This window comes from Dermatophilus congolensis (assembly GCF_900187045.1).
Taxonomy (GTDB): Bacteria; Actinomycetota; Actinomycetes; order Actinomycetales; family Dermatophilaceae; genus Dermatophilus; species Dermatophilus congolensis.
In genome coordinates this window covers 288,357-345,542 of sequence record NZ_LT906453.1, presented here as the reverse complement: position 1 = coordinate 345,542, position 57,186 = coordinate 288,357, and the positions used below count along the sequence as shown (strand labels likewise).

Below are 57,186 nucleotides of genomic sequence, written 5' to 3'. Positions count from 1 at the left end.
CCGAAACGCCATGAGCCGTTCATGGTGAGGGTTCCGCCTTCGATGGCTGCTTCGGTTGTGGTGCCCTGGTTGTCGGTCAGGGTCATGAGGGGGCCGTTGGGGAACAGGGGTGTTAGGCCGGCTAGGACGGGGTGGGCGTCGCTGTTATTCAGTTCGCGTAGGTCGACGATCCATCCGCAGGTAGTGCGGGGTCGGGTGACGTCGATGTTTGAGGCGAGTTGGTCAGCGTATTTCTGGTTGTGTGGTGGGGCGTTTGATGGAACCCGGGGCAGGGTGAGGGTTGTGATGCCGTTTTCGCTGTTGACGCTGGGCATGGGGCCGGTGGGGTCTGTGCGGGGGGTGATGGTGGCGGCTGTAGTGAAGGTGCCTTTTCCGCGCCCTGCGGTCCGAGTGGCGTTTTCTAGTGCGGACCAGGTTTGTTCGTAGCTGTTTTTACCGCTGGTGGTGCGCAGTGCCTGGGCTCGGGTTGCTGTCCAGGCGGGGCCGCGTGCGCCCAGGCCGTGGTCCATATGGGTGAGTGCGTCGGCGGCGTATTCGGTGGCAGTGGGTGGGATGATTCGGACACCTTCTCGGCTGGTGATGGACCAGACGAGGCCGCCGCCTACTGCGATGTTGAGCATCGCGAGCACGACGAGGGTCGTGATGTATCGGCGCGATGTGGGGGCAGTCATTGAGCCATTCTCGCCAAATGACAGCGCAGGTGTCGTGTGGGAGGGGATGGATGTGTGGCGGCGGCTGTTTGGCTGGGGTGGGAGTGTGGCGAATGTTGTTTTTGTGGATCGGCATGTCTGTGGCTGGTTTTGGGGCAGGAGGAGCAAGCTTCGGTCAGCGGAATTCGCTAGTGCCCTTTGCTTGGGGTTTCGTTTCGCCTGTGGCGTGGTCGCGGGCGAGTTGCACCCACCTCACAGAAAGTGAAGACCATGATGATCCAGAAAAATCGCCGAACATTAGCTCTTTTGTCTGCGCTTGCCGGGGCTGCGCTTGCCGGGGCTGGGCTTGCGCTGGGGCCTGTGTGCGGCGGTGCGGCGGCGATGCCGTTGGGTGTGGCCTCGATGCCGGAGGCTGCTGGCTGTGGCAGTGAACCCACGACGACGATTCCGCAGGTGCAAGGGGAGGGGCGATGTTTCTCCCATGGAGGGTAAGACCGTCACTGTGCGCGGTGTTGTCGTAGGTGACCTGCAGGAGGGTGGCTATAACGGGTATTTCATTCAAGATGCCAAGGGTGATGGCAAGGCAAGCACCAGTGATGGTGTGTTTGTTTATGATCCGGCCGGTAGCGCAACGCACGTGAACGTCGCTGTTGGTGATGTGGTTGTCGTTGAGGGGGTGGTGAACGAGTACAAGGGGCTAACGCAGATCTCTTCGGTGAAGGCGAACACGGTGTGTGGCAAGCAGGAGCTTCCTGCCGCAGCCACGCTTGATCTTCCAGCTACACCTGCGCAGTTGGAGGCGTTGGAGGGCATGTATGTCCGTCCCTCGGATGCGTTGACTGTCACGGATGTTTACAACCTCAACAGGTTTGGTGAGGTTGTGCTCTCTGAGGGGGGAGTGCTGAAGAACCCGACGGAGGTGGAGCAGCCGGGTAAGGCAGCTCAGGCAGTGATGAAGCAGAACCGTCAGCGGCGGATCATTCTCGATGATGGCCGTAGTGGGAATTTGGCCAAGGACAAGCAACAGCCTCCGTATTTGACTGTGAAAGATCCGGTGCGTGTGGGTGATCAGGTGTCGGTGCTGCAGCCGTCGGTGTTGTCGTATGGGTTCGACGCCTACCGACTGGAGCCTGCCGACGGCACTTGGGAAGGAACAACATTCGCCTCCAAGAGCCCCCGGACGTCTGCTCCTGCTCCGGTGGCAGGAAACCTGAAGATTGCTGATGCGAATGTTCTGAACTACTTCGTCACGTTTGGGGGCAAGTCGCGAGGGGCGGATAACGCCGAGGAGCAGAAGCGTCAGGAAGCAAAAATTATTGCTGAGCTGCGCGCATTGAATGCTGACGTGATTGCTCTGCAGGAGGTGGAGAACTCGGCAGTGACGACTCCCTCGGACCCATACAAGGCGCTGCGAACGCTGACTGAGGCGCTTAACAAAGCTGAGGGTGCGCAGGTGTGGGGTTTTGTGGAGGCACATGAGGCCAGCGACCTCATCACAACGGCGATCATCTATCGCCGGGATCGTGTTGAGCCGGTGGGGGCTGCGATGAAGCCTGCGGAAAACAGTGTGTGGGACAACGCGCGAGAGCCTATTGCCCAAGCCTTTTCGGCAAAAGGTGAGGTGTTTTCACTGATCGTGAATCACTTCAAGTCCAAAGGTTCTGGTCAGGGGAAAGGCAATGTTGACTCTGGTGATGGGCAAGGCAACTCCAACGCTGATCGGGTAGCTCAGGCGAAGAGTCTGGTGGCATTCGTTAAAGAGGTGAAAGCCAAAACCAAGGATGCGGATGTGGTGAGTGTGGGCGACTACAACGCCTACACGAAAGAGCAGCCGCTAGATGTGCTGCGCAAGGCTGGGCTAGTTGATTTGGGTGCCAAATTCGCTGCGCAGGACACGTACGTGTTCAACGGTGAGTCCGGTTCGTTGGATCACGCATTCGCTACGCCAGAATTCGCTGAGAAAGTGCAGGACATGAAGGTGTGGGATATCAACGCGCAGGAGTCATACGCGTACCAGTACAACGGCGTACCTGCATTGTACGCACCAGATGCCTTCCGTGCCAGCGACCACAACCCGATGATTTTGGGGGTGCAGACAGGACGTTGATCACAGGAGCAAGTTGCCTGTGATGAGTGGTGTGAGTGGGGCTAGGCGTGCGTGTCTGGCCCCACTCGTGTGTCTGATGTGTGCCAACAGCGGGCGAAGGTGGTGCCACGGATCGGGTTGCTGCGGTTAGGGTGTCGGGCATGGAAAAACCGCAAGTAACCATTCCCGAGGGCGATGCGCCTGCTGAGTTGCTGCTTGAAGACCTCATTGAGGGCGATGGTGCACCGGCCGCGCACGGCAACGTTGTCTCGGCGCATTACGTCGGGGTTTCGTGGTCTACGGGTAAGGAATTCGACAACAGTTTCGATCGCGGTGAGCCGCTGCAGTTCCCGTTGGGTGCGGGCATGGTCATCAAAGGGTGGGAAGACGGCATCGTCGGCATGAAGGTCGGTGGACGTCGTCGCATCACGATTCCGCCACATTTGGGTTACGGAGATCGAGGCGCTGGTGGTGTGATCAAGCCGGGCGAGACTTTGGTGTTCGTAGTTGACCTTGTAGCGGTCGACTGAGACGACGTGCTCTGGAGCGCCGTTGTGCCCGACACGCGGGCACAACGGCGCTCCATTCTTTTATAGGGTGATAATTTCTGCGCGATTCACGGGAATCGTGCAGTAAGACGAACGGGCAAGGCGGTCCCATGAGTAGTTCCGAAAGCACGGAAACGAGTAAGCAGGCAGAACTCCAGCGGGGCCTAAAGCCGCGTCATATCAACATGATCGCGATCGGGGGTGCGATCGGGACGGGTCTGTTCGTTGCTTCGGGTGGCACGATCAGCAATGCAGGTCCTGGTGGAGCGCTGGTTGCCTACGCGGCGATCGGATTCATGGTGTTCCTGTTGATGCAGTCTCTGGGTGAGATGGCGACGTATTTGCCGATCGCAGGTTCGTTTGAGGCGTACGGAACACGTTTTGTCAGCCCCTCATTCGGGTTTGCGATGGGGTGGAACTACTGGGCTAACTGGGCAATCACGTTGGCGGTGGAGTTGGTGGCCGCAGCGTTGGTGATGCAGTTCTGGTTTCCAGATACCCCTGGCTGGGTGTGGTCGGCGCTGTTCTTGGCGATCATCGTGTCGTTGAACGCGATTAACGTACGTACTTTCGGTGAAGGTGAGTTCATTTTCGCCTCGATCAAGGTGGTCACGGTGATCGTGTTCCTCGTGGTCGGTGTAGCGATGATTTTGGGGATTTTGGGTGGTCATGCTCCAGGTTTAGAGAACTGGACGCGGGGTGAGGCGCCGTTCGTGAGTGGGTTTGCCGGCATGTTGTCGGTGTTCATGATTGCGGGGTTCTCGTTCCAGGGAACCGAGATGGTGGGGGTGACTGCTGGCGAGGCTGAAGAGCCAGAGAAGTCGATTCCGCGGGCGATCCGTTCGGTGTTTTTCCGGATCATGTTGTTCTACATCGGCGCGATCGCTGTGATTGGTTTCCTTCTTCCGTATACAGATTCGCGTTTGCTCAGTGCGGAGAAGGGCGGGGACATCACGATTGCCCCGTTCACGCTGATTTTTGAGAACGCGGGCATTTTGGGTGCGGCGACCATCATGAACGCAGTGATTCTGACGGCGATTCTGTCGGCAGGTAACTCGGGCATGTATGTCTCTACGCGGATGCTGTACGGATTGGCGGTCTCGGGCAAGGCCCCGAAGATCTTCGCGAAGGTGACCCAGGGAGGAATTCCACTGCCTGCTTTGTTGGCAACTACTGCGGTGGGTGCCTTGTGCTTCCTCACGAGTTTCTTTGGTGAGGGAACGGCGTACACCTGGTTGGTGAACGCTTCGGGGTTGGCTGGATTCATTACCTGGATGGGCATTGCCTGGTCGCACTGGAAGTTCCGTCGTGCGTACATGGCTCAGGGGGGCGACCCGAAGGATTTGCCGTATAGGGCGGCGTTGTTCCCTATTGGTCCTCTTGTTGCGCTGGTGATGTGCGCAGTGGTGGTGGTTGGGCAGGGGTACAACTTCTTCTCTGACCCGTTGGGGAATTTGCCGGCCATTGTGGCGACGTATATCGGTCTTCCTTTGTTCTTCAGCGTGTGGTGGGGGCACAAGCTGGTGACGAAGTCTAAGAAAGTCGATCCATTGGAGGCGGACCTGTCTCGGCCGTGATCGTTGGTTGTTATTGGGGGCGTTTTGGAGGCGCTTTCAAGGCAAATGCTTGCGCAAATTTTTCTGTTGAGATACCAGCAAGTAGGGATTTATTTACTTTCCCAACTACCGATGAGGTAGGAAAACGCAGGTCATAGGATTAGTGGGGGCGGTTGCTGTCTGTGCGGAAGACAACAACCGCCCCCACCGCTTTCAGCGTGGGCCTGCGGCTGTGGGGCGCAGACTGGATGGGTGGACCCTGCGCTTCTCCTCCTGACCCTGGTGATCGTCACGGCATTGACGTTCGACTTCACCAACGGATTTCACGACACCGGAAACGCGATGGCGACCTCGATCGCCACCGGCGCCTTGAAGCCAAAGTTTGCGGTGGCGCTCTCTGCGATCCTCAACCTCGTTGGAGCTTTCCTGTCCGTCGAGGTCGCTTTGACAGTGACGAACGCGGTTATCAAGATCCAGACCGCCGACGGTGCTCCTCGTCCTGAGATGGTCAGCGACGGGGGCCTGACACTCCTGCTGATCCTGCTGTGCGGACTCGTGGGCGCGATCATCTGGAACCTCATCACCTGGCTGTTCGGCCTGCCATCGAGCTCATCGCACTCCCTGTTTGGTGGCTTGATCGGCGCCACCGTCGCAGGTATCGGATGGTCAGGAGTTAACTGGGCAGGCAACGGAACCAAACTGGATGGCGTCCTTGGAAAAGTTCTCCTACCGGCGGTCGTTTCCCCTTTTGTCGCATGTCTTGTAGCTGGAATCGGGACCTGGCTGATCTACCGCATCACTCGCGGCGTCGCTGAACGACATAAGGAGAACGGGTTTCGATGGGGTCAGATCGGTACCGCTTCCCTTGTCTCTCTCGCCCATGGCACCAACGACGCCCAAAAAACCATGGGCATCATCACCTTGGCCCTCATCGCCAGCGGACACTGGACTGACCTGGAGAGCGTTCCCCTCTGGGTCAAGATCGCCTGCGCCGTAGCTATCGCCGCTGGAACCTGGCTAGGAGGTTGGCGCATCATCCGCACTCTTGGCAAAGGACTCGTGGAGATCGACTCCCCTCAGGGCATGGCAGCAGAGTCCGCTTCGGCCGCAGTTATCCTCACCTCTAGCCACATGGGTTTCGCGCTATCAACCACGCACGTCGCCACCGGATCCATCCTCGGCACAGGACTAGGGCGCCCTGGAGCCGACGTCCGCTGGGGCGTGGCAGGCCGCATGGTGATCGCCTGGCTTATCACTCTTCCCGCATCAGGCATCGTCGGAGCCGTCACCTGGTGGCTCGCCGCCGCCCTGGGGCACGTCGCCGGTCCTCTAGCAGTCACGGGTATCCTCGTCGCCGCATCACTGTGGATGTGGCGTCACTCCCAAAAAGACAAAGTCGACCATGACAACGTCAACGCCGACTGGGAAACGCCGCCAGTTGACGTCGCCGAGGTCCGCATCACCCCGGTGGTTGTCACCACCGTCCCCGAGGAGGACCGATGATCGCCTACTTCCTTTCCGAAGTTGGAGCTGTAACTGCCGTAGCGCTAGTTGTCGGAGCAGGGCTACCCGCTCTCTACTCCTTCGGCATCCGCTCCCTTTCAAGCGGCGTCAGCGACACAACACCAATTCCCACAAGCAACAGAATCCTGGCTTTCTTCATCTTCGGGCTGGTCCTCCTTGTGGTTCTCTTCGGCCTTCTAGTCATCCTTTCTTCCGGCCTGGGAGCCAAAGTCGAGATGAACGGTTTCATCCCCACGTTCGTATCCAAATAGCCACCTACTGCCGTGACGAAAGCCATACGGGTACATCCATAAGGCAATTCGAAGCAGCTGACAGCTCAAAGCAGATATCTGACCCCAGATAGGTACCCACGCCTCGGTTATGGTCACTAACTGAATACACGACATCGCGCGTGAAGCCGGCGAAACCCCGGCACGGTCCCGCCACTGTGAGCCGCCTCCAGCGGCGAGTCAGACCACGCCCTTGTCTTCCGCACTCGGTGGGGACGGACGATCCCCGACGGAGGATTAACGACACCGCTCCACTGGGCATCCTGTCGCGCTCCTCGCGACGGGGTAACATCCGCTCGGCCCCACCGCGAACATCTGGAGTCGCGTTGGACACACACACCTGCCGAGCGAAACCCTCCCACGGTCGCCGACTACCGGCTTTCTGGACCGCCTTCGCTCTCCTGATCGCCCTCATCGTCAGCGCGATCTGCTCACTCGGGTTCGGTGCCGAGCCACTCCCACTGCCCACTGTCGTCGACGCCATCGCCAACGGCCCCGGAACCAGCACGGACCCGGCCTCCCTCATCGTCTGGGAACTGCGTCTTCCCCGCGCCATCCTCGCCATCGCCGCCGGTGCCGGACTGGCCATCGCCGGAACCGCCATCCAAACCCTCGTCCGAAACCCCCTAGCCGACCCCTACCTCCTGGGCATCTCCTCTGGCGCCTCCGTCGGCGCCACCGCCGTCATCGCCCTAGGGTTCGCTGCCTGGGCAGGTAACTGGGCCTTGACCGTCGGTGCCCTAGCTGGCGCGCTCGCCGCTGCGCTGCTGGTCTTTGGCGTCGCCCAAGCCCAAGGCGGACTCACCCCACTACGCCTCATCCTGACCGGAACAGTCCTCTCCAGCGCCTTCTCCTCCCTCGCCAGCTTCCTCGTTTTCTGGGCCGCAGACCCGCAAGCCACCAACTCCGTACTTTTCTGGCTTCTCGGCAGCCTCTCCGGCGCCACCTGGGACAACGTGTGGATCCCCGTAATCGCCGCCGCACTCGCCACCGTTGCCGCCCTCGGACTGTCCGGATGGCTCGACGCTCTCGCCGCCGGAGACGACACCGCCGCCGCGCTTGGCGTGCCCGTCCGAGGCCTGCGCATCTGTCTCTTCGTATCGCAAGCCCTTCTCGTGGGCTTAATCGTCGCCGTCGTCGGTGGAATCGGGTTCGTAGGTCTCATCGTTCCCCACATCGCCAGGCTCCTCGTCGGCGGAGGCCACCGAGCCGTTACCCCCGTCGCCGCTTTGGCAGGAGCCGTGTTCCTCGTATGGGTTGACGTGCTCTCCCGCGTCGCAGTCCGCCCCGTCGAACTGCCCCTCTCCGTCCTGACCGGCCTCATCGGAGCCCCAGTGTTCCTGTTCCTGCTGGGCCGTAAGTCCTACCGATTCGGAGACAGCCGATGAACACCCCCAGCCTCACCGCCACCGACCTAGCCGTAGCCATCGACGGACGCACCATCCTCAGCAACGCCAACATCCACCTGCAGGCCGGCCACAGCCTGGCCCTCGTCGGCCCCAACGGCTCTGGCAAATCCACCCTCATCCGAGCTCTCGCCGGTATCCGTACCCCCGCCGCAGGCCACGTTCACGTCAATGACACCGACCTACACACCATGCGACCTCGCGAACGAGCCCGCCTGGTCAGCGTCGTCGCCCAAGACGAAAATCCCCTCGCCGACCAGTACGCAGGCGAATACGTAGCACTTGGCCTCACCCCTCACCTCAACCCATGGTCCCGGCCCGGCCACAGCGAACACGAACGTGTCCTGGAAGCCCTCAAAGCCGTCGGCATGGCCGACTTCGCCGACCGCCCCATGGGACATATGTCCGGCGGTGAACGCCGCCGAGTCATCCTCGCGCGCGGCCTAGTACAAGACACACCTCTGCTTTTCCTCGACGAGCCAACAAACCACCTGGACATCGCCCAACAAATCGCGCTCCTGGACCTCGTGCGCGAACTAGACAAAACCGTCGTCGCAGCTATCCACGACCTTGACCTCGCCTTGGCCTATTTCGACAACGTCGCCGTTATTCACGAAGGCCGTATCCAAGACGCAGGCGAATCCCACACCGTCATCACTGGTCAAGCAACAGCCCGCGCTTTCGGTGTGCACACCGCCACCGCCCCCCACCCCCGCAGCGGACAAGAACACCTGCTGCTCGAAAGCATGAGCCACCCGCGCCCTAACAGTCATCTCATGGGAGAAAACCAATGAAACATCGTCACCTCGTTCCCCTCACCAGTGCAGCCTTAGCCCTTGCACTGGGGATCAGTGCCTGCAGCAGCGGCTCAACCCCCGGAACGAACGCCGCCGCTGGTGGAACTACCATCACCAACTGCGGTCAACCGGCGCAATTCCCCACCTCCCCGAAGCGTTTCTTCGTCAACGACTCCGGCATGATCGCGATGATGCTCGCCATCGGAGCAGGGGAGAAGATCAGCGGCTTCTCCAGCCTGGAAAAGAACGCCGAAACCCTCGCCCGTCACTACGGCAAAGACGCCCTCGGCGGTAAACAAGAAGTCAGCAACAACATGCCTGCGCTCGAAACCCTCATCGCGCAGCGCCCAGATGTTGTCGTCGCCGGATGGAACTACGGCTACAAGGAAAACCAAGTCACCCCCAAGGTTCTCCAAGGAAAAAACATTGCCCCCTACATCCTCACCGAAAGCTGCCGCCAAAAAGACGGCCAGAAAGCACGCGGCGTCACCGACCCCTGGACCGCCCTGGACACAGACCTGAAAAACCTCGGCACCCTGACCGGTAAATCAGACCAAGCAGCCAAAGTCATCGAAGACATCAGCCAGCGCCGTAAAGCACTCGAAAGCGCACCGCAGGCCGAGAAAAAACCCAATGTCCTCGTCTTCGACTCGGGAACAGAAACCGTATTCACCAGCGGTAAGTTCGGTGGACCACAAGCAGTCATCGACACCGCAGGTGGCCGCAACGTGATGGAAGACGTCAACGACACATGGACAACCGTGTCCTGGGAACGTGTTGCAGCCAGCAAACCAGACGCCATCGTTTTCGTCAGCTACGGCGAACAAACAATGGCTCAAAAAATCGCCCTGCTCGAAGCGAACCCCTCAACCAAAGATCTTCCCGCAGTAAAAGAAAAGCGCTACGTCAATCTGCCCTACGCAATGTGGGTTTCTAGCCCGCTGAACATCGACGCATCTGAGCAACTGCGCTCTCACCTCGAAGAATGGGAACTCGTACCCGAATCGAAACTGCCAAAACCCAAGTTCGATGACACCAAAGACGCTTTCTAAACACCGCAGTACCAGCCAAGTAGGGCGGCTATAGCCCTGGCCCGCAGCGGTATACACGCGGCATGATCTGATTCACCGTATGGGGGTTCGGTTCACTACAAAAACCGAATCCCCATACGGGAGTGTGGGGCAGGCGCAGACGTAAGGTGCTTCTCTCATCCACACCACGGCCGGTGACCGATGGGATGAGAGAAGCAAAAAAAGGGGGCTTCGTAGCAACGATGCGTAACGAAGGGCAAAGCAGTATGAAGCGGGCGGGTGTGGTGACCGGTGTGATCATCGCAGCAGGAACGCTGGTAGCAGTAGCATCCGCGACAGGCTTGCTTCTAGGAGGACTGTTCGCCCCACCATTCGACACCTTCCAAGACGCGCGAGTTCGGGTTCCCGTGCAGCGATGGGCTGACTCCCAAGGCCTTTTCCGCCCCGACACCGAAATCGACGCATTCGTGCAGTTCAACAGCTGCGCCACCTATTCCGTCACACTCCCGGGCAGAGAACCTGTCGGTGTAGTGGCAGTCAACGACGGCAAAGGGTGGATGGTCTCCGCAACAAGCAGCCCTAACGGCATAGATGACATCGACTCCGAAGGAGAATGCCGAGAGCTGTACCGCATCCACTGAGCTGAACAGCCACCGCCAGGCGCGACACCACAGGCCACTATCGCGGGACAACTCACTCTGCGTGGGTCACGAGAACCACTTACTCGGCAGCGTTTTCGCCGTACCGTGTGGCATTGAAGAGCAGCATGAGGAACGTGCGCGACGGCAGCCAACTACATGATCACGTGATCGAGCAGGCCACGCCACAGGCACACCCCAATGCTCTCGACACCCTTTGGAATACAGCCCCTCCTGAAATAAGGAATGTCATGACACGTTCACGATCACGTGCAGCCCTAGCCTGTGGAATCGCTACGGTCGCTGTTCTAGCCCTATCGCCGGCCGGATACGCCGCCGCTGCCACATCGACCCAGCCAGCAATGGCAGCGTCCCCCGACGCACCCGAAAAAGGCACAAATGGGATGCGCAAGGTGCAGATCCTGGGAATCAACGATTTCCACGGCGCACTAGAACCTCCTGCCGGTAGCGGCGGTGTCGTTACCGACGCGCAAGGCAAAAAGATCCCAGCCGGGGGAGTGGAATACCTCTCCACACACCTGCAGAAAGCACGCCAGAAAGCCGCAGCAGCCGGAGCAGGAAGCATCACCGTCTCCGCTGGAGACAACATTGGCGGCTCCCCATTCCTGTCTCAAGCATTCCACGATGAACCCACCATCGAAGCACTCAACCGGATCGGCTTGTCCGTCGCCGCTGTCGGTAACCACGAACTCGACCACGGGTGGACCGAACTGCGCCGCATCGCCGACGGCGGATGTTTCAAAGACAAAAAAGACTCCAACAAGTCCTCCTGCGCGCTGCACAAATTCGAAGGCGCCAAATTCGACTACGTCGCAGCCAACATCAAAGACAAAGAGGGCAAAAACCTCGCCCCCTTCGCCATCCGCAAAGTCAACGGGGCACCGGTCGCGTTCATCGGCCTGACCCTCAAAGGAGCCCCCGACATCGTCTCCCAGTCCGGGGTGCGCTCCCTCACCTTCGAAGACGAGGTTGCCGCTGGCAACCGAACCGCCGCGTTCCTGAAGAAAAAAGGCGTCAACGCGATGGTGGCTTTGGTTCACCAAGGCGGAAACGTCCCAGCAAAAAGCCCCTGGAACTACCACTGCAAAGACGGCAAATCACTTACCGGCGACATCACACCGATCGCGCGGAACCTTTCCGCAGACATCGACCTCATCATGTCCTCCCACACCCACGAGTCCTACACCTGCTCGGTCCTGGACCCCGCTGGCAAACCACGCCTAGTCACCCAGGCAGGGCACTACGGCCGACTCTTCGCGCAGGTCGATGCCACCTACAACCCCTCAACCAAAGACTTCGTGCGCGAAACGATGCGGGCCTCCAACCACGTTGTCACCCGCGACGTAGCCAAAGACCCCGCCATGACCGCACTGATCTCTGCCTACACCGGCAAAGTCAAAGCCATCGCCAACAAAAAAGTCGGCACCATCACCGGTGACGTCACCGCAGACCGTGACGCTACCGGATCCACCCCCCTAGGCAACCTGATCGCCGACGCATTCCGCAGCGAACCCAGCGCCGCCACCAACGGCAAAGCCCCCCAAATCGCATTCATGAACCCCGGCGGTATCCGCGCCGACCTCACCCACGCGTCCTCACCCGCCGGTGAAGGAAAAGGCGTAGTCACCTACAAAGAGGCCTTCTCCGTCCAGCCATTCGGAAACAACATCGTCTCCCTGGACCTCACTGGAGCCCAGATCTACGAGATCCTCGAACAACAATGGTCCGGCTCCGAAGCCAAAATCCTCCAGGTCAGTGACGGATTCACTTACGAATACCGCGCCGAAGGATCCGGCAAAGGCAAAGTCGTCCCCAACTCGGTCAAACTCAACGGCACCCCCATCAACCGTGCCGCCACCTACCGAGTCGTCACGAACTCCTTCCTCGCCGACGGCGGAGACGGATTCACCACCTTCAGCAAAGGCACCAAACGTCACCAAGGCGGCCTGGACATCGACTCCTTCACCCGCTATCTCGGTGCACACCAGCCTTACAGCCCCGTCACCACCCAGCGAGTAACCCGCCGCTGAACAACGGCCGAAACGGCAACGCCATAAAGTGCCGCCTCACCCCGCAAACACCGGGGGAGGCGGCACACACATAAAATCACTCCCGCACAGCCTCATCCCCAGCGCTTTCAGCCAACGGCGCCAACCACGGATGATCACCCAACGTCGACTCGATCGCCCCCCGCAGCCACGCCCGCCGATCATCCGACAACAACGGCAACACCACCTCAAAATCAGACACATCCCGCGGCGTCATCGTGCGCGCCTTACTCAAAAACGCCATCTCCGGCTGCACATAAAAAACACCATCCTTCTCCCACAGCGCTTCGGACATCGGACGCCGCACCGACCCGTCATGCTGATACACCCACTCCTCCTGCGAAGACTCCGACAACGCAATATCGAACTCCCACGGCTGACGACCATTACGACGAGTCCACACATCCCGCGTCCCCTCCGGCAACACCTCCTCAGCCGAACCCTCCGGATTTTTCTCCGGAGCAATCGGATACAACGCACCACCAGGGGTCACCGCCCACACATGCTGACGCCCGCTCAACTGCACCCGCAAACTCTTCAACTGGCTACGCAACACGTACACATCCAGATCTACATGCTTACGTGACACGCCCGTAAAGGCCTCCACCGCCCACCCACCCGAAATCCACCACGACCCCAAATACCCCCGAAACAACTCCGCCACATCACCCGGGGACCGACTCACCCATGGCCCATACAGATCAGCCTGCGCTACATCATCAAGCTCAAAAGGATCCATCGCTACCTCCGGGAAACCGTCCAAGCACGCGCCACGACACCAAACCGGAACACACAACGCGCACCATATTTACGCCCAACCTACGTCCACCCACCGCGACGTGCCAGAGCAAACGGTCCCTCAAATAATCAACAAACCACATCCTCGGACAAACAACACAACCTGCGCGCACAACGCTGTATTTTGAAAATCAGTGACAATAACGCGACACGCCACCCTCGAGAACAACAAACAACCCGACAAGCGACCCCCCACGCCGCAACAATTAGGTGTGATACCTCAAAACGGTCGCCTACCGGCCGATCAAAAAAACGAAACGTAGAAAGGTGGGGCAGTGACACAACCCTCAAGGGAACCCGTAGACACCGGCGCCCTCCACAACGGTCAGCGGGACCCCCTGCCCCTCATCACCTACTTCCAACCCTTCTACAACCTCAACACCGGCCACCTCCAAGGCCTCGAAGCCCTGGCCCGCCACCGCAACAGCGACGGCACCACCGACTGGCCCGCCGACTTCTTCGCCACCGCGGAGAAAAACGGACGCATGCGCGACATCGACCTCACCGTCCTGCACGACTCCCTCTACCACTTCGCGCGCTGGCAGACATCCGAAAAACGCACCCTCATCCTGTCGGTCAACCTCTCCGAACAATTCGTCACCCACCGCACCGCCCCCAGCGACATCATCCTCGCCCTCGAAAAATTCGGGATCCCCGGTGACCGACTACTCGTCGACATCACCACCACCACCTTCCGACACATCCTCGAAGCGGACCCCGCAGTCACCACCCGACTACACCGCCTCCAAGAAGAAATCTCCTTCTGCCTCGACGGATTCACCGCAGACGACCTCGACCTACTCGAAGCCGCCGCAGACTTCCCCGTCGACATCCTCAAACTTCACCCCCAGGCACTCCTGGCCGACCCCGACCCCAAAGAAAGCCGAGTCCGCCGCATCGCCGACACCGTCGGCGAAGTAGGACTACCCATGGTCGCCGCAGGCATCGAAACCCAAGCCCAACTCGCCCTCATGCGCGACCTCGGATTCGAATGGGCCCAAGGGTTCTACCTCGGCAAACCCGTCCAAGCAGACCAAGCCCTGGCCAACTCCGTCCCCGACCTCAACCTCGAATGAACCCGGCACTTGGGGCACGCACCACGCCCCGAGGCCACACACCCCCAACCAGACGAACGACCGACCGCGTTATCCCCGCCCTCGCGACCCTGCTGCTCCTGCTTGCCAGCACCCTCATTACCTTCGACCCCGAAGGAGTCGGCCACACCGCCTCCATCATCACCAATCTCATCTTCTTCCTCGGCGCCGCCGCCGGCCCCATCCTGCTACGCGCCACCCCACTGCGATCCTGGATACAAACCAGCATCGCCTGCGCCCTGCTCGCCTGCACCGTCCTCGCCGAATCCGAAGAAACAATCTTCGGACAATTCACCCCCGCCGATCTCTTCTTCCTCGCCAGCTACGCCGTACTCGGCACCTGGTTCGCCCGCGGCGCCTACAAACTCGGCAGCCACGACGGACTCGCCCGCCTCGACGCCGCAGCCTCCGTCATCGGCAGCACCCTCACCCTGTGGATCTGCGTCCTAGCACCCCTGAACGAAACCCCCCTCGCCTCCGGCCTCGTCTGGGCCATCTACCCACCCCTAGACTTCGTCTTCCTCGTACTAGCCCTTCACCTGGCCACCGACGCCAACGTCCTACGCACATCACTGCGCTGGTTCATGGTCTGCGCCGCGGCCTGGACCTTCCTCGACAGCGCCACCGCCTACCTAGCCATCGTCTACGACATCACCACCCCCGGTCCCCTCATCGACATCGGCTACCTCATCGCCCACTACGCCCTCTTCCGCTCAGCCACCCACCCCAGCATCGGCCACACCCGCACCCGCACCCACAGCAACTGGACCCGCACCCACCCCCTGCGTGACCGAGGCATCGCACTCATCACCCTCACCATCTCCCCAACGATCCTCTCCACCCTCATCCCCAGCTTCGGCACCGTCGACACCCTCACCCGCACCATCCTCATCAGCATCCTGCTCACCCTCATCTTCATCCGACTCGAACGATCAATGCGCGCCATCACCCGCGCCGAAGAACACAGCAGACACCAAGCCACCCACGATTCACTCACCGGACTAGCCAACCGAGCCGCCCTCCTAAGCGAACTCGACAACAGACTCGCCCACCGCGCCGACCCCACCATCCCCACCAACGAAATCGCCGTCCTGTTCATCGACTGCGACGACTTCAAACAAGTCAACGACACCTGGGGCCACGCCGTCGGTGACCAACTCCTACGCCACATCGCCACTCACATACCCCCACACCTACACCCAGAAGACCTCCTCTGCCGACAAGGCGGAGACGAATTCGTCATCATCACCACCTACACCGACCACGCCCACATCGACCACCTCGCTCGCACCGTCAGCACCGCCTGCGCAAACCCAACCACCATCCTGCCCGGCCACCAACACTCCATCTCCCTATCCATCGGTATCGCTCACACCACTCCCGGTCAACCCGCAACCACAGACACCCTCCTAGGTCACGCCGACCTAGCCATGTACGAGGCAAAACAACGAGGCCGAGGACGCCACATCCATTTCGACACCGCCCTAGCCCACCGCGCCACCGAACGCGCCACCATCGCCCACCACCTCGGCCACGCAATCAACCACAACACCATCACCCTCGAACTCCACCCCATCCACGCCGGCCCCAACCACCAACACACCCACGGCTGGCAAGCCCTCCCACACTGGCACCACAGCACCCTCGGCGTAGTCCCACCCGAACGCTTCCTCCCCATCGCCGAAGAATTCGGACTCAGCGAAACCCTCAGCACCAACATGCTCACCCAAGCAGCCACCGCCATCGCTGACCTACGCGCCACCCACCCCCACACACCTGACCTCTACATCCGCATCAACATCGCCGCCGACCACCTACGCAACCCTGACTTTCCCCGCCACGCCCGCCACGCCTGCGCCACCGCAAAAATCCCCCACCACGCCCTGCACCTAGAAATCAACGAAACCGCACTCACCCAGCCACAACCCGAAACACTCACCACCCTCGACCAGCTACGAAACGACGGATTCCCCCTCGGAATCGACGGATTCGGAACCGGACACGCCCCCCTAATCACCTTCATCCGCCGCCCCTTCCACTTCGTCAAACTCGCCCAAGAACTCACCAACAACCTCGACCACGACCCCGACGCCCCCCGCACAATCCGCGCCATCGTCAGCCTCCTACGCAGCCTGGGCATCACCCACATCGCCGCCCAAAGCATTGAACGAACCCAACAAGCCACCATCCTCCTCAACGAAGGCATCGACTCCGTCTACGGCCCCCACTACGGCCAACCCACCCACACCACCGTCCCCACACCACCGGCACAAACAACCTGACACACTCTCTACCACGACGCGACGCTTCACCCACCCCCGAGGACACCCGTGCGCATACTCCTGGTCGAAGACGAAAACGGACTCGCCGAAGGCATCCGCCGCGGACTCAACGCCGAAGGCATGGTCGTCGACCTCGCCGCCGACGGCATCACCGGCCAATGGCTCGCCACCGAAAACCACTACGACGTCATCATCCTGGACATCATGCTTCCTGGACGTAACGGCTACCGCGTCCTGCAAAACCTCCGCGCCGCAGGAAACTGGGCACCCATCCTCATGCTCACCGCCAAAGACGGCGAATACGACCAAACCGACGCCTTCGACCTTGGCGCCGACGACTACCTCATCAAACCCTTCAGCTTCATCGTCCTCGTCGCCCGACTACGCGCCCTTGCCCGTCGCGGCGCCCCCGAACGCCCCACCAACCTCATCGTCGGCGACCTCGTCATGGACCCCTCCGCCCACCGTGTCACCTGCTGCGGCGAACCAATCACCCTCACCGCAAAACAATTCACCGTCCTCGAATACCTCATGCGCCACCCCGACGAAGTCGTCTCCAAAGCCGACATCCTCGACAACGTCTGGGACGCCGACTACGAAGGCAACGACAACATCGTCGAGGTCTACATCGGCAACCTCCGCAAAAAAATTGATACCCCCTTTGGACGCCGCAGCCTCGAAACATTCCGCGGCGCCGGCTACCGCCTCAACCCCATCACCACCACCTAACCCACTCCGAGCGTCGACAGCCACAAAAGCATCAGGAAGACCCCAACGCCCCAGAAGACCCCACGCCCAGCCGAATCAAAAGCAGCAAGCGACAAATCCAAATTAGGGTTCGTAAGCAGCAGCCCCGAAGATTCTGGAAGAACAGCCGCTGCTGATACAGCAATAGCTCCACCCGCCGAATCACCCGCCAACACCACAGGCTCCGAAACAGTCGCACTGCGCGCCACCGCAATAAAATCCTCGACCGACTCACCCAACGTGCCTTCCGGAGCAAGACGGTATTCAACAGCCACGACAGTGCAACCAAGACCCTGCGCAAGGATCCGGCAGTAGCCACCCTGCAAATCAAGAGTCCCGAAAAGTCCGTACCCGCCATGGGTTAAATACACCGTGCCTGGCCACAACAACGGTTGCGGACAGTAACGACGCACAAAAATACCGTGATGCGCTCAGACCAACGGCAACGTCAACGAAAAACGACACCACCCCTCCGGCGCAACACCAGCCACCAACGACCCCCCATGCAACTCCGCCACCGTCCGCGCAATAGCCAACCCCAAACCACTCCCACCCAAATCCCGCTCACGCGCCGCATCCAACCGCGCAAACCGATCAAAAATAACCAACCGATCCTTCTCCGGAACCGGCGCCCCCGAATTATCCACATGCACCCGCACAACCTGCCCATCCACCTCCATCACCAACCGAATAACCCCCGAAGTGTGCCGCCGCGCATTCTCCGTCAAATTCCGCAACACCTGACCCAACCGCGCCCCATCACCCCAGACCTCAGCCGCAGCTAAAACCACCTCCACCCGCGCATCAGTCACAACCCGCAAATGCCGCGCCTCCGCCGAAACAATCTCATCCAAATCCAACGGCTCCCGCACCAAACGAAGCCCCTCATCATCACTCTTAGCCAGCGTTAACAAATCCTCAACCAACGCCTGCACTCGCATCACCTCCGCCCGCACCAACGGCAAATCCAACCCCGCACCCCGCTCAGCAATCTCCACATGCGTGCGCACCGCCGCCAACGGACTACGCAACTCATGCGAAGCATCCGAAACAAAACGCTGCGTCGTCTCCTCAGCCCGAGCCAACCGATCCAGCATCTCATTCACCGTCATCGCCAACACCGCAATGTCATCCCCCGTAGGCGGCACAACCACCCGCTCACTCGTGCGCGCCCGTGTGATGTGAGCAGCATGCTCCGTGATACGCCGAACCGGCTCCAACGCCCTACGCAACACCCGGTCCACCAACACCAGCACCACCCCCACCAACACCACTGACGCAACCGCCAACAGCATCACCGCGATCTCAATCGTGTGCGACTCCACCTCCAACGGCTGAGCAACCACCAACGTCACCTGCTCACCACCAGGCGTCACCACTGTCTGCGCACTAGCCACATACGCATCCGAATCACCCGCCAAATCCAAAAACCCCTCATGCTGCTGCGTCACCGCATTCCCCACACCCGGAATCGGATCCACCAACGCCACCGTCACAAACGCATTCCCCGACGCAGCCAACACCCGACCGTCACGCGACAACGCCTGCAACATCGTGCTCCCAGGAGCAGCACGCTGTACCGCATGAACCGGCGTCGTATCCCCCGAACGCACCGCCTGCGCCAACTGATACGTCTGATTCAACGTCGCATCCGAAGCAGACTGCACCAACACAGCCCGCAACGCGATCACAAACAACACCAACCCAATCCCCAACAACACCGTCAAAAAAATCCCCGACAACACCACCACCTGACGACGCAACGACCACGCCCCAGGACGCCGCCCCACAAACACCAAAAACCGCCTCACCGCACCCACCGACACGCCCCCATCACACAACGCGCCGCCCACCACAAAACAACGACACCAACCCCACACCCGACAACGTCACCCCAGCCACCAACAACGGCGAGGCCACCACATCCCCCAAGTAATGCGCCCCCAAATACAACCGACTTGCCCCCACCCCCAACACCACAGGCACCCCCACCACCCACACCCATGCAGACGAACGACCCCACATCCTCACCAACAACACCATCGCAGCCAACAACGAGCAAGCAAACGCCGTATGCCCACTCGGAAAACTTGTCGTCCCCACCTCCGACACCAACGCCCGCACCGTCTCCATCGGCGGCCGCAACCGCAAAAAAAGCAGCTTTGTCGCCCCAGCTACCAGCCAACCACCACCAATAGCTACCGCAACCACCACCCCCGCCACCACATTCCGCCTCGCCACCAGCCACGCAACAACCACAGTCACCAAAACCGCCGCCACCGGAGACAACGCCAAATCAATCAAATGCGCCACATCCGACAACCACATCGTGTGCCGCCGCCCAATCGTCACCTCCAACGCCAACTCACCCGTCTGCTCGGCACCAACCCGCGTCACAAACGCCCCCAACCCCAACGCACCACCCAACAACCCCACACCGCCCACCAAAACAGGCACTGCCACGGCACGCTCCACAACAATCCGTCCCGGAAGCACCCCACCCGAACCACGCCGCGACCGAAACACACCGGACAACGGCGAAAAATGCAATGTCATCAGCGTCTCTCCTCGCAGTCACCACAACGGTGCGAGCTCAGCCCTGAAGAACCCCTGAACACCCCACCCAAAGACACGCAAAACACCCACAAAGCACCCGCCCACCAAACAGAACCACCTTCAGGCAAACTTCAATGTGGGAGCCCTACCTTTTAAACATGCAGACTATGCTTCCCAGCCTCTTGGCTGGCCCAGCACCCGCAGTCGGTGGGTTGCTCGACCCCATGACCTTGATCCAAGGATGGGGACCATGGGCACTGGTCGGCGTGGCCACGATGACATTCATCGAATCCGGAGTGCTCTTCCCCTTCCTCCCCGGAGACTCACTCCTGTTCACCGCCGGCCTGCTCCACGAACCCCTCGGCTACTCCCTCTTCACCCTCATCTTCTTCACGACCATCGCCGCCATCCTCGGCGACCAAGTCGGCTACTTCCTTGGCCACAAATTCGGTCGCCAATTCTTCAAACCCGACGCCAAAATCCTCAAAACCAAATACCTAGACGAGGCCGAAGCCTTCTTCGCCAAATACGGCGGAAGGTCCATTGTCCTGGCCCGCTTCGTACCCCTCGTACGCACCTTCGTGCCCCTCGTTGCTGGCATGACCCAATACGGATACCAGCGATTCGTCGGCTGGAACATCTTCGGCGGTACACTCTGGGTGACCACCATGTGCACCGCAGGAGCGCTCCTAGGCGGCATCCCATTCATCGCCAAAAACGTGGACCTCATCGCTGTGGGCATCGTCGCTATATCCCTCATACCCGTCGCCCTTCAGGTTTGGACCTCCATCAAAGACTCCAAAAAAGCCGCTGCCGAAAAAAACCGCACCCCCACCAACCAGATCTGACAACGGTGACCCCCGCCCCACCTCGGTAAACCTGTGACGCCCGCCCACACACGCGGGCGTCACCACATCCCGAGACGTGGCCCGCCTCGCTCGAAGGAGCAAGCATGTTCACCGCCTCCGTCGCTCTGGCGCTCCTTGCCCTCTTCGCCCTACGTCACCTCCACACCCCCTGGGCCATCGCGATCACCCGCACTTGGCGTAGTTTCCTACCCCACCTCACCCACTGGGTCCGTACCGCACCCGTCACTTACACCTACCTCGGCCTCCTTGCCTTCACCACCTGGCTACTAGGCCACACCCGCCCCAAATTGCGCGCCGCGTTCCTCGCCGCGCAATCAACCAACCTCCACGAACTCCACACCGACCCCGTTCCTGTTCTGCTACGCAGCGCCTTCTACGTCACCCCCACCGAGCTATTCGTCTGGACAATTCTTTTTACCCTCGTTGCAGCACCCCTCGAACGATGGATCGGAAAAGCCCGCCTCCTTGCCGTGTTCTGGGCAGGACACGTCGGAGCCACCCTCGTGACTGCAGGCGGAATCGAATGGAATGTTCGCCGCGGAGCCCTCTCACCTGGGATCGCCTTCACCGTAGATGTCGGTGCTAGCTACGGATTCGCCGCAGTCTGCGCCCTATTCGGCTACTGCCTACGTGGATGGCCGCGCAATACGTGGATGATTTTCTGCACCGCTTACCTGACCGCCGCTGTTATTTTTTCCGGCACATTTACTGACGCTGGGCACCTACTCGCTTTCGGTGTCGGACACGCCTTCTACCCACTCGTTCGTCGCATACCGCTCCACCCTCGCCACGGCCACCCCACTGCCGCACCACCATTCCTGCCACATTGCGCCCGGCGCCGCCGAGAACGCTGACTGTCCGTTGCCGAGTAATCCGGCATAAACCTTGACCCTGTTTCACCTTGGTCAATCATCGCGGCGCCGCACCCGCAACAGCTACTCCGATCAACGTGGCCAACCGGGTCTCCACTGAACCAGCATCAGCCAACCCCGTCCGCGTACGGTTCAACTCCAACACAGCACCCGAGACAATCAGCCGGGCCGCTGCCTCGGCCCCCTCCGGACGTCCGCCACGACGCAAGACTTCTGCGATGACAGCCTCCACCTGTGCCGCCAACACCACCACTGAACTTCGATGAGGTCCTTCAGCGCCGAACAGCAATTCTCGAGCCACGGCAGCGCTGTTTTCTGGCTGCTCTAAAGCGAACTCAACCAGCGGTTGCACCACCAACCGAGCCATCCGCTCTACGTCGTCCCACAATTCGGGATTTTCCTCGGTGGTGGCCTCAACCCGTGCCAAATTCTCCGAAATCAGCGTCGCCCACTGCTCATGCGCAACCATCATCAGCAGCTCGGCTTTCGTCGCGGCGTACTGGAAAACTGTCCCCACCGCTACGTCTGCATCCTCAGCTACCTGAGCCACCGTTGTTCGCTCAAACCCTTGTGCCCGAAGGCGATCCGCAGCTGCAGACAAAATACGTGCACGTTTGTCGGCTCGTGCTCGTTCCCGTCGGCTCATTGTGGCTGCGGACTTTTTCGAAATCCGAGTTTTTGTGACTGAGCTCTCATTTTTGTCCCCTGTCATGCGCCTACGATAGACACGTAATAATTGAGCCGACTCAAAGTTGAACCAACACACACCGCACATTCCCGTACGACCGCCAACATTGATCGGCCCGACACCACGCAGAGCAGGAAGGGATCCCCGATGCAATTCAGCAGCGGCACATACGAGGCCTTCGCACAACCCCGCATCCCCGAAGGAGCCCCCGATAAACATGCCTGGATTATCGGCGCCGGGCTCGCAGGACTATCGGCAGCTGTCTTCATGATTCGCGACGGTGGTGTTCCTGCAAACCACATCACCATCGTTGAACGCAGCAAAATCCCCGGTGGCGCCATGGATGGCATCAAAGAACCCGAACGTGGCTTCGTTATCCGCGGCGGTCGCGAAATGGAAGACCACTTTGAATGCCTCTGGGACCTCTTCCGCAGCATTCCTTCCTTGGAAGAAGAAGGCATCTCCGTTCTGGATGAGTTCTACCGGCTCAACAAAGATGACCCCAACTACTCCCTCTGCCGCGCCACTCAAAATCAGGGCCAGCCCATCGACACCCTCGGTCTGTTCACTCTCGATAAGCAAGCCCAGAAACAAATCGTGAAACTCTTCCTTGCTACCCGAGAGTCGATGGAAGGTAAACGCATCGACGAAGTGTTTGACGAGCACTTCTTCGAATCCAACTTCTGGATGTTCTGGCGCACCATGTTTGCCTTTGAAACCTGGCACTCCGCCCTAGAAATGAAGCTTTACCTCCACCGCTTCATTCACCACATCGACGGCCTTGCTGACTTCTCCACCCTTAAGTTCAGCAAGTACAACCAATACGAATCCTTCATCCTTCCGATGACCAAATGGCTCATCGATCAAGGAGTGACCTTCCAATACGAGACCGATGTCCTCGATATCGACTTCGACATCACCGCGCAGCGCAAACTCGCCACCCGTATTCACTGGGTTAAAGAAGGCACCCCAGGTGGTATTGACCTAACCCCCAACGACCTCGTTCTGACCACCATTGGATCGTTGGTCGACAACTCTGACAACGGTGACCATGCCACCCCTGCAAAGCTTGATCGCGGCCCAGCCCCAGCATGGGAACTCTGGAAAAAGATCGCCCGAAAAGACCCATCCTTCGGTCGACCTGAAGTGTTCTGCTCATCCATTGATGAGAGCAAGTGGCAATCAGCCACCGCCACCACCCTCGATGAGCGCATCCCCGAATACATTCGCAAGATCACCCGGCGTGATCCCTTCAGTGGCCGCGTTGTCACCGGTGGAATCGTTACAGTCAAAGATTCCTCATGGCTCCTCAGCTGGACGGTCAACCGGCAACCGCACTTCAAGAACCAGCCGAAAGATCAAATTGTCGCCTGGATCTATTCCTTGTTTGTCGACACCCCTGGTGACTACATCAAGAAACCGATGAGCGAATGCACCGGCGAGGAAATCACCGCCGAATGGCTGTATCACCTCGGTGTTCCACTTGCTGAAATCAATGAACTCGCTGCCACCGGCGCTAAGACCGTGCCCGTAATGATGCCGTATGTCACTAGCTTCTTCATGCCTCGCCGAGCTGGTGATCGTCCCGACATCGTGCCTGAAGGCGCAGTGAACTTCGCCTTCCTCGGGCAATTTGCAGAGACAGGCCGAGACACCATCTTCACCACTGAATATTCAGTCCGAACCGGCATGGAAGCCGTCTATCGCCTTCTGGGTGTTGAGCGTGCGGTGCCGGAGACGTTCGCCAGTACGTATGACGTCCGTACTCTCCTTGCTGCTACCTCCGCTTTGCGTGACGGCGAAAAGATGGAGATCCCTGGGCCTGCTGCTTTCCGGAAGTGGGCTGGTGACAAGTTGGACTCTTCAGTGCTGGGAAAGCTCGTCCGTGACGCGGGAGTGTTGTGAGCATCTGTCACGGACGTTGACTCATCTGAGCGTGGTGCATCGTGGGCTGGGGAGTCACGATGCGCCGTTCAGGTGAAGGCGCCCCGCCGGCGCCAGCTGGGTCTGTCATCAGAATGGTGACAGACCCAGCATTTTTGCCTTCACTTATATGAAGTAGGTCAAATAAAACAAATAGTCTTATCGACAATTGAAAATTATATTTAGCTCACCAATCTTCCAGGGATCCTCATCCCGTTAATGTCTTATTTGCCCCCACTGAGGTGCTCAGTTAATCTTCAGTTGACACTCAGTCGATATTGGGGGAATAAAATGAATGGCGCATTCAAGTTAGCTGTATCTTCATTTTCTGTCGCACTGGCTTCATTATTAGTTTTTAGCCACCCAGCTCTAGGTTCTGAGGCCTACTCTCATGTCAGTAAGACCGGGGACATTGCATCGAAAAAAGGCTCATTGAAGGATGTTGTCCCTTTCAAAGGTGCACCGAACTTAGGGACAGTTGAAGAAATCCTCACGCTTAGTGAAGAGGAGCTTGAGAAGAAAATATCTGCTCTTCCTGGTGGGCAAATTGAATCTCTTAAAAAAGAAGTTGCCAAAGAAGAGGTTCCAAGTGGGTTTGTCGACACCATAGATAGGTCCTCGGGGGAGACTCTAGAGGGAAAGGGTGCCAGGAAGTATCTTGAAAATCAGGCTAATGTCTGGATGTTTCAGCCACCGCTTTCTGAGTTCATTAGCTTTCGCGAAAAAGAACTAAGTAATCCAAAGAATAAAGCTTTTGTTTGGACTACCGATGGGTGCAGTGTTCCTTTAGGGATGGGGAAGAGTTGGTCTAAAAAGTTCTACAACCCGTGTGTGCGGCATGACTTCGGCTACCGGAACTTTGGCCCTAAAGGTCCCCTGAATCTCGGCGCTTCGAACTTTAAAAAGTCGCGTAAAAAAATTGATGCTCAGTTCCTCAAAGATATGGACTCCGTTACGAAAGGATTCGCTGGTAGGGCTGCTACCCGGGCCTTCTATGGTGCCGTAAGGGCAGGCGGCAAAAGTCACTTCTAGAATCCATTAACATCATCGAAAAGTCTTCTTTTCAGGATTGAAAACCGACATCGCCGATGATGAATGTCGCTATTCGCCTTCCCTGACATGAGCACGTTCTGCGTCTGTGAGCATGTGAATACTTGAGTGGCCTTCTGGATCTTTAGTGACAGCGACGAGCTGATCAAAATGAGGCTCTAGAGCATTAAATGATCCTTCAGGGGCAACCACGATGGGTTGGAATCCCAAACGCGGCCATGCTTCTGCACCACGGTGACTTGTCATCGAGTCCGCTTTAATAAATGCCTCGTCGAGGATCACTGGAGCGAAAACAGGGCGGGCACGGTTGTCGTCACCGAGTTGGTAGCGCAAAGCCGCGCCGGTGATGAACGCGATCAGCTCTTGGCTTTCTCCGCCTGATTTGCCAGCGATGTTGTTGTAATTCATTACAACATTGCCTTCAGCGTCGACTTCGTCGGCACTGAAAATGTGGTGAGTGCGTACATCGAGGAGCTGATCGCGCACCCGGTTATCTGCGCCGGCAGGAGTTTTCTCTCGCACTTGAGCGAGAAGATGAGTAGCACGAGCGAATTGTGCTTCGGCGAAGGTAACGAGGGCCTCGTCGTCGAGGGTCTCGGTGGTGGCTGTCATGTTCTCGGCGAGTACGCGTAGTTGTTTCTGGAAGCGGGGCACTTCGCTGGCTGGTGCGTAGTTGGCGCGTATGCGTAGCCGGTTGGCGCGGATGCTGAAGGGGAGTGTGTCTAGAACGGTTTGGATAGGGGTGAGGCGTTCTTCGATTGCGTCGGAGGCGATCTGGAATTCACGGATCATGGCGTAGATGTGTTCACCGATCCATTGCATGATCTGTGCTGCCCAGGCACGGCGGCGTTCTTCAACTCCGTGCGCGTCTAGACGGTGGAGGATGTCGAGGAAGTCTGGGTAGGCCTCGAGTTCGGGGGCGAGGTTGTTGTTGGGCCATTTGCTGAGGTAGTCGCTGAAGATGCGTAGTAGGTCGGCGCGGGCGCGTTCGGCTTCTTCTTCAGCGCGGGTGCGGGCTTCGGTGAGGGTGCGGCGGATGCGGTTGGTTGCGTTTTCGAATTGGTCTCGTTCTCGTGCGTTGGGGCCATCGGCAGCGAGGAGTTCGTCGAGGTAGTTGCGTTGTTCGTCAGTGAGTGTTTGGCCTGCGCGTTCTTGTTTTTCGGTGGCGGTGAGCCAGCGGTCTTTGAGTTCGCTGATGTTTTCGATGTCGTTTTCGATGGTGCGTCGTTGTGCGGCGAGGCTGCCTGCTTCTTTTTTGGCGGCGTCGGCGGCGTTGAGGCAGTCGCGGTAGCGCTGGTCGATTTCGGTGAGGGAGGTGGAGCCGTTTTCGATGGTGGTGATGCGTTCGGTGAGGTCGTCGAGGCGTTGTTGGGTGGGGGTGGGGTCGAGGTCTTCCCAGGTGAGGTCGAGGAGGGCTTTGTGTTGGCGGCGTTGGGTTCGGAAGTTTTCTAGTGCGCGGTCGGCTTCGGCGTGGGCGGCGCGGGCGATGTCGGCGTTGTTGGTGGCGGTGGCGAGTTGTTCGCGTAGGACGGTGAGTCGGGCTTCGTTGAGGAATCCGATGATGGGCATGCGGTTTCCGCCGATGGCGCCGCGGTCGCCGTGGCGTTCTTGTCCGGCTCGGGTGATGCGTGGGGTGTTGTCGTCGGTGAGTTCGTCGGCGGTTTCGACGCAGATGTGGGTGTAGGTGTCGTCGATGCGTTGGCTGAGCCAGCCGGCGTAGGGGTGGCCGGGTTTGGTGATGAGTTTTGAGGCGAGGCTGTTGGGGTGGGGGTTGCGGGTGGTGGGTAGGTCTGGGTCGACGGATCGGAATTGGATGCGGCGGGGGGTGGTGATGCCGTCGATAGCGCGGTTGAAGTGGGCGCGTTGGTCGCGGGGGATGAGGAGGGTGGTGGCGAATCCGCCGAGGGCAGAGTCGGCGGCGTGGCGCCAGTTTTCTTCGCCGGGGGCGATGTCGAGGAGTTCGGCGACGAAGGGGAGTTGGTCGCGGGTCATTCCTGCGGTTTCGGCTAGGTGCAGGCGGATGCGGTCGAGGTTGTCTTCGATGTTGCCTGCGCGTAGTTCGTGTCCGGCGATTTGTGCTGCGAGGTCGGTGACTTCTTTGTCTTTGGCTGCGGAGGTGAGGAGGGCGGTGTTGGCGTTTTCGCGTAGTTGGGTGAGGTGGGTTTGTGCGGTGTGTTCGAAGGTGCGGGCGTGTGTGGTTGCGTTTTCCCAGGTGTCGCGGGTGGTGGGGAGGTTGTTGCCGAGTCCGGTGGTGGTGGCGGCGCGGGTGCGTCTGTCGTGGATGCGTTCGAGTTCTCGGCGTGTGGTGTGGGCTTCGCGGCGGAGGCGGTCGAGGTCGCCGCCGCCGTGGGTTTCCCAGTCGTGGCGGAGGTTTTCGGCTTGGGTGGTGAGGTCGTGGGCGCGGGTGTCGGCGTTTTTTTTCGGCGGTGCGTAGGGTGTTTCGGCGGTTGGTGAGGTCGTCGTCGGCGGTGTCGAGGATGTTGACCCAGGTGGTGGCTTTCCAGTATTCGAAGGTGGATTCGCCGCCGTGGAGGTTGCCGAATGAGGTGACTTGGTGGGCGTTGTGTTGTGCGGTGTCGAGTGCTTTTTTGCGTTCGGTGATGGGGCGGAGTAGTTCGATTTGTTGGACGATGCTGGTGAATTCGGTGTGGCTGCGGGTGAGGGTGTCGAATTCGTGGAGTCCGGCGTCGAAGCGTTCGTAGGTGGTGGGGCGTTCGAGGACGCGGTCGCGGAAGAGGGCGTTGATTGAGGTGACGGGGGCGGCGCGTTGGATGTCGTGGAGGAGGTCGAGTGCTTTTTTGCCGTCGCCGCCGCGGCCGATTCCTAGGGCGGGCATGAAGGCTTCTTCGACGGCTTGTTTGTAGGTGTTGTAGATCTCTAGGCCGGGCATGTCGGTACGCATGCGGCGGGCGTGGAAGGTGTTGGTGGGGGTGGCGTAGGGGTGGAATCGGTCGAGGGGGATGCGTTTGCGGATGGAGAACCAGCGGTTGGTGAGGTCGGTGGGGCGGGTTGTGTTTTCGGTGGCGAACATGAGGCGGCCGATGGTGATGATTCCGCCGGCGGTGGAAGTGAATTCGAGGGAGATTGCGCCCCAGACGGTGCCTTCGCGTAGGACGATGTCGTGGTTGTGGTGGCTGGTGGGGTGTTCGGTTTCGCCGGTTTTTCCGCGTAGGTAGGTGAGGGCGTTGCGGGCTCCGGGGGCGCGTACGCCGGTGACGTCGTTGCTGGCTGCGTTGAGTGCGGTGGTGTGGGGTGGTTGGAGGACGGCGGTCCAGGCGTCCAGGAGGCTGGATTTGCCGGATCCGGTGCCGCCGCCGATGAGGGTGGTGTGGCCGTTGATGTCGACGGTGTGGGGGCCGCCGTGGAATCCGCCCCAGTTGATGAGATGGATGCGGTTGAGGCGCCATTGTTGGGTGCCGGGGGTGATGTTGTCGGTGCCGAGGAGGCTGTCCTGCAGGTTGTTGGGCTGCAGGTTATTCATCTGTGTCTCCTGTGTGTGGGGTGGTGTCGTTGGTGAGGGCGTTGGTGTATTCGGTGATGCGTTCGGGGGTGAGGAGTGTTTCAACGATGGGGGAGATGGTGTATTCGGCGTCTTCGATGTCGAGGGTGGTTTGGCCGCGTTGGGGTTGGAGGATGCCGTCGCGGATGAGGTTGCGGATGGTGGCTTTGTCGCGTTCGCGTTCGCGGGTGTGGTCGGGGGTGTTGTGGGGGCGTTGGGTGGCGAGGTGGGTGAGGAGGTCGGGGCCGGTGGTGGTGTAGGTGGTGCGTCCTTCGGCTTCGTATTGGAGTAGGAGTAGGCGTAGGTGGAGGAGTAGGCGGATTTCGTTGGGGGTGAGGGGGTTGTTGCGTAGGAGTGTGTAGGAGTTGGAGTCGCCTTCGTAGTGGGCTTGGTGCTTGTAGGCGATGCCGGTGTCGGTGTTGATGGTGAGTTCGAGGAAGAGGTCGGCGAGGGTGGAGGTGATGGTGGTTTGGTTGTCGAGGAGGGCGGCCCATTCTTCGGGGTGGCGGCGTGAGTCTAGGTGTGTGTTTTTGAGGATGAGGATGAGGGCGCGGCGGCCGTGGAGGGGGAGTCGTCCGGTGTCGGTGGGGAAGAGGCGGTGGGGGTTTTCGGGTTGGTTCATGGTGTTTCTTTGGTTGGGTGGGGTTGGGTGGGGTTGGTGGTGATGGTGGCGAGGTCGGTGGTGAGGGTGCGTTGGGTGCCGTCTGGGCGGGTGGTGGTGATGGTTTCGGTGGTGCCGTCGTTGGTGATGTGTCCGTGGGTGGCGGCGAGGGTGAGTAGGCCGAGGAGGTCGATGGGGCGTTGGCAGTCGGGTGGGAGGGTGTTGAGGATGGTTGCTGCGGTGGGGTGGGTGTTGGTGGTGGTGAGGAGGGTGTTGATGGTGGTGGTGATTTCGCGGTAGCGGGGGCCTGCGTTGTGGCGTAGGTGGGTGGGGTTGAAGTGGTTGTTGGTGTGGGTGGTGGTTTTTGGGTGTGGAGGGTGGGTGGTGTTTTTTGGTGTGGGGGGTTGGGTGCGCAGGGTGGTGATGTCGGTGGTGGTGAGGGGGTTGGTGAGGGGGAGTGGGTGGTGGGTTTTGTGGTTTTTTTGCCAGGTGGTGAGGGCTGCTTCGAGTTCGCGGATGCGGGTGGGGAGGAGGTTGTGGTTGGGGGCGTGTCGGGAGCGTAGGTAGCGGGTGAAGGTGGTGTTGAGGTGGTTGCGGGCGTCGATGACTTCGGCGATGCCGCGGTTGATGGCGTTGACCATGCGGCGGGTGGTGGCGGTGTGTTCGGGTGGGAGGGTTGTGGCGAAGGGGTGGTTGAGGATGGTGTCGATGTCGTTGCGGAGGTTGTTGACGCGGGTGGGGTTGTTGAGGAGGCGTTGGGCTGATTCGAATCCTTGGCCTTCGCGGGTGCGGCTGAATAGGACGCTGAGGCGTTGGAGATATTCGTCGATGATGGTGCCGGTTTCGCGGGTGTCGGTTTGGAATTCGTGGCGGAGTTGGTCGCCTTGTGCGCGGACGGTGGTGCTGATGTTGCGTAGGTCGCGTAGGAGGGTTTCGAGTCCGTTGTGGACGCTGAGGTATTCGTTGAGGACGGTGTGGTTGGGTTCGGGGGTGATGGGGGTGGTGTCGATGGTGGCGAGTTGGGTGTCGATGTCGTTGAGTTGTTGGGTGAGTTCGTTGCGGCGTTGGGTGAGGAGGCGTTTGCGTTCGGTGGGGGCGGTGGAGGCTTTGATGGCGCAGCGGTGGGCGGCTTCGAGGAGGGTTTCGACGGTGGTGGCGGTGGTGACGATGTGGGTGCGGGTGAGTTCGGTGACGAAGGCGAGTGCGTGTTCGGCTTCGGGGGTCATGCGGTAGGCCTCGTCTTGGCCGTTGGGGGCGAGGATGCGGGTGAGCCATCGGGTGTTTCCGGTGAGCCAGGTGTCGCAGAGTTCGCGTCCGGTGCGGGTGGGGCGTCCGGTGGTGGGGTCGGTGCCTTCGGTTTCGATGAGGGTTGCTTCGGTGAGGCCGTGCATGCGGTCTTGGGGGACGGGGGTGCCGGAGGTTCCGAAGGCTTTGGTGAGGATGGTGAGGATGAGTGCGGCGTCGCGGCGGCGGAGGAGGGTGAGGGCGGGGTGGTTGAGGATGTCGGTGTAGTTCTGGTGGAGTTCGCCGGTGTCACTGGTCATGGTGTTCTCTCTCACGCTTGCGGGTGCGCTTCCGAACGGTAACCCGTGGGGTGGGAGGGTGTGAATTGGTGGTTGGTGTTGCGGGCATTGAAAAGGGGTGCGCTGCTCTTTTGTGAGCGGCGCACCCCGGGGTAGGGCAGGGGTGGTTAGGCGGTGATGATGCCTGCGGCGAGAAGGCCGATGAGGGCTAGGCCGAGCAGGACACGGTAGACGATGAAGGAGCTGAAGGTGTTGGAAGCAACAAACTTCAGCAGCCATGCGATGGAGGCGTAGCCGACCACGAATGAGGCGATGGTGGCGATGATGGTGGGTACCCATCCGACGGTGGTGCTGATGTCAGATGCGGCGCTGATCCCTTCCAGTACGCCTGCTGCCACGAGCGCGGGGATCCCCATGAAAAAGGACAAGCGGGTGGCTGTGACGCGGTCGAAGCCACGGAACAGACCAGCGGACATGGTGGCGCCAGAGCGGGAGATACCTGCGAACAGGGGAGATAGGGCTTGGAATCCACCGATGACGAGGGCGTCGGTGATGGTGACGTCTTCCATGTTGCGGCGGCCTTCGGTGTGCCGGTCAGCTAGCCACATGACGATGGACCAGACAAGCAGCGCTGCGGCGACGACCCACATGCTGCGCAGGGTGGTTTCAATCAGGCTTTTGAACAACAAACCGACCACGGCTACGGGGATAGATCCCAGGATGATGCCCCAGCCGAGGCGGTAGTCCGGGTCGTCGCGGTCGTCGGGGTAGGTCAGGCCGTGAAGCCAGGCCATTGCGATGCGGACGATGTCGCCCCAGAAGTAGATGATTGCGGCGAGGATCGCGCCGAGCTGGATGACGGCCGTGAAGGCGGTCATGCCGACGCTGTCGATCTCGTAGCCGAGAAGTTTTTCGGCGACGGTGAGGTGACCGGTGCTGGAGACAGGGAGGAATTCGGTGACGCCTTCGACGACGCCGAGGATGATGGCGTGGAGCCAGTTCACGAGTGGGTCTCCGTTTCAGGGAGGGGTCGATGGTGATCGTTATTGTGTGATCTTCTCGTGCGTGGGTTGAAATCTGTCTGAAATTGGTGGAGAAGCTCTGGCGTGGGTGTGGCCCGGGAGCAGATGCTCCCGGGCCACACCCACGCCAGCTGTAAGTGCCTCAGGCTTTCACGGTCAGGGTGGCGGTGCCAGTTTGACCGTCTTCTTGGGTGAAGGTGTATTGAACTGCGGTGGTTCCGTGCCAGAAGAGGGAGGCGCGGATGCTGATTGTTTTGTCAGGGTTGACGGTGACGCAGAGTTTGCGGCTGCAGGGGGCGTTGAGTAGTTCAACTTTGGTGACCTGCGCGGTGGTGACGTCGTTTTGCAGGACGTTCACGCGAGCACGCCGGGTGTAGTGGTGGACCACGACGGTGTCGTTGGTAGCGGCAGGACGGGTCGCTGGAGTGGTGGGGTTGCTGGGCTCCGGAGCGGTGGGGGTGGAGCTGCTGTTGTCTCCGGTGACTGCAGCGATAGCTTTGGCTGCATCGAGGATGCCGCTACCCATGGGCACGTTTGGTCGGGTGCCGAAGGGGTGTGTGGTGTTGACCAGGGTGGTTTTGATTTGTTCTGGCGTCATGGATGGAGCCAGCGAGTACATGAGCGCCGCGACTGCTGCCACGTGTGGGGTTGCCTGCGAGGTTCCGACCATGGGGCCGTAGGTGGCCTGGGCGGGAGTGGTGGTGCCGCTGTTGACGGTGGAGATGATCTGGTTGTTCGGCTCGCGGGTAGCTTCGCCGCCGGGAGCAGATAGCGCCACCGTGGTGCCGTAGTTGCTGAAGGATGATTTGGCTGCGGAGCCACCGGTCGCGCCAACAGTGATGACGTTGCGGCAGTTTGCTGGTGAGAAGGTGGAAGCGTCGGTGTTTTTGTTGCCTGCGGCGACGACGACGGTGGAGCCGCGGGAGACCGCGCCGTCGATGGCGTTTTGCATGAAGGAGTAGCAGGCGCCGGGGCCGCCAAGGCTGAGGTTCAGCACTTTGGATGGGGTGGGGTTGGTGGGTACGCCTTCGACTGTGCCGCCGGAGGCCCAGGTGACGGCGTCGGCGATGTCAGACAAGGAGCCACCGCATGCGCCTAGTGCGCGGATGGGCTGGATGCGGGAGTTGTAGGCCACGCCTGCCACACCGGTGCTGTTGTTGGCGATGGCGGCGACGGTGCCTGCGACGTGTGTGCCATGCCAGGAGGAGTTTCGTGGCTCGCTCCCGCGGAAGCATTGGCTGTAGGTGGTCCAGTCACCCATGTCGCTGGGGTCGCTGTCGCGGCCGTTGCGGTCGCGTGCTGTGTCTGCGCTGGAGATGAAGTCGTAGCCGGAGACAAGTTGGGCGTCCAGGTCGGGGTGCCGGGTGATTCCGGAGTCGATAACGGCCACGGTTACTCCGCGTCCGGTGGTGGTGTTCCACGCAACGGGTGCGTTGATTCCGGCGGGACTGTTCTTCAGGTCCCACTGTGAGCTGCTGTACAGCGGGTCGTTGGGGATGTCTGAGGCGTGGACACGGATGTCGGGTTCGGCGGTAGCGATGTTCGGGTCGGCTTTGAGCGCCTGAGCGAGGTGTGCTGCGCGGGTGGTGCTGGTGCCAGTGATGACGGCTCGGTTGCGTGAAGCCATCGTGCGTTTGACTGCCAGGCTGGCTGAGTGTTTCTTGTTGACCCGGGCTAGAGCTTTTGCTTTTTCGGTGGGGGAACCGTTTTTGAACGTGACCACGATGTCACCGGTGTATGTCGTGGTTGCTGGTGTTGTTTGGGGGTAGGTGATGCTGGTGGTGGGGGTTGGGGCCGGGGCGGGGGTGCGGGGAGCAGCGCTCGCGGTGGCCAGGGGAGCCAGGGCTATGGCGAGAGTAGATGCGATTCCTAGAGCGGAGTGTCGACGACGCATGGATGGCCTTTCGTGCAGAGTCCCCGGTCAGGGTGCTGGGGACGTTGCCTACACGTCGGCGTTCAAGGGGGGATGTATGAGGGCTTTCATTTCACCCTTCGGGGTGTCTTTTGTCCTGGTCACAGGGGGTATGTCTTGCTGTAAATGAGTTCGCTGGTGGCCGATTGTGCTGCTGGTTGGAATAACTCAAGCGCAGGTGTCGTTGCGCACAGTGAGAGCGGGCCGATGGCGGCTCGTGGCGCAAGTCTCTGTCGATTACGAGGAGGACGGCATGGCAGACGTGAAGTCTGGTTACACGGTTCCCGGTATGAACGAGGGCGAGAGCGAGAAGGTCATTGAGGTGCTGCAGAAGCGCCTGGCCGCTTACAACGACTTGCAGCTGACGTTGAAGCACGTGCACTGGAACGTGGTGGGACGTAACTTCATCGGTGTTCACGAGATGTTGGACCCACAGATCGAGCTTGTCCGTGGATGGGCTGATGAGGTCGCCGAGCGTATTGCGACTATGGGTGGTTCTCCTGCCGGACGCCCGGGCGACATTGTGAAAAACCGTGACTGGGAGGACTACAGCCTCGGCCGTGACACCACGCTCGCGCACTTGGCTGCGCTGGACAAGGTGTATGAGGGGGTTGTGTCTTCTAACCGTGCAGCGATCAGCACGGTGGGTGAGATTGATCCGATTTCGGAGGACATGCTCATCGGCCACTCTGCTGAGCTGGAGAAGTTCCACTGGTTCATTCGTGCCCACCTTGAAGACACTGATGGCCAGCTGGTCACGCGTGGCACCAACAGCGAAGAAGAAGCTGCAGACGCCGCGCGTTGATCTGACGTTTCGGTGTTGAGGCTGCACCCACTGCGTGGGTGCAGCCTTGCTATGTGCGAGGTCGCGATGGGGCTGTAACGAGCAGGTACCCGAACCTGGTGCGGTTACATACGGTGACAATCCGATGACAATATGACAGCGCCGCTGCGGTGGTGATTCTTTTTCCGTTGCGATGTTGTGTCATTCCTGGTCCCGAAATATTGGTTTTGACCAGCAACTTTGTCGATTGGTGATCTGCTATCTGTTCTCCTTGTGGTCGCCGAGACCACCAGCAACCTTTGATGTGGTTGTGCGGTAATGGGGTTCAGGAACTGTGAAACGTGAGGACGCGTGTCCCATGTCCGCTGCCCGCAGCATGCGGGGGCGTCGAGCGGCTACAACCGCCGTCGCCTTCAGAACACTGTGCACGGTATGGTCGCGATACCCCTCCACGGACACAACATGTATGCGCCGCGGCGAAGGCTTTGAAGCCATCGCGCGGCGCAACACACAAGAGCATCTTTCTTAACTCCTCCGCGATGGAGGGCTGAGATGGTGACTCTTTTTCATACACGTGCGACACGATGCTGCGTGGGGTCCTGCAGGACGCCCCCACTTGGGCAGGAGGATGTTGGGGATGTTTGGTCTCAGGCGCTTGCCTGGACGCTTGAAGCGGATCTTGCTGTTTTTCCTGGCGGTTATCGCTGTTTTCGTGGCGCTGCTGGCCATCCCCGTGACACGCAATGCCGTGTCGACAGGTGCAGGCAAAGCACTCGATGCAGCTCTACGGCTCGCCCCCACTTCTGATGTCTCGAAGCTGCTGGACAAACTGCCTGAACGCAGCCGCATTCTCGCCGCAGATGGCACTGAAATCGCGCAGTCGTGGTGGCAGAACCGCGTTGTGGTCAAAACAGACCAGATCGCTCCGGTGATGCGGCAAGCCCAGATCGCGATCGAAGATGTTCGTTTCTACGAGCACGGAAGCTCTGACTTGCAGTCCATCGGACGCGCCGCGATCGCGAACGCCACTAGTGGTGATGCTACGGGCCAGGGTGGTTCCACTATCGAACAGCAGCTGGCCAAGAACATCACCCAGCTCCAGGCTGAGCTCGACAACTCCGCCAAAGGCATCAAGGCCTCTACAGACAAAACGCTGTCCCGCAAGATCGACGACGTCATCCTGGCCGCTCACCTTTCTGATGGCCGAGGTAAAGAACAAGTTCTTACCGACTACCTCAACCTCGTCTACTACGGCAACGGCGCCTACGGTGTGGAAGCTGCAGCTCAGCGCTACTTCAATACCCACGCATCCGACCTCACCCTGCCCCAAGCCGCTCTCATCGCCGGTCTGGTCCAGTCACCTTCGGCCTATGACCCGATGAAGCACCCACAGGCCGCGACTAACCGTCGCAACCAAGTCCTCGACGCCATGCACGCCAACGGCATGATCCCTGAGGACAAGTACAAAGAGGCCAAGGAGTCTGACCTTGGTCTCAAGCCCACGGCGACGTATCAAGGCTGTGCCAACTCCAAACAACCGTGGATGTGCCAGTTCGCGGTGTCGCGTCTGCTGGCTTCACCGGAGTTCGGTAAGACCCGTGAAGACCGACAGAAAACCTGGGAAACCGGTGGCCTGACCTTGACGACCACGATGGACGTGAAGGCACAAAAGAGCGTTGACCGGACTCTGAAGAACCCTGGATTGCCCAGCAGGACCATGCACGCCTCTGCCGCAGTGGTCCGCGCTAAGACTGGTGAGGTTCTCGCTATTGGTCAGGATGTCCCTTACGGCAATGGCAAGGGGCGCACTACACAGTCCATGTCTATTGATGCTGTCGATGGCGGGAAAGCTGCGTACCAGGCTGGGTCTTTGTTCAAGGTCTTCACCATGGCGGCAGCTCTGGCGAATGGGTATGGCCCAGGATCCATCATTAACGCTCCTGTCAGCGGCACCCCGATGAACGTCGGAACCTTCAAAACCTGTAAGCCTGTCGGTAACGAAATCTGGGCGCCTAAGAACGCCCCGGGCGACCCCGATGGCCCGATGACGTTGGTTGAGGCGCTCGCTAAGAGTGTTAACACCGCGTTTGTGCAGCTTGAGGCGCAGGTGGGGTTGTGTGAGGTGCGGGACACCGCGCACAAACTGGGTGTGAAGAACACGGATGGTTCTGATCTTGAGCTTGTTCCCTCGATCACGTTGGGAACGGCGATCACTTCTCCGTTGACGATGGCGTCCTCGTATGCGCCGTTCACAGCTGAGGCTAATGGGCAGCACTGTGCGCCAACTCCGCTGAAGTCGCTTAAGGGTCGTGAGGTTGACATCACGTTTAACAGCAAGTGCAACAGCGCTGTGGATGGTCAGGCTGCGGCGAACATGCGTTCGGCGCTGCAGCAGGTTGTGCACTCGGGTACGGCGCAGAAAGCTGCTGTTCCTGGGGTGCCTGTTGGTGGCAAGACTGGAACTAATGACAATTCCACGTCTACATGGTTCACGGGTATTGCGCCAGGATTGGCTGCATCTGTCTGGGTTGGCGACACCTCTGGAGCCAGTTACGACAAGCTCTACGGTGGTACCTATGCTGCCCCGCTGTGGGGTCAGATCATGGCTCCGCTAGCTCGCCAGGGGCAGAGTCAAGGTCAGTAGTTTGCAGTGAGCACTGCCTAAGCTCGCTGTTGTATGTGGGGCGAGATGCCGCTGAGAGCGGTGTCTCGCCCCACATGTTTGTCTTGTCGCTCTGATGGTGCAGGGTTATGGGCAGCAAAAATGTATCCTCAGTCACATTGGCTTCTCAGTGGCAGCGCATTCCATTGTCCGGAAATATGCAGGCCACAATCGTGAAAACGATTCTCATAAAAGGGAAAGCTGTTGAGTCAAGACTGAAATTGGGGCTATTGGTGACCTAGCGGCCTGAGGTAAGCCTTACGAGATACTTGGTCACTTCCACAGAACTTCTCCTGCTTATTGGGCAGGGCTGACTACTTCAAGGGGCTGATACCACCTCATCAATACCCACTCACTCACCACTGGCATCGACCCTGCCAACACATGACGCACACTCACTCACAACCGCGCCCCATTGCCACAACTCCCCCCACTTTGCGGACACATAACCATGACCCCCCATCCTTTCCCCCACTGCCCTCTATCGCTTCCCCTGCCTTGTTCCTATCCCTACCGGCATTACTGCTCTTTCCGATGCGGCCATCCCTGCTGCATGTCTCGTAGGCGAAAACCGCGGAGTTCTCGCCTGCCCGTCAGGGCGCCGCTATAGCGATTCGTGACGATTTCCTCGTCGTGGATAGCCGGTCGCACAGGTTTCTTGGGCGCGAATGCGCCTGGGCCAGCTGCTGGCACTTACAGCGTCGTCATCGTGACAGAGCTCCAGCCAAGAGAAATCCCTCATAGACAGGAACATGCATGCGACTGAACGCTAACGACCTTGTCCAGCTGGGCATCTTCACTTCTGTCTACCTTGTTGTTTACTTTGGTCTCAACATGATTGGAGCAGTTTCCCCGCTTCTTCAGCCTGCTGGTACTGCTGTTGCTGTTCTCCTTAATGGCATTACTTTCATGCTTTATCTCAGTCGCGTCCAGAAATTTGGGCTCATTACGCTCATGACGGTTCTGCTGGGCGTTCTTATGACAGTGGCCGGACATCATCCTGTGACCCTGATAACTGCCCTCGTGTGTGGTTTTGCTGCAGATGCTTTTGCTCGACAAGGCAGATATACCGCTGGTTTGACCACCGCGGTGGCGTACGGCGTGATGAGTGTGTGGGCCTCGGGAGCTTATTTGCCCTTGTTGTTTATGCGTGAGCCGCTCGTGGCGCAGTACCGCGTTCAGATGGGGGATGCGTGGGCGGATTCATTTTCTTCGCTGTACACCTCGGAGTTCATCGTTACGTTCGTTGTTGTCACTGTTCTTGTGGGGATCGTCGGGGGGTTACTTGGGCGTAAGGCAGTGGATCGACACTTCCGCCCGGCAGGTTTGGCCTGAGGGGTGTGGCAATTCCTCCATGACTGGCATGTGATTGTGATCACATGTACTGCGGGTTGCGGTGCAGCAGTGGGCATCTGGGCTGCTGCACCGTCTACGTGTGTGCGCTGCTTAGATTATGCAGTGCGTGAAGAAAACGTTTTCTCATCTCAGGGAGCGTTCAAAGTGCACGTGAGTCGGAACTGAAAGCTCTTATGTCGCGTTAATAACTCTTATTTGGTTTGAGTTACCGCTTTTTCTTAAAGAAAAATGATTTTGTGGATCCTTTCAAATTATAACCAATGAGTGACTCACTGCTCGTTTTTTCTGGCTCTGCTTCTGCTAATGTTTTTGGTGTCGCCACAGAAGACGTGGGGAATGAAGTCTGATCTTCATGTGGCGGCATTTCTTATATAGTTAATTTTGTTCTGCTTGAGTCGTTGCATTAGCGACCTTGCGGACGGGAGGAAAAATGACTTACAAGCGATTTCTTTCTGCTGCTGCTGTGGCCAGCCTTGCCCTGAGTGGCTTCATGATGGCTGGTGCTAGTGCTGCTAGTGCAGCTGAGAATGAGAGCAAGCCTGATGCGGGAAGGGTAATTCACTTCCCATCTAAATTCGGTAACAAAGGTGATGGACTCCTTATTATTAAGCCGAGCCCTGGTGCTAAGCCGGAAGCCCCCAAGCCTCCGTTGACGCAGAACGAGATCAACAAAAAGATCATTGGAAGCTGAAAGCTCTGAAATACTGACGTTCAATAAATCTGGTAGAGATCTTCGCGTTTCACTCACTCATATTTATTGAAAATTCTCATCAACATTGAGAAGTAACTGCACCTCGTTGCCAGTTGGTGACGAGGTGCAGTTATGTGTTTCAGCGGGCATTTTTCTTGAAAATATAGGCTTCCGTGCGAGCTGCTGGCAGAGCAGATACTGAAGGACTAAAAGGAACACCGACGTGGATGCAAGCTGTCGAAACGATCCAGTTATCGAGGTAGCGAGGTGTGCCAGCGATCTTGAGCTTGTACGGGATCTTGTGATGGATAGTGTCTATCGGGATCAGGGGTATGGCTATCGTCCTGAGTGGCACTGGGATCTGGATCGCATCGTTGAGGTTTACGTAGATAATCCCCGTAATTGCATGCTGCTGGCGCGATCTGGGGGAACGCCTGTGGGATGTTGCGGTATTCGAGTAGGGGTCCCGGCAGGTCCCCCTGAAGTGCTAGACATGTTGCCCGCTCGAGCTCACGTGGCGCAGGTAGTCCGACTGGTGGTGGTACCTAGATGGAGGCGACGAGGAGTGGGGGTGCGGTTAGTCCGGGAAGCACTCAGACGCGCTGCTGCTGACACCGGTTTCACTACGGCGTATTTACACACGAACTCTCTGGTGCCAGGGGTATTGCAGTTTTGGCAGAAATGTGGCGCAACGGTGCTGTCGTCATTTCCGGATCCAGTTGATGCATTAAATGAAAAGCTGCGAACGGTTCACATGACTTTGCCGCTGCGTGAAAATGATGTGCGGCTTGAGGAATGATCTGGTGTAGGGCTTGTTTTGGGTGTGCCCAGGTGTGGCAGATGCTGAGAGCGAGCTGGAATCTCTAGGCGTTGAAGATGCTGTCGCAGGTCAACTCATGTCATTGTCGTGATCGATGTGGTGCTGTTCGGTGGGGACACCATCAGATCTGGATTACGGTTCAATATTGGCGGCAGCTGCGCTACTTCGCAGACTTGCTGGCGCTGGTCCGGTAGTGCTGGTGGCGGTGCACGATGCTGAGTTCGCGCAATGCTGTACCGATCGAATGGTGAGTCTGGGTGGGTGTGCGCAGGATGCTCGTCCTGTTGTTGTGCACTCGATTTTATCAAGATCTTTTAAAAGAACAGGAAAGATATGATCAGTCTTAGTGACTTTTCGAAGAATAATTTTTTACATTCTCGAGCTATCCGGTTTATAAGTTTCTCTACATGCCTGGTTCTCTCTTTGCATGGATTGGCGGCGTGCGCGAATGGAGAGAGCGCGCCAGCTAAGCAGAGTAAACAGGCATCCGCTAGCTTAGAATTCTCGCAAGTCGTTGGCAATCCGCTTTCTTCTGTTCGTGAAAGGGTATCCGGATCAGCAAAAGTTGATGTCATTGATCTTTCTGTGCATGTAGGAAAGCCTGCCACATATTCAGAAGAAGATGCTGATCCGTCAAAATGGATTGTTCTTGCTGGGTGCGGAGATAAGGGTAATGTAGAAAACTCTGCAAAGATACAGTTGGCCGTGCTTCCCCAAGAACTTGTTGATGAGCAAATTGTTTCTAATGCTGAAGGTGGTCAGTTTGACTCTCAGATTTCATGCGAAAAGTGAGTATCGCAAAATATGCAGATTACCCTGAGAGGGGTGCGCTGATCTGCACTGATGCCCTCTCAGGGTAAGAGTTTTAGGCGGATAGCTCGATGAAAGTGAGAATGGCTTCTCTGTTGCGTTGCACGAGTTGCGGGATAAGTTTCCCTGCTGGATAGAACGGTCCGTTGCCTTCACTAGTTTTTTCTTTAGGGGACAATTCCATGGTGAGAGCGGGGATTCCTTGGTCTCCCCAGGCCCAGTCGCTAGCTTCACCATCAGTGATATAGCTACTGCTTGTCTGCATTGGGGCGAAGCCATTGAGAGAGGCAATTTTCTTGCCTAAGGCTGCTAGTTTCGCAGACTGCTCTGCTGTTTTTCCTTCGTCCTTTTCTTCAGTCGTGTATCCAAAGGGCCATAGGATCATTTCTCCGTACGTGTGAATGTCCAAGAATCCCTTAATGTTTTGCACTCCCTTTTTGCTGCGTGACTTGATGAAGTCTGAAATTGCTCGGGTTTCAGGTGGTGCAAATGCGCTAGGGCCATGATAGCTATTCGATGCGGTGTTGCTGGAGGAGCCGCCGCAGCAATTCCATTTGTAGCCCCAGCTCCTGTTTAGATCAATTCCGAAAGATCCGTCAGAGTTCTTAGAGCGATTTTTCTCCAACCTAGATAGCGGCCGGAGTCGATGTCGTACTGTGAGCCATCTGGATTAGCTACAGGGAGAATCCATACATTTCGGTGGTCAAGAATATCTTTGACACGCGGAGTTGATGCATAGTTTTCAGTAAGTTGTGATGCTGCGTCAATACATTGCTCTGTTGATAGGTGTTCACGTGCGTGTTGGTTGCACATGATGAATACCTCAGGGTCGCTTTCTTTTCCTTTTCCGATTTTGAGAGTCCAGAGATCTCGCCCTTCAACAGATTTCCCAAGAGACTTCTTCTGGGCTAGTTCTGGATACTTTTTCACAGTTTTATCCATGAACTGTTCAACCTCTGAAACGGTATGGTAGGCCTCGTCTCCAGCGGGAAAATCTTTGGCGCCTGCGGTAGGTGAACCAGTGAAGCTAAAAGCTGAGTAGCTTGATGAAAGAAGGAATAAGGCGGTAGTTCCAGCGATAAGGGGAATGAAGCGGCTGCGCATTGATGATCTCCTTCTCTTCCGCTGGTGTGCGGAGATAAATGAGGGTGTTTTTGGGTAGGGGAAGGTAAGCATGAAAGTGAATTACTCGTGAGGGCGTAAATGACCCGGCTTATGGTCGAGCCCTGAACGCCTGGGGTGGAAAGACGTTCAGGGCCTTATTTGCTTCGGCTTTTTAAAGTCGAATATCTTTGTGTTCTCTACAAGGGCTGTCTTTAGACGCCTGCGACGGACTTGATCCAGTCGCGGTAAGCGGCAGTGTCTACTGCTTTAGAGTCCGAGTAAGGGTCGGCCCAAATGCCGTGAGAGCCAATGACGTTTACTCCGACGAGTTCACCTTTGTCGTTAACCATCGGGCCGCCAGAGTCGCCGTGGTTGGAGGCACCGGTGATGCCTTTAACTTCGATTACTTGACCGGCGCTGATGTGATCTTGCAGGCCTTTGACCTCGACGACAGCCTTGTGGAGCCAGTTCACTTCAGCGTCCTGGAAGCCTTTGCCAAACCCGTATAGGTCTAGTCGTTGTCCTGGGCGGGGGGAGGGGCCGTTGCTTACCTTCATGTGCGCAGACTTGTGTGGGGTAGCTAGGTGGAGAAGCACGATGTCGGCGTTTTTGTGTTTAACGAACCGGTCGACTTTTTCTGCTGGGCCGGGGTTCTTTTTGTCGTTTGAGTGGTAGACCTTCAATACATCGCTTGATACGTCTGGAGATGTGTGGCTTTCACCTTCTACGCAGTGTGCTGCGGAAAGAATCCACTCGTCAGTCAATGCGGTCCCGGTGCATCGATGCGGAGTTCCGTCTTCTTTGTCGAAGATGTGGATTTGAACCAGTGCTGGATGGTTTGCCTTCTCTCCCTTTGTGATTGCTCCTGCAGGCGTCGCAAATAGGGCGGCAGGGGCGAGCGCGGTCACGCATGTGACCGCAAGAGCGGTGAGTCGTTTCATGTGCTCCCCTTTCCTTAATGAGAGTCATTATCATATCACCGTAAGTATGAGATCATTCCTGATGAAAATGCGTGTGTCACAACGCATTACAGGAAATTCGAGGCAGGGAAGGTGGCTTTAATAAGAGGCTAGGAAGCCGGTAGAGAGAGGTCCCGGCATGCCATCTAAAAATGAACAGACTCAAAATTTCTGTTCGTTATTGAGGTCACAGCAAAGATCAACCAGCAGTTATTCGGCACGGCGGAATCACTGTGCTTTCGCGATACGCCTAAAAAGGCGTATGCAGCTACCTGCAGATCAGCACGCCATCCCAACAGCGTTGCTTACGGATGAGCAATCACTCTTCAAGCGATTAGAACGATGCCCAAGAAGGGCGAGAAACTCCGCTGTAGCTCGATCAATACGGTCGCTGACACTGGGGAGGAGTTGCCCCTGAGGACTCCTGTCCTCCGGAGCAACCATGACCCCAGTTGGGGTAACGAGCATGCGCAACGCAGCTAAATACGGACGTAAAGCCATGTCGAGAATGAGTGCATCACGGCCAGAGCCGCCAGATGCAGCCATCAGAGTGGGGATGCCAGCAAGAAGCCCACGAGGAAGCTGATCGAAAAAAGCTTTGAAAAGAGCACTATATGAGGCGTGATGCACAGGAGTGACCACCACAATCCCCTCCGCCGAGCCAAGGTCATCCCGAATTGCTTCCAGTTCCGCAGACAAATCACAAGTCACCAGACCAGCGGCGATTGCGGTGCCCCATGTACTCAGAGCCAGATGCGACGTTACGGTGCACCCAGCTTTGCTATCCAAGGACGCAGTTATCTCAGTCGCGAGATTCTCGGTAGCTGACTGGGGCTTGTGGCCAGCACTAACAACAATGATTTTGTTCATTGGTGCGCTCCTTGCAGGTCGCCGTGACGGGTACGTGCAGAGTGCGACTCTTCGTGACGTTCGCGGGGAGTGCGCAGCAGCCAGCGGGCAAGCACATCAACGCAATAGCCAAGAGTGCCAATCACAACAAGAAGGGCTCCGAGCCGGTCATAGGCGAGCTGATCTTTGCTATTGAGGATTTGGTAACCAAGCCCGCTAGTGACTCCGAACATCTCAGCGGGGACCAGTACAACCCAAGCGATACCGATTGCGCTTCGGATCCCGCCAAGCACACGAGGACGAATCGAAGGCCACACAACGCGGTGCCCAACCTGAACCTTGGTGGCCCCGAAAGCTCGGGCAACAACCAGGAGCCGGGAGTCAATATGGCTGATTCCCTCACTGGTGGCCATGGCAATCGGCCATAAGGCGGTAGCAGCCACCAATGCGATCACGGGAGCATTTCCAACGCCTAAAACACCGATCGCCAGTGGCGCCCACGATAGGGGAGAGACCATCCGAAGAAACAACAAGATGGGGCGAGTAGCAGCATCAACAGCGGCGTTTAGGCCAATGATGATTCCCAGACCAGTTCCTAGCCCGATCGCGATAAATAAACCTGTAACCAGTCGAAACATGCTGGCACTGGCATCAGTGAATAACGTGCCTGAGCGAGTAAGTTCATTGAGTCCACTGAGCGTGGCCGTGGGCGTCAGATCGCTGATTAAGGGCACCTCGGGTAAGAGCACAACAGTCACAAACCACCAGATAGCTGTGGCGGTGGCGATCCCCAAGAGCGGCAAAAGAGCAGGATGTATCGGGCTAAGACGAGAAGAGGTTTTTCTCATGGGGCGACCTCCTTGGTGGAGGTTGGAATAGGACGGGCGAGTCGACGTAGTTCGGCCTCAACAAAACGCGGTTCAACAAGTTTTTCGTGGACGTGATCGAGGTTGTTGAGAAAAGTTGTGTCGCCGTCAATGCGCGTGCTGCGCAGTAGTTCGCTCAGGCGTGCGGTGTAACTGGGGCGAGGGTAAGCCGTGAAGCCGATACGTTCACCGTGCCAGTGCGCGTGCTGGGTGATGATCGCATCAGATGTTGATCGGGTCAGAGCCTGCGTGATCGTCGCACCAGGCTGAGGTAAGTACGCCCCGTGAGTGAGATGCGTTGCAGCGGCGGGAAGGTCGGCGGTGATGCTGTCTTGAGCTTGCATCACGGCGCGGACGATGGAAGCAGCTGCTCGCGGATGATTGCTCAGGAGTTCCTCGCGAACCACGATGGCGCAGCAAGCATGGTTTTGCCACAGGTCACCCAGGTAGCGCAGGGTGTGCCCAACACCGGTGGTTGCTGCGATGGTGGGGAAAGGTTCGGCAACAACAAACCCCGAAATTTTTTTCGCCGCCAGCGCGGAGACCATCTCTGCTGGTGGCATTACAACGAGGTGAACATTCCCAGCGTTTGTGCCCGGCAGTGCTGCCGAAAGCCCAACCTGTTGGAGGAGCTGTTGCAAAAGCACATTGTGAATTGACCACCATTGCGGCACAGCGAGAGTGTGTCCAGCCAGTTCACGTACATCAGTGATGTCGGGGCGGACGGTTAAGGCACTACCGTGAGTGTGCCCCCAAGCAACAACCCGAATAGGCGCTTGACGGGCGAATTTCATCTGAAGCGCTAACGGCATGAGCAGGTGAACAACATCAACTTTGCCCAGAAGTAATGCTTGAGCGAGCGATTCCCATGTGCGGAACATGACGGGGCGATCAGAAGGTGTGCCTGCGGCAGCGAAGTAACCATGTGCGTGTCCGATCAGCAAAGCAGCGGCATCAGTGATCGGTAAGTACCCGATTCGTAGCGGGCGCCCGAGATGATTGGTGTGCGCGGTGTGAGCGACTGAGCTGTTCAGCGCAGCTCGGCCCCCATTAAGGGTAAGCACACTGATAAGGCCGGCAGCTGCTGCCCTGCCTCCTAGCGTGAGTAACTTTCGGCGGGAAAAAGTCTCAGACATAGGCAGTGGTTGCCTCGGCAGGTCGGTAGGCCGCCAGCACTTCTTCACGCATGTGAGCACGCTCGGAGGTTTCCTGCGGCAAGGTCCACGCATGACTGACACGACCGTGTTGCCCGGCGCCACCAAGCAGAATTACCCGGTCAGTCAAAGCAAACGCCTCATCGACATCGTGTGTAACTAGGACACATGTCGCTGCGATGCGGTGGCACTCAACTCGCAGAAACTCCTGAATCTCGCTGCGAGTCAGAGGATCCAACGCTGACAGCGGCTCATCGAGCAGCAGCAACTCAGGTTCTACAGCCAGCGCTCTGGCCAAAGAGACGCGTTGGGCCTGACCACCAGAAATGCGATCTGGGTAAGAATCGGCGACAGCAGCCAGGCCGAGCCGGGTAAGAAGATCAGCAACACGCTGAGAGCTCACCCGACGATGGTGCGGGGCGAACAATGCTCCGCAAGCCACATTCTCAGCAACAGTCAGCCATGGAAACAGGCCAGCATCTTGCAGCGCGACTGCGCAGCGAGGTGCGCCCCCAGAGCTGCCCCGCAGCGTGACGGTGCCACTGTCAGGGCGCAGTGTGCCATCGAGAATGCGCAGCAAGGTGGATTTTCCTGCCCCGCTAGGCCCTAGCAGAGCAAGAGATTCACCGCGTTGTACCTGAAGATCAACATGTTGCAGAACTGGCTGCCCGCCTCTGCTTAGCTGGACATTGACGAGATCAGCGAGGAAATCTCCCACCGCAATTGACCTTCCGATGGGGACTGGACGGGAAAGAATGAGGCCTCACGCAGGCGTCTAGCTGGGCCGCTGGTAGCGATGTATCCAGCTCCTCCGGCAGTAGAGCTCTCCACGTGAGCGGCATGTGCGGCCGTAAGGGCGGCATCAAGGCGTAGTTGCAGCAGATCTATAGGGGCGATGCGTTCGGGGGTGGCCGACATGTGCTTCCAGCTATTGGTGAGCGTCTCTAGATGACTGTGAAGGTTTTCGACAGTTGTCTGCAGCGGATGGCTAGGGGTATGACCTGTGTTCGCGCTGGCTTCAGCCAGGCAGCGTTGAGCTAGCCCTAGCGCCAGCGCGCTTTGATGCAGCAAGAATGAGGGCCGGAATGCTTTGGCGAACGAAGTGAAATTTGTGCAGAGCACGTGCGTGGCGGGGATGTGTACATCCTCCAGCAACAGCATTCCTGAGGTGGTGGCTTCCAAAGCCAGGAGCCCGCTGATGTGACGCACGGTCAGGCCAGAAGTTTCGTAATCCAGGAAAGCCACGACCTGCTCAGGTGAACGATTCGGCGCGTTCTTGTCGTGTATTTCAACAGGTAGCACGATCACTGATCCGGCAATGAGGTTACTGGCCCAGGTGATTCGCCCTGAGGCAGTAATACTGCCGTCACGGTTGCGACGCCCTTGGACAGGTAACGGTTCTAGTCCGGCAAGTGCTTTCATGCCTGCAGCCATTGCGGTCACGCCAGTGCGGTGCCCACAGCGCAGTTCGGTGAATATTTCTTCGGCCAACGGTGAGCGCTGGCCGCGGGCAAAGAAATCAAGCACCATCCGGTGTGCCCAGGTGGTGAATGCTGTGGTCATGCATTCGTAGGCGAGATCAGCCAGTACTTGTGTGCTGTCTTGAATGTTTACCGCGGTGGTGCCGTTGGCTAGGGGAGTCAGAGTGGGTTCGAAGATGCCGCTGCGCAGGATTTCATGCATAGCGGTGCGGGGGTCAACGCGGTGAGCATCGACGTCGGTGGCTTGGGCTGCCACGGTGGTCAACGCCGTTGCGTAGCGTTCGTGGTTGATCAGGTGCGGGTTTACCCCGGTGGAGCGGCCGAGTGTGGGCGTTGCGGTGTTCATGAGGGGCTGGTCCCGGTGGAGAGGGCGAAAAGGCGGTCGATGGGGGTGCTGACTGCTTCTCGGGCACGTTTGACGGCGCTTTCGTCAGGGGCGTTGTAGAAGCAGAGGCATTTGGCCATGTCTTCGCGGACGTAGGTGCGCAGGAATGTGGTTTCGGGGACGTTGGCGTAGAGCGGGGTTTTGCGTTTTTTGTTTGCCAGGTAGGTGTCCATGTCGAGTTCTTCGGGTAGATCCCATTCGACGAGGTAGCCAGCGGAGGGGCGTTGGGCTTTGAGGTCTTCGAGGTCGGCGCCTACGAGGCGCACGGGGGTGGGCGCGCTGACTTCGCTGGTGTTGGGGAATGGTTGTTGGGTGAAGGCGGTGGCGAATGCGTCTGGGTCGGGGGCTTGCACGACGATGAAGATGCGTGATCCGGTGCGGGTTACTTCGGATTCGATGATTTCCGCTCCGACGGTGGCGGCTCGTTCAGCGACGGCGTCGATGAGGGCAAGAGCTGCGTCGGCGTTGGGGGTGGTGGGGGTGAGTTCGACGAGGGTGAGGTTGGGCGTGTTCATGTGTTGCTCCTGCGTGGGGTGAATGTGGTTGTGAAACATAACATGTCAGCGTCGCTGCGTTATGGGAACCATAATGCAGCGACGCTGACATGTGTACTGTTTTCGTTAGTTGAATATTCACATTAAGTCGGTTTAGCTAGCTTCTAGCCCAAAAGTTGGGCATCCAGCCTGCTTTCACCAGGAGCATCCTCAAGAAAGGCCATTCATGAGCTTGCCTGATTCTCTTCGCGCCACCGCACTTCTTCTTGCCCGCCTCCTCCTTGGTGTAGTGCTTATTGCGCACGGCTGGCAGAAGTTTTTCCTCGATGGCATTTCTGCCACCGCTGCCGCCTTCACCCGCATGGGTGCTCCCATGCCCTACCTCAGTGCTACCGCTGCCGCCACTATCGAGTTGATAGGGGGAGTTCTCATCGTTCTAGGAGCTGCAACCGTGCTCACAGCTCTTGTTGTCGCTGCGAACATGTTCGGCGCATTCGTGATTGCTCATATGGGGCACGGGATTTTCATTAAAAATGGCGGCTGGGAACTGGTGGGCATGATCGGTGCAGTAGCGATCACTCTCGCTGTGACCGGCGCAGGACGATTCAGCGCCGATGAGCTCCTGCACAACATCCGGCGCCATCGTGACAGCGAGCAGCCATCACATCGCTGAAGGCTGCTGCCCATTCTCGCTGACCATCGGCAGATTGGAGGCATGCCAGGCCAACGTCCCACCAGCCACATTGACCGCATCAAAACCAAAGCCACGCAAAAACTCCACCGCCCGAGCGGAACGGCCACCCGAACGGCACACCACAAACAGCTGATCGCTCTGAGGAAGCTCGTTCAACCGTCCGGGCAGCTCACTTAAAGGCACATGGCGGGCCCCCGCTGCGTGCCCCGCCACCCACTCTTCAGGCTCACGCACATCAACAACCACAGCACCAGCAGGCACCTCGCCGGGCCCAACCTCGGGCACATCACTGAACGTCATAGTCACCAGTGTCCAAGCAACCTGCTATCACAGCAACGCAGCATTTACCTCACAAGAGCCACTACTGGGCAGCCCCCGGGGTGCCATCCTGCTTATCTTCATCCTGCCGGGTATGAATCACCCGAGGAGCCACAGCAGACCGCGAGGACTCAATCCCTAACGCTGCACGCATCTGCGGACCCAATCCATACCCATCGGGAGCGCGCACCACCGGGACAGGACGATGAACGCGTGGTGAAAACCCTTCAACAGACAGCGGTAAACCGTGCGACAGTACCTGCTCAGCCGGGGTCAACTCACGGATACCGATCGCCCGAACCACATCTGCTCGATCACGAGCAAAATCACCGTAAATACGAGGATCGTGCTGGCCGTCATCACCCACAAGAACCCACCGGATATGCGGAAACTCCGTAGCCAACCGGTGCAGGTTCCGGCGCTTATGATCCTGCCCCGACCTGAACCAGCCCGTGTTCGTTGGGCCCCAATCAGTCAGCAACAAGGGCCCCGCCGGATAGCCATGACGATCCAAAAACCGCGTCAACGTATCAGCCGTGTTCCACGCACCTGTCGATAAGTAAAAAATCGGTGCCCCCGGGAACTCTGCCAGCAAATTTCGATACATCGGCGCCATGCCAGGCACGATCCGGCGCGCCTGCTCCTTGAGAACAAAGGTGTTCCACGCAGCGATCAACGGACGCGGCAACGACGTTGAAATAACGGTGTCATCAATATCGCTAACAATGCCGAATCGTACGTCCGGAGAAATGATGTTCACTCGCGCCACGTCATACAAGCCATTCTCTGGCTGGATCTTCGCCTCGTGCCATCCTGGCTCCAGGCCATGGTCAGTAATGATCAGATCGACGTAACCGTTCTGATCCGTTGTCGTCGAATAATCCTGCCCATTCAACGTCACAGTTACTGGAGCATGAGCAAGCTGCGCGGTGATAAAGGCACGCCAGCCACGCATCTGATCTGTCAACGGTGACCGAATCCAATCACCTACATCTGGACGAGCCTGCCCTTGCTCTACCTCGCCGCGCGTCAACACCACGCGTCCCATCACACGCACAAAATCCACCGACCCATAGCCGGTGTGCGCCAATGCGCGGCCCTTCCAGCCATGTCTACGCAAAGTGCGCGTGATTGCTGAATTCACCCGTGTTTCGATGCGGGCCGCTGCGTGAGGTCGAGCCATAGAAAAGACGGTAGGCGATCTGTCGCCAGCAAGGCAGGCCACACCACGACAATCCTGCCCACCTCACACAAAGCAATTCATCATCAAACCCCGCCCACCATGTAAACCCCTCCAGATACATCCGGCTAACTCTTCACGGTGACGAATCCTTCTCATCTTCAACAACACACATCAAACTCACCCTAAAGTGTGGCCTGACCTGCGGAAACAAAGTTCATTAAAAACTTCAAGCTCCGTGAGCCATGCCGATAAAAAGCAGGTCAGGTCCAACCACGGCAGGGGCAACCGCCCCCACGACCCATGGATGTGATGAACACGATCCCCGGAAGGACCCGGGAAAGAGAGGGCACGGATGCCTAACAACACCGTCACCATCACCGGCGTGTCACCAAAACGGAGGGCGAAATGAACTGCCCCCACCGCGCACACGCCCGCCCCACACGTCCGCACGCCGCACGCCCCGTCACCCGCCGTGCTAGCCGTGGCCTGCGCCCCACTCGCCATGCACTACCCCGCCGCCACGACAACCCAGGCCGCGGAGCAGGCATCGGATGCCGTCACAGCCACGGACTAGATATCGTCTGGTCCGCCCGCCACGGAGTCACTTCTGAAGAAACCACCGGTAGCCCCGAACTGCATCCCGTCCTCGAACCAGTTCTAGAACCCATCCCCACGCCCTACCAAGGCACAGTAACCGACACTCATGCACTCACCACCCCAGCAAGGAACACCGAACCAGCAGTAGTGGTCCGCCTCGCAATGCTCTGGGCAACCCTGGCTCTGGGAGCCATCCTCCTGCTAGGTATCATCTTCGCCCTCGCCACCGCACTGGGACTGAACCCCATCATCGCCACCGCATGCCTTGGAGCCTGCGCGCTCGGAGCAGCCTGCAACACCTGTCAAGACGCAGTCTGCAGTATCAACCAGCACAGCTAACCCCGGTACGCGCCTGACCTAAGGCCCCAGCCATCACCATGTGGCTGGGGCCTTTTCATGCGCTCAGGCGAATCAACTAACACCACCGTCCAAGACTCTCCACGCAGTTAATGTCGACAAGATAAACGCACGAAAACAATTGAAAAACAACCTGAACTGGGAATTTAACGGTCGACCGTCCAAAATCAAAAATGCTGTATAGACGAACGTCCAGTACAGTTGTGACTACACCGCACCAAGCACACAGCGGCGGCCCCCTTCCTCAGGCCGCCCGCCCTTGGGGGGTCGTGAACACCACACGACCAGGGCACAGCTGCTGCGGTTCAGGCAGGGGGATCTGCTTGAAAGTCGGGGGCCGCTGGGGAGCGGCCCCTGACACCAGGCATCGAATCAGGGGAAACCGTCATGGACACCGCACACATCATCATGGCCGCAGCCGCCGCACTCACCGGCACCGCAACCGCCATCACAGCACGCACCCACGGCCACCAACGCCTTGTTATCACCATCGCCTGTGCCGCCCTGGTTATCGGCCACCTCGTCTGCCTCCTCGAAGGTGCGCCCACCTGGTACTCCACCACCTTGACCATCATCACCATCGCCGCCCCCATCTGGGCCCTCACCGCCACGGTGATACGACACATCACCGGCAACCGAAGCCACACCACCGGCACCATCAGCCGACCGCACACCCAGACCCTCTACCCACGCCACACCGGCATCGTTGAAGCCGAAATCGTTGACGACGGACTAGCAACCGTCCATTCAATCATCCGCGACACCCCCACCCAAAGCATCGACCGCCAACACCTCCTCGACGCAGGCCCTGTCAACGCCGCCCTAACCACAGGAAACACCTACGTCGCCGCCGACATCACCACCTACACCTCCCGACGCCGCACCACCAACCAACGCACCCGCCCCCTACGCCCAGCCAGCCCTCACCGCGAAAACCGCGCCCGCCAAATCCGCGCCGCCTACGCCCAAGAAGGATTCACCCGCTCCACCCACGACTACCGCGCCTAAACCCCACCGCACCAAACCCAACGCCACTGGCTACCAACCTGTGCCACGCTTAGACAGTGGATGCTCACCGCCTCGAAACCGACGCCGTACTAGAGCTGCTCAAACACGTCGCGACCGAATACATCACCCCCCGATTCCGAAAACTCGGGGACGACGAAGTCATGGAAAAAAAACCAGGAGACCTCGTCACCATCGCTGACCGCGAAGCCGAAAAAGCCGTCACCGACTGGCTACACAGCCACGACCCTGAAGCACTCGTCGTCGGCGAAGAAGCCACCGCAGCTGACCCCACCCTCCTCAACAAACTGGCCCACGCTCCCCGCGCCTGGATCATCGACCCAGTCGATGGCACCAAAAACTTCGTCAACGGTCGCAAAGAACACGCAGTCATGCTCGCTGAACTCGCCCACGGAGAAACCGTCCGCGGCTGGATTTGGCAACCCGAACTCGGCCACGCCTACGTCGCCGAAAAAGGCGCCGGCCTCTATCTCGACAACACCCGACTAAACCCCACCCCACGCAGCAACAACCCCGCCGAACTGCGCGTCCTGACCTCCAATCCCGCCAAAGAAGGCCCCTCTGGCGACCTCACCCTCTACTCCTCCGCCTGGTGCTGCGGTGTCGACTACCCCTGGCTTGCTGAAGGAACTGCCGACGCCATCGTCTACTGGTCCGACAAACCCTGGGACCATGCCCCGGGCAGTCTCTTCATCCGCGAACTCGGTGGCGTCATCCGCTATGCAGACGGCACCGAATACCACGCAGGACGCCGGCACACCGGCCGACTCATCCCCGCCGCCACCGCCCAAATCTGGGAAATCATCACCACCGAAGGCGCTGCACTCTTCCAGTAACACACCACCTCACGGTCGACACCACCAGCGATGTCGACCGTGAGATGCAGCCCAAGCCGCCAAAACAGGTATGCCGCGGGTACTTTCAAAACATGCCGAACATCGACCCTGCACAACTGCCAACCGGTGTGACCCTCACCCAGGGACAAAGCGGACTACCCGTCCTGCGCATCGACACCCCCGCAGCAACCGGCGAGATCTACCTCTACGGCGCACACATCACCGCATGGACCCCCGCCGGCGCCGAACCCGTCCTATGGATGAGCCAACACTCCACCTTTGAACCCGGCACCGCTATCCGCGGCGGCATCCCCATCTGCGCACCCTGGTTCGGCCCCGGCAAACGCAACGACAAAAAACCCGCCCACGGATGGTTCCGCACCAACACCTGGGAACTCAGCGCTGCCACCACCGACAACAACGGTGCACCCACCCTCACCTTCACCATCGACGCAGCCAACGCCACCCTCCCCGAAGGAACCCCGACCGGCATCCGCGGCGAATACACCGTCACCTTCGGTCAAACTCTCGACCTCGCACTCACCATCACCAGCGACGAAGACTACGAACTCGAAGAAGCCCTCCACGCCTACATCGCCGTATCCGACGTCACCACCATCAGCGTCGAAGGCCTCGACGGCACCCGTTACGCCGACAAAGCCCCCGGCGGACGCGCCGTCAACGCCCAGTCCGGCCCCCTAAGACTCACTCGCGAAACCGACCGCGTCTACGCCCACGACAGCACCGCCGAAATCATCGACCCCGGCAACAACCGCGCCATCACCCTCACCAAAAGCGGCTCAGCCAGCACCGTCATCTGGAACCCCTGGCAGACCAAAGCCGCAGCACTGCCCGACTTCGGCGACGACGAATGGACACACATGGTCTGCTTCGAAACCGCCAACGCACTCGCCAAAGCCGTGCAACTCCCCGCAGGAGGCTCCCACACCATGCGCGCCACCTACGGCCTACGCACACTCTGATCCCAACACAGCCCACCAACCACCCGGACACGCCCCACCTATGTGGCCCCCGCGTGTCCGGGTAGGTTCACACCGTGCCCTATCAACAGCCCTCGCTCCTCTTCATGATCCTCAGCACAGCCGCACTCGCCTTGGGTGTACTTGCCTACGGCATCGGCGGTGCTCAACTATCCACCGGATCCAAAGATGAGGGCAGCCCTCTGGCCTCTAAAACCTGGTGGATCGGCACCTGCTGCCAAGGCCTCGGCTTCGTCTTCACCCTCGCCGCCCGCCAAACCCTGCCCCTGCTCATCGTGCAGGCATGCATCGTCGGGGGCCTAGCCGTTACCGCAATCATCGAACACGCCAGCGGCCGCCGTCGCATCGCGCCACTGGGATGGGCATCCATCGGCGCCGTCGTTCTGGGCATCACCATCCTTGCCGCCACCACCGTGCCTGGCACCGTTCCTCCCACCGGCATCGAGGACCTAGCTGTCGTTGCCGCCGTGGTCGCGATCTGCCTCATCGCGTTCTTTCTCCCCCTGCCGCCCTCAGTATCTGGCGTCTTTGGGGGCACCGGATTTGCCATCAGCGCCATCGCAGCTCGGCTCATCGTTGCCGACCACTCCCTCAACCTCATCCAGCCTTGGACCTGGCCCTGGACCACATGGGCCGCCGGAATCTTACTCATGGGTGGTCTGGTTCTTGGCCAAATGCATCTCACTCGCGGCCTTGCCCAAGCTGACGGAGTCACCGTCTTGTCCACCAACTACCTCATGAGCACCCTTGTACCTGCGGCATACGGCCTCATCATGCTCAACGAACTACCCCGCGCCGGTACCTACTGGCTTGTCCCTATTGGTTTGGTTACCGCCCTGTTGGGTGCCTACCTACTCATCCGCAAAGAAACCCCAGGAATTCCCGAAGAGCTCACCCCCTGATAACGCCACGCAATCAGCTGAACCCTGTTGTCGGCAACCGCGATTGTCGCTTCGCATACACCTTCCTAGCCTGAGAGGACGACCGGGGTCCGTCGACGCACCGGCGCCAACCGCCCTCGGAGGTGAACGCGATGAGCGCAGTGACCGCTTCGATCCTTATCGGATCCACCCCCCGGATGAACAACGGCATCAATCCCCGCTGGATCGCCCTTCTACACGAAGGCCAGAGCTACGCCTGGCAACTGCTGCACCTGCAGCTCACCCCCAGTGAAGTATTCGACTCAGCACCAGATGCCCCACCTGGCGTCCTGTGGCAAGCCTCCGCAGCCGAGGACCTCGCTGGTGAACTCGCAGCCATGCTGCACCTCTACGCCACCCGAACCCCCGAAGTTGTCCACCTCGCCAAAAGTATCCGCAAACTCCAAAAACGCCGTGTCAACCTCGCCCGCCTTGAAGGCGCCGAAAAAGCTGACTTCGAAAACATCTTGCGCATTTCCAAAGAACGCGGCCGAGAACTGCGACTAGCTGCACACATCTACCCTGGCAGCCGACTCACCGACGAACACCTCCTGTCCATGCCCGACTGGGAACTAGAAGTCGGCTACTCGGCCTTCAGCCGCGATTGGGTTCACGCTGGGGGAGGGCGACTCATCATCCGCGAACACGCAGGAACCAGCGAATCAGCCCCCGGAGACCCTGACGACGATGAGGGTGAGTTTGCCGGCGTACGAGAAACCTTCATCGCCCCCACAAACGAATTCGACCCGCACGAACACTTAGAGCAAGTGTTCCGTCACGCAGACATGACGATTGCTGACACACCCCCACCACAACCAAAGCCAGCTCCTGCCCCACCCACTGTTGACCAGACAACACCAACAGCATCACTAGATCTTGATGCCATCGCCGCCGCGCGTGCCCGAGCCCGAGCCCGCATCACCGAGGAAACCGGAAAAAACAGCTCACAGGGTGAATCCTCCGCGCCCATAGAAACCCCAGTAGCCAGCCAAAGCAGCGCCCAAAACACAGCCTCAGTGACCGAGCATGTGACCTACGCAGCTACCCCAGAAGTCCCACGGAAACACCAACACGCAGCTTTCCCCGTCACCGGCGAAGAAGCAGTTTCCCCCTGGTCTGATCGAGCCGACGGCTCAAGTGCAGCCTCCCGCGCCACAGTCATCGTGGACGTCGATGCCTGGTTCGACCGCGAAGACGAAAACTGTGACGCACAAACCCGACGCCGCTCACTCATCGAAAAACTACTGCAACGCAACTAACAGCAGAAAGAACCTCTATCTGCCGGAGAACACGCAATCCACCGGAAAATCAGTTCGGGTTGATAGCTGAAGGATCAATCTCCTGAGGTATCGCGTGAAACAACCGGATCAAATCAATCTCACGGCTCAAAAGCCGACGCGCACGAATAAGACGTTGCTCAGTTGACTCTGCTTCGAGCAGGGAAATCTTCTCGTCAAGACTGAGAACGGTGTGATCAATAACACCGTAAGACAATCGGCGTGCGCTATCGACATCACGGCGACTACGCGGCTCAAAGTTCGTCGGAGCATCTTGGCCAAGCATCGTCGAATAGTTGTACAGGCGGGAGCGCACCTGACGAGCCAATGAGGGCAGCGCTGCCTCATCCCCATCCGGCTCGGACAGCCACGTCACTTCGGCAACGACGTATGGAAGAGGTTCATCCAAAATTTTGTCGACACGAAAGCGATCCTTGCCACGAACGTCGAGGTGAAGGCGGCCAGACCCAATGTTGTCGACATTCTGCAAAACAGCACTACAACCAGTGACAGTAGCGCGAATACGGGCACGCTCATCCGGGTCACGGCCAT

General features: G+C 58.9%; 56 protein-coding genes and 1 pseudogene (2 of these 57 running past the window's edge). 33 read left to right on the top strand and 24 right to left on the bottom strand.

Translation table 11 applies throughout. The features are described from left to right. Positions 1-671: the 5' portion of a S41 family peptidase gene (locus tag CKV89_RS01435; protein ID WP_154657649.1), read on the bottom strand. 319 nt of this gene lie to the left of the window's left edge; only the first 671 of its 990 coding nucleotides appear in the window; its start codon is at positions 669-671; its stop codon lies beyond the left edge, outside the window. A gap of 249 nt (positions 672-920) precedes the next feature. On the opposite strand from CKV89_RS01435, the gene CKV89_RS11595 reads away from it, so the two are divergent. From CKV89_RS11595 to CKV89_RS01380, 11 genes are all read left to right on the top strand, one after another. Next, a complete protein-coding gene (locus tag CKV89_RS11595; protein WP_154657650.1) occupies positions 921-1,142 on the top strand; it encodes a hypothetical protein in 222 nt (73 codons plus the stop codon). Continuing rightward, on the top strand, positions 1,132-2,757 hold the full coding sequence (locus tag CKV89_RS01425; protein WP_051277554.1) for an ExeM/NucH family extracellular endonuclease: 1,626 nt from the start codon (positions 1,132-1,134) through the stop codon (positions 2,755-2,757). Before CKV89_RS11595 ends, CKV89_RS01425 begins: the two co-directional genes overlap by 11 nt. 140 nt (positions 2,758-2,897) lie before the next feature. Further along, on the top strand, positions 2,898-3,266 hold the full coding sequence (locus CKV89_RS01420) for an FKBP-type peptidyl-prolyl cis-trans isomerase (protein ID WP_034401215.1): 369 nt from the start codon (positions 2,898-2,900) through the stop codon (positions 3,264-3,266). A 128-nt stretch (positions 3,267-3,394) separates the two neighbouring features. Further along, a complete protein-coding gene (locus CKV89_RS01415) occupies positions 3,395-4,861 on the top strand; it encodes an amino acid permease (protein ID WP_028327325.1) in 1,467 nt (488 codons plus the stop codon). Positions 4,862-5,092: 231 nt separating this feature from the next. After that, positions 5,093-6,343 carry an inorganic phosphate transporter gene (locus CKV89_RS01410; RefSeq protein ID WP_051277555.1) on the top strand — a complete coding sequence of 417 codons (1,251 nt, stop codon included), beginning with the start codon at positions 5,093-5,095 and terminating at the stop codon, positions 6,341-6,343. Beyond that, positions 6,340-6,615, top strand: a complete 276-nt coding sequence (locus tag CKV89_RS01405) for a hypothetical protein (RefSeq protein WP_028327326.1) — start codon at positions 6,340-6,342, stop codon at positions 6,613-6,615. Before CKV89_RS01410 ends, CKV89_RS01405 begins: the two co-directional genes overlap by 4 nt. A gap of 344 nt (positions 6,616-6,959) precedes the next feature. Next, positions 6,960-8,021, top strand: coding sequence for a FecCD family ABC transporter permease (locus CKV89_RS01400; RefSeq protein ID WP_084441067.1), 1,062 nt, complete (start codon positions 6,960-6,962; stop codon positions 8,019-8,021). Beyond that, positions 8,018-8,833 (top strand): ABC transporter ATP-binding protein, encoded by an 816-nt coding sequence (locus tag CKV89_RS01395; RefSeq protein WP_034401220.1) that lies wholly within the window; start codon positions 8,018-8,020, stop codon positions 8,831-8,833. Before CKV89_RS01400 ends, CKV89_RS01395 begins: the two co-directional genes overlap by 4 nt. After that, positions 8,830-9,888, top strand: a complete 1,059-nt coding sequence (locus CKV89_RS01390) for an ABC transporter substrate-binding protein (RefSeq protein WP_028327328.1) — start codon at positions 8,830-8,832, stop codon at positions 9,886-9,888. The genes CKV89_RS01395 and CKV89_RS01390 overlap by 4 nt, the downstream gene beginning before the upstream one ends. Positions 9,889-10,061: 173 nt before the next feature. Next, positions 10,062-10,508 (top strand): hypothetical protein, encoded by a 447-nt coding sequence (locus tag CKV89_RS01385; RefSeq protein WP_154657651.1) that lies wholly within the window; start codon positions 10,062-10,064, stop codon positions 10,506-10,508. A 248-nt stretch (positions 10,509-10,756) separates the two neighbouring features. Beyond that, on the top strand, positions 10,757-12,556 hold the full coding sequence (locus CKV89_RS01380; protein ID WP_028327330.1) for a bifunctional metallophosphatase/5'-nucleotidase: 1,800 nt from the start codon (positions 10,757-10,759) through the stop codon (positions 12,554-12,556). 76 nt (positions 12,557-12,632) lie between these two features. Here CKV89_RS01380 and CKV89_RS01375 read toward each other — a convergent pair whose 3' ends face one another. Beyond that, positions 12,633-13,313, bottom strand: coding sequence for a nucleotidyltransferase domain-containing protein (locus CKV89_RS01375; RefSeq protein WP_051277556.1), 681 nt, complete (start codon positions 13,311-13,313; stop codon positions 12,633-12,635). A gap of 334 nt (positions 13,314-13,647) precedes the next feature. Between CKV89_RS01375 and CKV89_RS01370 the strand changes: the two genes are divergently transcribed. Genes CKV89_RS01370 through CKV89_RS01360 form a run of 3 tightly spaced genes read left to right on the top strand, consistent with a single transcriptional unit; the run spans position 13,648 to position 17,477 of the window. Continuing rightward, positions 13,648-14,448, top strand: coding sequence for an EAL domain-containing protein (locus CKV89_RS01370; protein WP_028327332.1), 801 nt, complete (start codon positions 13,648-13,650; stop codon positions 14,446-14,448). Beyond that, the gene (locus CKV89_RS01365) at positions 14,445-16,748 is read left to right on the top strand and encodes a putative bifunctional diguanylate cyclase/phosphodiesterase (RefSeq protein ID WP_028327333.1); all 2,304 of its coding nucleotides are present in this window, start codon (positions 14,445-14,447) and stop codon (positions 16,746-16,748) included. The genes CKV89_RS01370 and CKV89_RS01365 overlap by 4 nt, the downstream gene beginning before the upstream one ends. A gap of 48 nt (positions 16,749-16,796) precedes the next feature. After that, complete coding sequence (locus CKV89_RS01360; protein WP_028327334.1) at positions 16,797-17,477, top strand: response regulator transcription factor; 681 nt, start codon at positions 16,797-16,799, stop codon at positions 17,475-17,477. On the opposite strand, the gene CKV89_RS01355 is transcribed toward CKV89_RS01360, so the two are convergent. From CKV89_RS01355 to CKV89_RS01345, 3 genes are read right to left on the bottom strand one after another with little or no spacing between them, the layout of a single operon-like run. Beyond that, positions 17,474-17,908 carry an alpha/beta hydrolase gene (locus tag CKV89_RS01355; RefSeq protein WP_157728064.1) on the bottom strand — a complete coding sequence of 145 codons (435 nt, stop codon included), beginning with the start codon at positions 17,906-17,908 and terminating at the stop codon, positions 17,474-17,476. The two genes, CKV89_RS01360 and CKV89_RS01355, sit on opposite strands and share 4 nt — an antisense overlap. A gap of 18 nt (positions 17,909-17,926) precedes the next feature. Further along, on the bottom strand, positions 17,927-19,351 hold the full coding sequence (locus tag CKV89_RS01350) for a sensor histidine kinase (RefSeq protein ID WP_084441073.1): 1,425 nt from the start codon (positions 19,349-19,351) through the stop codon (positions 17,927-17,929). Continuing rightward, positions 19,329-20,051 carry a phosphatase PAP2 family protein gene (locus CKV89_RS01345; RefSeq protein ID WP_095068423.1) on the bottom strand — a complete coding sequence of 241 codons (723 nt, stop codon included), beginning with the start codon at positions 20,049-20,051 and terminating at the stop codon, positions 19,329-19,331. Before CKV89_RS01345 ends, CKV89_RS01350 begins: the two co-directional genes overlap by 23 nt. A 167-nt stretch (positions 20,052-20,218) precedes the next feature. Here CKV89_RS01345 and CKV89_RS01340 point away from each other — a divergent pair, with 167 nt between their 5' ends. Both CKV89_RS01340 and CKV89_RS01335 read left to right on the top strand, forming a co-directional pair. After that, positions 20,219-20,899, top strand: coding sequence for a VTT domain-containing protein (locus CKV89_RS01340; protein WP_051277560.1), 681 nt, complete (start codon positions 20,219-20,221; stop codon positions 20,897-20,899). Between the two features lie 104 nt (positions 20,900-21,003). After that, positions 21,004-21,774: a rhomboid-like protein gene (locus CKV89_RS01335; protein ID WP_051277561.1), complete on the top strand. Its 771-nt coding sequence runs from the start codon at positions 21,004-21,006 to the stop codon at positions 21,772-21,774. Positions 21,775-21,829: 55 nt separating this feature from the next. Here the strand turns inward: CKV89_RS01335 and CKV89_RS01330 are convergent, their stop codons facing one another. After that, positions 21,830-22,504 (bottom strand): TetR/AcrR family transcriptional regulator, encoded by a 675-nt coding sequence (locus CKV89_RS01330; protein ID WP_157728062.1) that lies wholly within the window; start codon positions 22,502-22,504, stop codon positions 21,830-21,832. Positions 22,505-22,627: 123 nt separating this feature from the next. Between CKV89_RS01330 and CKV89_RS01325 the strand changes: the two genes are divergently transcribed. Continuing rightward, complete coding sequence (locus tag CKV89_RS01325; RefSeq protein WP_028327338.1) at positions 22,628-24,385, top strand: oleate hydratase; 1,758 nt, start codon at positions 22,628-22,630, stop codon at positions 24,383-24,385. Between the two features lie 309 nt (positions 24,386-24,694). Continuing rightward, on the top strand, positions 24,695-25,435 hold the full coding sequence (locus tag CKV89_RS01320; RefSeq protein ID WP_051277563.1) for a phospholipase A2: 741 nt from the start codon (positions 24,695-24,697) through the stop codon (positions 25,433-25,435). A gap of 69 nt (positions 25,436-25,504) precedes the next feature. Here the strand turns inward: CKV89_RS01320 and CKV89_RS01315 are convergent, their stop codons facing one another. Further along, positions 25,505-27,445 carry an SbcC/MukB-like Walker B domain-containing protein gene (locus CKV89_RS01315; protein WP_028327339.1) on the bottom strand — a complete coding sequence of 647 codons (1,941 nt, stop codon included), beginning with the start codon at positions 27,443-27,445 and terminating at the stop codon, positions 25,505-25,507. Between the two features lie 28 nt (positions 27,446-27,473). Here CKV89_RS01315 and CKV89_RS11590 point away from each other — a divergent pair, with 28 nt between their 5' ends. Then, positions 27,474-27,887 (top strand): hypothetical protein, encoded by a 414-nt coding sequence (locus CKV89_RS11590; RefSeq protein WP_157728061.1) that lies wholly within the window; start codon positions 27,474-27,476, stop codon positions 27,885-27,887. A gap of 186 nt (positions 27,888-28,073) precedes the next feature. Then, the gene (locus tag CKV89_RS12445; protein WP_269148690.1) at positions 28,074-28,202 is read left to right on the top strand and encodes a hypothetical protein; all 129 of its coding nucleotides are present in this window, start codon (positions 28,074-28,076) and stop codon (positions 28,200-28,202) included. A 528-nt stretch (positions 28,203-28,730) separates the two neighbouring features. Here the strand turns inward: CKV89_RS12445 and CKV89_RS12650 are convergent. From CKV89_RS12650 to CKV89_RS01290, 5 genes and pseudogenes are all read right to left on the bottom strand, one after another. Then, positions 28,731-28,934: pseudogene (locus tag CKV89_RS12650) on the bottom strand (ATP-binding protein); the annotation flags it as partial. Next, positions 28,927-29,574, bottom strand: a complete 648-nt coding sequence (locus tag CKV89_RS01305) for a DUF4194 domain-containing protein (protein ID WP_051277564.1) — start codon at positions 29,572-29,574, stop codon at positions 28,927-28,929. The gene CKV89_RS01305 and the pseudogene CKV89_RS12650, both read right to left, overlap by 8 nt. After that, positions 29,571-31,097 carry a DUF3375 family protein gene (locus CKV89_RS01300; RefSeq protein WP_028327343.1) on the bottom strand — a complete coding sequence of 509 codons (1,527 nt, stop codon included), beginning with the start codon at positions 31,095-31,097 and terminating at the stop codon, positions 29,571-29,573. The genes CKV89_RS01305 and CKV89_RS01300 overlap by 4 nt, the downstream gene beginning before the upstream one ends. 146 nt (positions 31,098-31,243) lie before the next feature. Continuing rightward, positions 31,244-32,080 (bottom strand): undecaprenyl-diphosphate phosphatase, encoded by an 837-nt coding sequence (locus CKV89_RS01295; RefSeq protein ID WP_028327344.1) that lies wholly within the window; start codon positions 32,078-32,080, stop codon positions 31,244-31,246. 160 nt (positions 32,081-32,240) lie between these two features. Then, on the bottom strand, positions 32,241-33,992 hold the full coding sequence (locus tag CKV89_RS01290) for a S8 family peptidase (protein ID WP_051277565.1): 1,752 nt from the start codon (positions 33,990-33,992) through the stop codon (positions 32,241-32,243). Positions 33,993-34,263: 271 nt separating this feature from the next. Between CKV89_RS01290 and CKV89_RS01285 the strand changes: the two genes are divergently transcribed. The 6 genes from CKV89_RS01285 to CKV89_RS11580 all read left to right on the top strand — a co-directional run bounded on the left by CKV89_RS01285 (position 34,264) and on the right by CKV89_RS11580 (position 41,115). Beyond that, positions 34,264-34,815 carry a Dps family protein gene (locus CKV89_RS01285; protein WP_028327345.1) on the top strand — a complete coding sequence of 184 codons (552 nt, stop codon included), beginning with the start codon at positions 34,264-34,266 and terminating at the stop codon, positions 34,813-34,815. A 616-nt stretch (positions 34,816-35,431) separates the two neighbouring features. Then, on the top strand, positions 35,432-37,438 hold the full coding sequence (locus CKV89_RS01280) for a transglycosylase domain-containing protein (RefSeq protein ID WP_028327346.1): 2,007 nt from the start codon (positions 35,432-35,434) through the stop codon (positions 37,436-37,438). A 774-nt stretch (positions 37,439-38,212) separates the two neighbouring features. Further along, on the top strand, positions 38,213-38,791 hold the full coding sequence (locus CKV89_RS01275; RefSeq protein WP_028327347.1) for an MptD family putative ECF transporter S component: 579 nt from the start codon (positions 38,213-38,215) through the stop codon (positions 38,789-38,791). Positions 38,792-39,242: 451 nt separating this feature from the next. Continuing rightward, entirely contained in the window at positions 39,243-39,503 is a 261-nt protein-coding gene (locus tag CKV89_RS01270) for a hypothetical protein (RefSeq protein ID WP_028327348.1), read from the top strand. Positions 39,504-39,807: 304 nt separating this feature from the next. Then, positions 39,808-40,302: a GNAT family N-acetyltransferase gene (locus tag CKV89_RS12645; protein WP_407919594.1), complete on the top strand. Its 495-nt coding sequence runs from the start codon at positions 39,808-39,810 to the stop codon at positions 40,300-40,302. A 354-nt stretch (positions 40,303-40,656) separates the two neighbouring features. Then, positions 40,657-41,115, top strand: coding sequence for a hypothetical protein (locus tag CKV89_RS11580; protein WP_154657653.1), 459 nt, complete (start codon positions 40,657-40,659; stop codon positions 41,113-41,115). 73 nt (positions 41,116-41,188) lie between these two features. Here CKV89_RS11580 and CKV89_RS12440 read toward each other — a convergent pair whose 3' ends face one another. From CKV89_RS12440 to CKV89_RS01225, 9 genes are all read right to left on the bottom strand, one after another. After that, positions 41,189-41,758 (bottom strand): M14 family zinc carboxypeptidase, encoded by a 570-nt coding sequence (locus CKV89_RS12440; RefSeq protein WP_084441077.1) that lies wholly within the window; start codon positions 41,756-41,758, stop codon positions 41,189-41,191. Further along, on the bottom strand, positions 41,707-42,237 hold the full coding sequence (locus CKV89_RS12435; RefSeq protein WP_028327350.1) for a M14 family zinc carboxypeptidase: 531 nt from the start codon (positions 42,235-42,237) through the stop codon (positions 41,707-41,709). Before CKV89_RS12435 ends, CKV89_RS12440 begins: the two co-directional genes overlap by 52 nt. Positions 42,238-42,449: 212 nt before the next feature. Continuing rightward, entirely contained in the window at positions 42,450-43,178 is a 729-nt protein-coding gene (locus CKV89_RS01250; RefSeq protein ID WP_028327351.1) for a S1 family peptidase, read from the bottom strand. Positions 43,179-43,475: 297 nt separating this feature from the next. Further along, entirely contained in the window at positions 43,476-44,066 is a 591-nt protein-coding gene (locus CKV89_RS01245; RefSeq protein ID WP_051277567.1) for an NAD(P)H-dependent oxidoreductase, read from the bottom strand. Beyond that, positions 44,063-44,683 (bottom strand): ABC transporter permease, encoded by a 621-nt coding sequence (locus CKV89_RS01240; protein WP_197697060.1) that lies wholly within the window; start codon positions 44,681-44,683, stop codon positions 44,063-44,065. The genes CKV89_RS01245 and CKV89_RS01240 overlap by 4 nt, the downstream gene beginning before the upstream one ends. Positions 44,684-44,889: 206 nt before the next feature. Further along, entirely contained in the window at positions 44,890-46,047 is a 1,158-nt protein-coding gene (locus CKV89_RS01235; RefSeq protein ID WP_034401223.1) for an ABC transporter substrate-binding protein, read from the bottom strand. Continuing rightward, the gene (locus CKV89_RS01230) at positions 46,040-46,783 is read right to left on the bottom strand and encodes an ABC transporter ATP-binding protein (RefSeq protein ID WP_197697059.1); all 744 of its coding nucleotides are present in this window, start codon (positions 46,781-46,783) and stop codon (positions 46,040-46,042) included. Before CKV89_RS01230 ends, CKV89_RS01235 begins: the two co-directional genes overlap by 8 nt. Continuing rightward, positions 46,744-47,892 (bottom strand): acyl-CoA dehydrogenase, encoded by a 1,149-nt coding sequence (locus CKV89_RS11575; RefSeq protein ID WP_028327355.1) that lies wholly within the window; start codon positions 47,890-47,892, stop codon positions 46,744-46,746. Before CKV89_RS11575 ends, CKV89_RS01230 begins: the two co-directional genes overlap by 40 nt. After that, positions 47,889-48,446 (bottom strand): DUF4242 domain-containing protein, encoded by a 558-nt coding sequence (locus CKV89_RS01225; protein ID WP_028327356.1) that lies wholly within the window; start codon positions 48,444-48,446, stop codon positions 47,889-47,891. Before CKV89_RS01225 ends, CKV89_RS11575 begins: the two co-directional genes overlap by 4 nt. Before the next feature lie 205 nt (positions 48,447-48,651). Between CKV89_RS01225 and CKV89_RS01220 the strand changes: the two genes are divergently transcribed. Continuing rightward, positions 48,652-49,098 carry a DoxX family protein gene (locus CKV89_RS01220; protein WP_028327357.1) on the top strand — a complete coding sequence of 149 codons (447 nt, stop codon included), beginning with the start codon at positions 48,652-48,654 and terminating at the stop codon, positions 49,096-49,098. On the opposite strand, the gene CKV89_RS01215 is transcribed toward CKV89_RS01220, so the two are convergent. Together CKV89_RS01215 and CKV89_RS01210 are read right to left on the bottom strand one after the other, a co-directional pair. After that, complete coding sequence (locus CKV89_RS01215; RefSeq protein ID WP_084441083.1) at positions 49,087-49,419, bottom strand: rhodanese-like domain-containing protein; 333 nt, start codon at positions 49,417-49,419, stop codon at positions 49,087-49,089. The genes CKV89_RS01220 and CKV89_RS01215 overlap by 12 nt on opposite strands. Before the next feature lie 61 nt (positions 49,420-49,480). Then, the gene (locus tag CKV89_RS01210) at positions 49,481-50,620 is read right to left on the bottom strand and encodes an App1 family protein (protein ID WP_084441149.1); all 1,140 of its coding nucleotides are present in this window, start codon (positions 50,618-50,620) and stop codon (positions 49,481-49,483) included. A 405-nt stretch (positions 50,621-51,025) separates the two neighbouring features. On the opposite strand from CKV89_RS01210, the gene CKV89_RS01205 reads away from it, so the two are divergent. The 6 genes from CKV89_RS01205 (at position 51,026) to CKV89_RS01180 (ending at position 56,616) form a co-directional block, all read left to right on the top strand. Beyond that, complete coding sequence (locus CKV89_RS01205) at positions 51,026-51,556, top strand: hypothetical protein (RefSeq protein WP_028327358.1); 531 nt, start codon at positions 51,026-51,028, stop codon at positions 51,554-51,556. A 405-nt stretch (positions 51,557-51,961) separates the two neighbouring features. Then, a complete protein-coding gene (locus CKV89_RS01200) occupies positions 51,962-52,582 on the top strand; it encodes a hypothetical protein (RefSeq protein ID WP_028327359.1) in 621 nt (206 codons plus the stop codon). Between the two features lie 56 nt (positions 52,583-52,638). Next, on the top strand, positions 52,639-53,436 hold the full coding sequence (locus CKV89_RS01195; protein WP_028327360.1) for an inositol monophosphatase family protein: 798 nt from the start codon (positions 52,639-52,641) through the stop codon (positions 53,434-53,436). A 92-nt stretch (positions 53,437-53,528) separates the two neighbouring features. Beyond that, positions 53,529-54,419 (top strand): D-hexose-6-phosphate mutarotase, encoded by an 891-nt coding sequence (locus CKV89_RS01190; RefSeq protein ID WP_028327361.1) that lies wholly within the window; start codon positions 53,529-53,531, stop codon positions 54,417-54,419. A 104-nt stretch (positions 54,420-54,523) separates the two neighbouring features. Next, positions 54,524-55,339: a hypothetical protein gene (locus CKV89_RS01185; protein WP_028327362.1), complete on the top strand. Its 816-nt coding sequence runs from the start codon at positions 54,524-54,526 to the stop codon at positions 55,337-55,339. Between the two features lie 131 nt (positions 55,340-55,470). Continuing rightward, positions 55,471-56,616: a hypothetical protein gene (locus tag CKV89_RS01180; protein WP_028327363.1), complete on the top strand. Its 1,146-nt coding sequence runs from the start codon at positions 55,471-55,473 to the stop codon at positions 56,614-56,616. 49 nt (positions 56,617-56,665) lie between these two features. Here the strand turns inward: CKV89_RS01180 and CKV89_RS01175 are convergent, their stop codons facing one another. Continuing rightward, positions 56,666-57,186, bottom strand: partial view of an LON peptidase substrate-binding domain-containing protein gene (locus tag CKV89_RS01175; protein ID WP_084441086.1) — the 3' portion only. The gene runs 151 nt beyond the window's last position; 521 of the gene's 672 nt are visible here — the last part of the coding sequence; its start codon lies beyond the right edge, outside the window; it ends in the stop codon at positions 56,666-56,668.

Bases quoted from the DNA above. Each gene is read 5' to 3' on its own strand.
- CKV89_RS11595 (WP_154657650.1), top strand. From the start codon at position 921: ATGATGATCCAGAAAAATCGCCGAACATTAGCTCTTTTGTCTGCGCTT.
- CKV89_RS01425 (WP_051277554.1), top strand. From the start codon at position 1,132: ATGGAGGGTAAGACCGTCACTGTGCGCGGTGTTGTCGTAGGTGACCTG.
- CKV89_RS01420 (WP_034401215.1), top strand. From the start codon at position 2,898: ATGGAAAAACCGCAAGTAACCATTCCCGAGGGCGATGCGCCTGCTGAG.
- CKV89_RS01415 (WP_028327325.1), top strand. From the start codon at position 3,395: ATGAGTAGTTCCGAAAGCACGGAAACGAGTAAGCAGGCAGAACTCCAG.
- CKV89_RS01405 (WP_028327326.1), top strand. From the start codon at position 6,340: ATGATCGCCTACTTCCTTTCCGAAGTTGGAGCTGTAACTGCCGTAGCG.
- CKV89_RS01395 (WP_034401220.1), top strand. From the start codon at position 8,018: ATGAACACCCCCAGCCTCACCGCCACCGACCTAGCCGTAGCCATCGAC.
- CKV89_RS01390 (WP_028327328.1), top strand. From the start codon at position 8,830: ATGAAACATCGTCACCTCGTTCCCCTCACCAGTGCAGCCTTAGCCCTT.
- CKV89_RS01380 (WP_028327330.1), top strand. From the start codon at position 10,757: ATGACACGTTCACGATCACGTGCAGCCCTAGCCTGTGGAATCGCTACG.
- CKV89_RS01375 (WP_051277556.1), bottom strand. From the start codon at position 13,313: ATGGATCCTTTTGAGCTTGATGATGTAGCGCAGGCTGATCTGTATGGG.
- CKV89_RS01365 (WP_028327333.1), top strand. From the start codon at position 14,445: ATGAACCCGGCACTTGGGGCACGCACCACGCCCCGAGGCCACACACCC.
- CKV89_RS01345 (WP_095068423.1), bottom strand. From the start codon at position 20,051: ATGACATTGCATTTTTCGCCGTTGTCCGGTGTGTTTCGGTCGCGGCGT.
- CKV89_RS01340 (WP_051277560.1), top strand. From the start codon at position 20,219: ATGCTTCCCAGCCTCTTGGCTGGCCCAGCACCCGCAGTCGGTGGGTTG.
- CKV89_RS01335 (WP_051277561.1), top strand. From the start codon at position 21,004: ATGTTCACCGCCTCCGTCGCTCTGGCGCTCCTTGCCCTCTTCGCCCTA.
- CKV89_RS01330 (WP_157728062.1), bottom strand. From the start codon at position 22,504: ATGACAGGGGACAAAAATGAGAGCTCAGTCACAAAAACTCGGATTTCG.
- CKV89_RS01325 (WP_028327338.1), top strand. From the start codon at position 22,628: ATGCAATTCAGCAGCGGCACATACGAGGCCTTCGCACAACCCCGCATC.
- CKV89_RS01320 (WP_051277563.1), top strand. From the start codon at position 24,695: ATGAATGGCGCATTCAAGTTAGCTGTATCTTCATTTTCTGTCGCACTG.
- CKV89_RS01315 (WP_028327339.1), bottom strand. From the start codon at position 27,445: ATGACCCGCGACCAACTCCCCTTCGTCGCCGAACTCCTCGACATCGCC.
- CKV89_RS11590 (WP_157728061.1), top strand. From the start codon at position 27,474: ATGCGGTCGAGGTTGTCTTCGATGTTGCCTGCGCGTAGTTCGTGTCCG.
- CKV89_RS01305 (WP_051277564.1), bottom strand. From the start codon at position 29,574: ATGAACCAACCCGAAAACCCCCACCGCCTCTTCCCCACCGACACCGGA.
- CKV89_RS01300 (WP_028327343.1), bottom strand. From the start codon at position 31,097: ATGACCAGTGACACCGGCGAACTCCACCAGAACTACACCGACATCCTC.
- CKV89_RS01290 (WP_051277565.1), bottom strand. From the start codon at position 33,992: ATGCGTCGTCGACACTCCGCTCTAGGAATCGCATCTACTCTCGCCATA.
- CKV89_RS01285 (WP_028327345.1), top strand. From the start codon at position 34,264: ATGGCAGACGTGAAGTCTGGTTACACGGTTCCCGGTATGAACGAGGGC.
- CKV89_RS01280 (WP_028327346.1), top strand. From the start codon at position 35,432: ATGTTTGGTCTCAGGCGCTTGCCTGGACGCTTGAAGCGGATCTTGCTG.
- CKV89_RS01275 (WP_028327347.1), top strand. From the start codon at position 38,213: ATGCGACTGAACGCTAACGACCTTGTCCAGCTGGGCATCTTCACTTCT.
- CKV89_RS01270 (WP_028327348.1), top strand. From the start codon at position 39,243: ATGACTTACAAGCGATTTCTTTCTGCTGCTGCTGTGGCCAGCCTTGCC.
- CKV89_RS12645 (WP_407919594.1), top strand. From the start codon at position 39,808: ATGGATAGTGTCTATCGGGATCAGGGGTATGGCTATCGTCCTGAGTGG.
- CKV89_RS11580 (WP_154657653.1), top strand. From the start codon at position 40,657: ATGATCAGTCTTAGTGACTTTTCGAAGAATAATTTTTTACATTCTCGA.
- CKV89_RS12435 (WP_028327350.1), bottom strand. From the start codon at position 42,237: ATGCGCAGCCGCTTCATTCCCCTTATCGCTGGAACTACCGCCTTATTC.
- CKV89_RS01250 (WP_028327351.1), bottom strand. From the start codon at position 43,178: ATGAAACGACTCACCGCTCTTGCGGTCACATGCGTGACCGCGCTCGCC.
- CKV89_RS01245 (WP_051277567.1), bottom strand. From the start codon at position 44,066: ATGAACAAAATCATTGTTGTTAGTGCTGGCCACAAGCCCCAGTCAGCT.
- CKV89_RS01240 (WP_197697060.1), bottom strand. From the start codon at position 44,683: ATGTTTCGACTGGTTACAGGTTTATTTATCGCGATCGGGCTAGGAACT.
- CKV89_RS01235 (WP_034401223.1), bottom strand. From the start codon at position 46,047: ATGTCTGAGACTTTTTCCCGCCGAAAGTTACTCACGCTAGGAGGCAGG.
- CKV89_RS11575 (WP_028327355.1), bottom strand. From the start codon at position 47,892: ATGAACACCGCAACGCCCACACTCGGCCGCTCCACCGGGGTAAACCCG.
- CKV89_RS01225 (WP_028327356.1), bottom strand. From the start codon at position 48,446: ATGAACACGCCCAACCTCACCCTCGTCGAACTCACCCCCACCACCCCC.
- CKV89_RS01220 (WP_028327357.1), top strand. From the start codon at position 48,652: ATGAGCTTGCCTGATTCTCTTCGCGCCACCGCACTTCTTCTTGCCCGC.
- CKV89_RS01215 (WP_084441083.1), bottom strand. From the start codon at position 49,419: ATGACGTTCAGTGATGTGCCCGAGGTTGGGCCCGGCGAGGTGCCTGCT.
- CKV89_RS01210 (WP_084441149.1), bottom strand. From the start codon at position 50,620: ATGGCTCGACCTCACGCAGCGGCCCGCATCGAAACACGGGTGAATTCA.
- CKV89_RS01205 (WP_028327358.1), top strand. From the start codon at position 51,026: ATGAACTGCCCCCACCGCGCACACGCCCGCCCCACACGTCCGCACGCC.
- CKV89_RS01200 (WP_028327359.1), top strand. From the start codon at position 51,962: ATGGACACCGCACACATCATCATGGCCGCAGCCGCCGCACTCACCGGC.
- CKV89_RS01190 (WP_028327361.1), top strand. From the start codon at position 53,529: ATGCCGAACATCGACCCTGCACAACTGCCAACCGGTGTGACCCTCACC.
- CKV89_RS01185 (WP_028327362.1), top strand. From the start codon at position 54,524: ATGATCCTCAGCACAGCCGCACTCGCCTTGGGTGTACTTGCCTACGGC.
- CKV89_RS01180 (WP_028327363.1), top strand. From the start codon at position 55,471: ATGAGCGCAGTGACCGCTTCGATCCTTATCGGATCCACCCCCCGGATG.